The organism is Flavobacterium foetidum (assembly GCF_004634245.1).
GTDB classification, from domain to species: domain Bacteria; phylum Bacteroidota; class Bacteroidia; order Flavobacteriales; family Flavobacteriaceae; genus Flavobacterium; species Flavobacterium foetidum.
This window is the reverse complement of sequence record NZ_SJTF01000002.1, coordinates 1-57,671: the sequence shown is the minus strand read 5'-3', so window position 1 is coordinate 57,671 and position 57,671 is coordinate 1. Positions and strand designations below refer to the sequence as shown.

General features: G+C 36.3%; 44 protein-coding genes (1 of these 44 running past the window's edge). 13 read left to right on the top strand and 31 right to left on the bottom strand.

Features of this window, described 5'->3' with window-relative positions; all coding sequences use genetic code 11:
- From E0W73_RS02595 to truA, 5 genes are all read right to left on the bottom strand, one after another.
- Nucleotides 1–259, bottom strand: the start of a protein-coding gene (locus E0W73_RS02595; protein WP_135220535.1) for a SusC/RagA family TonB-linked outer membrane protein. 3,080 nt of this gene lie to the left of the window's left edge; 259 of the gene's 3,339 nt are visible here — the first part of the coding sequence; its start codon is at nucleotides 257–259; its stop codon lies beyond the left edge, outside the window.
- 19 nt (nucleotides 260–278) lie between these two features.
- The gene (locus tag E0W73_RS02590) at nucleotides 279–2,873 is read right to left on the bottom strand and encodes a zinc-dependent metalloprotease (protein WP_135220534.1); all 2,595 of its coding nucleotides are present in this window, start codon (nucleotides 2,871–2,873) and stop codon (nucleotides 279–281) included.
- Between the two features lie 85 nt (nucleotides 2,874–2,958).
- Complete coding sequence (locus tag E0W73_RS02585) at nucleotides 2,959–4,356, bottom strand: histidine kinase (RefSeq protein WP_244248421.1); 1,398 nt, start codon at nucleotides 4,354–4,356, stop codon at nucleotides 2,959–2,961.
- A gap of 189 nt (nucleotides 4,357–4,545) precedes the next feature.
- On the bottom strand, nucleotides 4,546–6,300 hold the full coding sequence (locus E0W73_RS02580) for an ABC transporter ATP-binding protein (RefSeq protein WP_135220532.1): 1,755 nt from the start codon (nucleotides 6,298–6,300) through the stop codon (nucleotides 4,546–4,548).
- 152 nt (nucleotides 6,301–6,452) lie between these two features.
- Nucleotides 6,453–7,193, bottom strand: coding sequence for a tRNA pseudouridine(38-40) synthase TruA (gene truA / locus E0W73_RS02575; protein WP_135220531.1), 741 nt, complete (start codon nucleotides 7,191–7,193; stop codon nucleotides 6,453–6,455).
- A gap of 598 nt (nucleotides 7,194–7,791) precedes the next feature.
- Between truA and E0W73_RS02570 the strand changes: the two genes are divergently transcribed.
- Nucleotides 7,792–8,286 (top strand): metallophosphoesterase family protein, encoded by a 495-nt coding sequence (locus E0W73_RS02570; RefSeq protein WP_135220530.1) that lies wholly within the window; start codon nucleotides 7,792–7,794, stop codon nucleotides 8,284–8,286.
- 4 nt (nucleotides 8,287–8,290) lie between these two features.
- On the opposite strand, the gene E0W73_RS02565 is transcribed toward E0W73_RS02570, so the two are convergent.
- The 3 genes from E0W73_RS02565 to E0W73_RS02555 form a co-directional block, all read right to left on the bottom strand.
- Nucleotides 8,291–9,196, bottom strand: a complete 906-nt coding sequence (locus E0W73_RS02565; protein WP_135220529.1) for a sensor histidine kinase — start codon at nucleotides 9,194–9,196, stop codon at nucleotides 8,291–8,293.
- Between the two features lie 10 nt (nucleotides 9,197–9,206).
- Nucleotides 9,207–9,869 (bottom strand): response regulator, encoded by a 663-nt coding sequence (locus tag E0W73_RS02560; protein WP_135220528.1) that lies wholly within the window; start codon nucleotides 9,867–9,869, stop codon nucleotides 9,207–9,209.
- A gap of 156 nt (nucleotides 9,870–10,025) precedes the next feature.
- Nucleotides 10,026–10,436 (bottom strand): DUF4293 domain-containing protein, encoded by a 411-nt coding sequence (locus E0W73_RS02555; protein WP_135220527.1) that lies wholly within the window; start codon nucleotides 10,434–10,436, stop codon nucleotides 10,026–10,028.
- Between the two features lie 184 nt (nucleotides 10,437–10,620).
- Here E0W73_RS02555 and rho point away from each other — a divergent pair, with 184 nt between their 5' ends.
- Nucleotides 10,621–12,441, top strand: coding sequence for a transcription termination factor Rho (gene rho / locus E0W73_RS02550; RefSeq protein ID WP_135220526.1), 1,821 nt, complete (start codon nucleotides 10,621–10,623; stop codon nucleotides 12,439–12,441).
- Between the two features lie 301 nt (nucleotides 12,442–12,742).
- On the opposite strand, the gene E0W73_RS02545 is transcribed toward rho, so the two are convergent.
- The 6 genes from E0W73_RS02545 to E0W73_RS02520 all read right to left on the bottom strand — a co-directional run bounded on the left by E0W73_RS02545 (nucleotide 12,743) and on the right by E0W73_RS02520 (nucleotide 19,174).
- Nucleotides 12,743–13,759, bottom strand: coding sequence for a M28 family peptidase (locus E0W73_RS02545; RefSeq protein ID WP_135220525.1), 1,017 nt, complete (start codon nucleotides 13,757–13,759; stop codon nucleotides 12,743–12,745).
- 9 nt (nucleotides 13,760–13,768) lie between these two features.
- Complete coding sequence (locus E0W73_RS02540; RefSeq protein WP_135220524.1) at nucleotides 13,769–14,737, bottom strand: DUF3667 domain-containing protein; 969 nt, start codon at nucleotides 14,735–14,737, stop codon at nucleotides 13,769–13,771.
- A gap of 43 nt (nucleotides 14,738–14,780) precedes the next feature.
- The gene (locus tag E0W73_RS02535) at nucleotides 14,781–15,554 is read right to left on the bottom strand and encodes a dienelactone hydrolase family protein (RefSeq protein ID WP_135220523.1); all 774 of its coding nucleotides are present in this window, start codon (nucleotides 15,552–15,554) and stop codon (nucleotides 14,781–14,783) included.
- 98 nt (nucleotides 15,555–15,652) lie between these two features.
- The gene (locus E0W73_RS02530) at nucleotides 15,653–17,851 is read right to left on the bottom strand and encodes a penicillin acylase family protein (RefSeq protein ID WP_135220522.1); all 2,199 of its coding nucleotides are present in this window, start codon (nucleotides 17,849–17,851) and stop codon (nucleotides 15,653–15,655) included.
- Between the two features lie 2 nt (nucleotides 17,852–17,853).
- A complete protein-coding gene (locus E0W73_RS02525; protein WP_135220521.1) occupies nucleotides 17,854–18,702 on the bottom strand; it encodes a cyanophycinase in 849 nt (282 codons plus the stop codon).
- A 19-nt stretch (nucleotides 18,703–18,721) separates the two neighbouring features.
- The gene (locus E0W73_RS02520; RefSeq protein WP_135220520.1) at nucleotides 18,722–19,174 is read right to left on the bottom strand and encodes an Lrp/AsnC family transcriptional regulator; all 453 of its coding nucleotides are present in this window, start codon (nucleotides 19,172–19,174) and stop codon (nucleotides 18,722–18,724) included.
- A gap of 206 nt (nucleotides 19,175–19,380) precedes the next feature.
- Here E0W73_RS02520 and rocD point away from each other — a divergent pair, with 206 nt between their 5' ends.
- Nucleotides 19,381–20,631, top strand: a complete 1,251-nt coding sequence (gene rocD, locus E0W73_RS02515) for an ornithine--oxo-acid transaminase (RefSeq protein ID WP_135220519.1) — start codon at nucleotides 19,381–19,383, stop codon at nucleotides 20,629–20,631.
- 169 nt (nucleotides 20,632–20,800) lie between these two features.
- Here rocD and E0W73_RS02510 read toward each other — a convergent pair whose 3' ends face one another.
- The 8 genes from E0W73_RS02510 to E0W73_RS02475 all read right to left on the bottom strand — a co-directional run bounded on the left by E0W73_RS02510 (nucleotide 20,801) and on the right by E0W73_RS02475 (nucleotide 35,943).
- On the bottom strand, nucleotides 20,801–22,192 hold the full coding sequence (locus E0W73_RS02510) for a RagB/SusD family nutrient uptake outer membrane protein (RefSeq protein ID WP_135220518.1): 1,392 nt from the start codon (nucleotides 22,190–22,192) through the stop codon (nucleotides 20,801–20,803).
- An 11-nt stretch (nucleotides 22,193–22,203) separates the two neighbouring features.
- Nucleotides 22,204–25,188 carry a SusC/RagA family TonB-linked outer membrane protein gene (locus E0W73_RS02505; RefSeq protein WP_135220517.1) on the bottom strand — a complete coding sequence of 995 codons (2,985 nt, stop codon included), beginning with the start codon at nucleotides 25,186–25,188 and terminating at the stop codon, nucleotides 22,204–22,206.
- A 345-nt stretch (nucleotides 25,189–25,533) separates the two neighbouring features.
- On the bottom strand, nucleotides 25,534–27,150 hold the full coding sequence (locus tag E0W73_RS02500) for a sulfatase-like hydrolase/transferase (RefSeq protein WP_135220516.1): 1,617 nt from the start codon (nucleotides 27,148–27,150) through the stop codon (nucleotides 25,534–25,536).
- 49 nt (nucleotides 27,151–27,199) lie between these two features.
- Nucleotides 27,200–27,913, bottom strand: coding sequence for a rhodanese-like domain-containing protein (locus tag E0W73_RS02495; RefSeq protein WP_135220515.1), 714 nt, complete (start codon nucleotides 27,911–27,913; stop codon nucleotides 27,200–27,202).
- Between the two features lie 2 nt (nucleotides 27,914–27,915).
- Nucleotides 27,916–28,983 carry a sterol desaturase family protein gene (locus E0W73_RS02490; protein ID WP_135220514.1) on the bottom strand — a complete coding sequence of 356 codons (1,068 nt, stop codon included), beginning with the start codon at nucleotides 28,981–28,983 and terminating at the stop codon, nucleotides 27,916–27,918.
- Between the two features lie 236 nt (nucleotides 28,984–29,219).
- Entirely contained in the window at nucleotides 29,220–31,136 is a 1,917-nt protein-coding gene (locus tag E0W73_RS02485; protein ID WP_135220513.1) for an arylsulfatase, read from the bottom strand.
- A gap of 195 nt (nucleotides 31,137–31,331) precedes the next feature.
- Nucleotides 31,332–32,804 carry a RagB/SusD family nutrient uptake outer membrane protein gene (locus E0W73_RS02480; protein ID WP_135220512.1) on the bottom strand — a complete coding sequence of 491 codons (1,473 nt, stop codon included), beginning with the start codon at nucleotides 32,802–32,804 and terminating at the stop codon, nucleotides 31,332–31,334.
- 16 nt (nucleotides 32,805–32,820) lie between these two features.
- On the bottom strand, nucleotides 32,821–35,943 hold the full coding sequence (locus E0W73_RS02475) for a SusC/RagA family TonB-linked outer membrane protein (RefSeq protein ID WP_135220511.1): 3,123 nt from the start codon (nucleotides 35,941–35,943) through the stop codon (nucleotides 32,821–32,823).
- 900 nt (nucleotides 35,944–36,843) lie between these two features.
- On the opposite strand from E0W73_RS02475, the gene E0W73_RS02470 reads away from it, so the two are divergent.
- The 9 genes from E0W73_RS02470 (at nucleotide 36,844) to moaA (ending at nucleotide 44,591) form a co-directional block, all read left to right on the top strand.
- Nucleotides 36,844–38,016 carry a molybdopterin molybdotransferase MoeA gene (locus E0W73_RS02470; RefSeq protein ID WP_135220510.1) on the top strand — a complete coding sequence of 391 codons (1,173 nt, stop codon included), beginning with the start codon at nucleotides 36,844–36,846 and terminating at the stop codon, nucleotides 38,014–38,016.
- A gap of 125 nt (nucleotides 38,017–38,141) precedes the next feature.
- The gene (locus E0W73_RS02465; protein WP_135220509.1) at nucleotides 38,142–38,888 is read left to right on the top strand and encodes a sulfite exporter TauE/SafE family protein; all 747 of its coding nucleotides are present in this window, start codon (nucleotides 38,142–38,144) and stop codon (nucleotides 38,886–38,888) included.
- Nucleotides 38,889–39,377: 489 nt separating this feature from the next.
- Entirely contained in the window at nucleotides 39,378–39,950 is a 573-nt protein-coding gene (locus tag E0W73_RS02460) for a molybdenum cofactor guanylyltransferase (protein ID WP_135220508.1), read from the top strand.
- Between the two features lie 6 nt (nucleotides 39,951–39,956).
- Nucleotides 39,957–40,745 (top strand): uroporphyrinogen-III C-methyltransferase, encoded by a 789-nt coding sequence (cobA, locus tag E0W73_RS02455; RefSeq protein WP_135220507.1) that lies wholly within the window; start codon nucleotides 39,957–39,959, stop codon nucleotides 40,743–40,745.
- A gap of 2 nt (nucleotides 40,746–40,747) precedes the next feature.
- Nucleotides 40,748–40,987, top strand: coding sequence for a MoaD/ThiS family protein (locus tag E0W73_RS02450; RefSeq protein WP_135220506.1), 240 nt, complete (start codon nucleotides 40,748–40,750; stop codon nucleotides 40,985–40,987).
- A 3-nt stretch (nucleotides 40,988–40,990) separates the two neighbouring features.
- Nucleotides 40,991–42,061 carry a HesA/MoeB/ThiF family protein gene (moeB, locus tag E0W73_RS02445; protein ID WP_135220505.1) on the top strand — a complete coding sequence of 357 codons (1,071 nt, stop codon included), beginning with the start codon at nucleotides 40,991–40,993 and terminating at the stop codon, nucleotides 42,059–42,061.
- Between the two features lie 190 nt (nucleotides 42,062–42,251).
- Entirely contained in the window at nucleotides 42,252–42,683 is a 432-nt protein-coding gene (locus E0W73_RS02440; protein ID WP_135220504.1) for a molybdenum cofactor biosynthesis protein MoaE, read from the top strand.
- Complete coding sequence (moaCB, locus tag E0W73_RS02435; RefSeq protein ID WP_135220503.1) at nucleotides 42,683–43,597, top strand: bifunctional molybdenum cofactor biosynthesis protein MoaC/MoaB; 915 nt, start codon at nucleotides 42,683–42,685, stop codon at nucleotides 43,595–43,597. The genes E0W73_RS02440 and moaCB overlap by 1 nt, the downstream gene beginning before the upstream one ends.
- The gene (gene moaA, locus E0W73_RS02430) at nucleotides 43,584–44,591 is read left to right on the top strand and encodes a GTP 3',8-cyclase MoaA (protein ID WP_135220502.1); all 1,008 of its coding nucleotides are present in this window, start codon (nucleotides 43,584–43,586) and stop codon (nucleotides 44,589–44,591) included. The genes moaCB and moaA overlap by 14 nt, the downstream gene beginning before the upstream one ends.
- A gap of 219 nt (nucleotides 44,592–44,810) precedes the next feature.
- Here the strand turns inward: moaA and E0W73_RS02425 are convergent, their stop codons facing one another.
- The 3 genes from E0W73_RS02425 to E0W73_RS02415 form a co-directional block, all read right to left on the bottom strand.
- Nucleotides 44,811–45,449: a hypothetical protein gene (locus tag E0W73_RS02425; protein ID WP_135220501.1), complete on the bottom strand. Its 639-nt coding sequence runs from the start codon at nucleotides 45,447–45,449 to the stop codon at nucleotides 44,811–44,813.
- A gap of 142 nt (nucleotides 45,450–45,591) precedes the next feature.
- Nucleotides 45,592–47,022, bottom strand: coding sequence for a rubredoxin (locus tag E0W73_RS02420; protein WP_135220500.1), 1,431 nt, complete (start codon nucleotides 47,020–47,022; stop codon nucleotides 45,592–45,594).
- A gap of 292 nt (nucleotides 47,023–47,314) precedes the next feature.
- Nucleotides 47,315–50,830 carry a nitrate reductase gene (locus E0W73_RS02415; RefSeq protein ID WP_135220499.1) on the bottom strand — a complete coding sequence of 1,172 codons (3,516 nt, stop codon included), beginning with the start codon at nucleotides 50,828–50,830 and terminating at the stop codon, nucleotides 47,315–47,317.
- Nucleotides 50,831–51,004: 174 nt separating this feature from the next.
- Here E0W73_RS02415 and E0W73_RS02410 point away from each other — a divergent pair, with 174 nt between their 5' ends.
- Nucleotides 51,005–51,712, top strand: a complete 708-nt coding sequence (locus E0W73_RS02410; protein ID WP_135220498.1) for a Crp/Fnr family transcriptional regulator — start codon at nucleotides 51,005–51,007, stop codon at nucleotides 51,710–51,712.
- 66 nt (nucleotides 51,713–51,778) lie between these two features.
- Here E0W73_RS02410 and E0W73_RS21340 read toward each other — a convergent pair whose 3' ends face one another.
- The 6 genes from E0W73_RS21340 to E0W73_RS02385 form a co-directional block, all read right to left on the bottom strand.
- Nucleotides 51,779–51,946, bottom strand: coding sequence for a hypothetical protein (locus E0W73_RS21340; protein WP_162847648.1), 168 nt, complete (start codon nucleotides 51,944–51,946; stop codon nucleotides 51,779–51,781).
- A 295-nt stretch (nucleotides 51,947–52,241) separates the two neighbouring features.
- Nucleotides 52,242–52,868 carry a class I SAM-dependent methyltransferase gene (locus E0W73_RS02405; protein ID WP_394345982.1) on the bottom strand — a complete coding sequence of 209 codons (627 nt, stop codon included), beginning with the start codon at nucleotides 52,866–52,868 and terminating at the stop codon, nucleotides 52,242–52,244.
- Nucleotides 52,869–53,007: 139 nt separating this feature from the next.
- Complete coding sequence (locus tag E0W73_RS02400; protein WP_135220497.1) at nucleotides 53,008–53,370, bottom strand: hypothetical protein; 363 nt, start codon at nucleotides 53,368–53,370, stop codon at nucleotides 53,008–53,010.
- A 139-nt stretch (nucleotides 53,371–53,509) separates the two neighbouring features.
- Nucleotides 53,510–54,769 (bottom strand): alginate export family protein, encoded by a 1,260-nt coding sequence (locus tag E0W73_RS02395; protein ID WP_135220496.1) that lies wholly within the window; start codon nucleotides 54,767–54,769, stop codon nucleotides 53,510–53,512.
- 96 nt (nucleotides 54,770–54,865) lie between these two features.
- Entirely contained in the window at nucleotides 54,866–56,350 is a 1,485-nt protein-coding gene (locus tag E0W73_RS02390; protein WP_135220495.1) for an MFS transporter, read from the bottom strand.
- Between the two features lie 97 nt (nucleotides 56,351–56,447).
- On the bottom strand, nucleotides 56,448–57,107 hold the full coding sequence (locus E0W73_RS02385; protein WP_135220494.1) for a response regulator transcription factor: 660 nt from the start codon (nucleotides 57,105–57,107) through the stop codon (nucleotides 56,448–56,450).
- Nucleotides 57,108–57,671: the final 564 nt, after the last annotated feature.

The window sequence follows — 57,671 nt, the reverse complement described above, 5'->3', positions numbered from 1 at the left end:
CTCTTAAAGAAGTAACATTTTTTCCAACTTTCAAGGTAAATTTACCATCGAAATCTGTAGTTGTTCCGATTCCTTCACTTTGAATGATACCTGCCATAGCAGTTTTGTTTGAAATGGAATTATTCTCAACGAAGATAGATGCACCTGGTATTGGCGACAAGTCTGCTTCATCTTGAATGATTCCCGTAATAGTTCGGGTTTCCTGCGAGTATCCTGCGATGGCCAGGAACAGCAGTAAGGCATGTAAAATTTTCTTCATGTTTTGGGTTGTGTAATTATTAAAAGGTTGTATTATTCAGGGCTTTTTCGATTCTTTGTATCAAATCGAAGTAATGGTTTTTGGTCGACTGGTCTCCAGTATTTTTCTTCAATTTTATCAATTGAAGCACTTTGTTCAGTTCTCCTTTTTTATCAGAAGTGATTTCTGTAACTCTTTTTAATGCTGATTGGTTAATGTTTCTTATCATATGAGCATCATCCAAATAATTGCATAAATGCGGCATGTTTAGAGTATGCTGAATTTCGATGTTCTTTTTGGCATCGGTTTTTTCAAACAATAGATTGGTAGAAACAATCAAAACGTCAACATAGTTTTTCTGCGTCATTCTTTCCAGAATAGTCAAAGATTTATTTTGAATGGTTCCTGCAAATACATTCTGATGTATTTTTTTAAACAAATCATTTACGGTAAAAACTTCCTCCTTGGTTTTGTTTCTTTGAAATAATTCGTTTTCTGTCATTCTAAGCAGACGATCGTCACTGAATAAATGGTAGATAACATCGTACTGAAGATCTCTAACCAATGTATAAGGCGTGTACTCGTAAGGTCCAACAGGAGAATCTTTCAGCGGATTTGTTTTTTCTAGAATATCATTAAAAAATAGCCATTGCGGAATTGTGATAATATTTCTGTTTAAATAATCTGCTGCCTTTTTTTGCATTGCCGCCGGAACCGGAACATAACTTTGTTTATTGTCTCCATGAACTGTTCTGTTTAAATAAACCCCTCCAATGTTGTTCATAACATGGTGATTGTACATCTTCCATTGTCCGATAGCTCCAATATAAAGTTTGCCTGTTTCGTAGTAAGACTCGTCTTTATCATACGTCCAGTTTAGTATATTGTCGACTACACGTTTTAGGTTTTTCAAACCGTATTCACTTGCCTTAACAGCATCATTTCCTAAATCTTCAGACTGCGAGCGTGGGTCAATTACATTTCCCTGCTGTTCTCCATAAAAATAAATGGGGTCGTTTTGATGTTTTGTAAGTAAGGCGTTTAGTTTGGTTGTTTCGTTTTCGTCAGGCGCATACCATCTGTAACCCCATTCAATAGCATATTTATCGTACTCTCCAATTTTTGGAGTAATTACTGTCACGTTATCTTCTGGCTGTGCTACATAATTGTAACGAGCGTAATCCATGATAGAAGGAGCAGTACCGCCCATTTTTGCTGTGAATTCTTTAGAACGTAAAGACTCAACATCATAAGCAAAAGAAGATCCCATATTGTGTTTTAAGCCAAATGTGTGTCCAACTTCGTGAGACGATACAAAACGAATCGCTTCTCCCATGTGTTCGTCACTAAATTTGTTTGCTCTTGCTTTCGGGTCGATTGGTCCAGTTTGAATGCGCATCCAGCTGTGTAGCGAAGTCATCACATTATGCCACCAGATAATATCTGCCTCTATAATCTCGCCACTTCTTGGGTCAACAACCGACGGGCCCATGGCATTAGATTTTGGAGATGCAGCATAAGTGATAACCGAGTAACGTACATCATCAATGTCAAAATCTAAATCTTTTTCAGTAGGCTCTTTTGCTATGATAGCATTTTTAAAACCAGCTCTTTCAAAAGCTGCCTGCCAATCGTGAACTCCATCAATAATGCTTTGCCTCCATTGTTTCGGAGTAGACGGATCGATGTAATAAACGATTGGTTTTTTCGGCTCTACTAATTCACCTTTCAAATAACGTTCTTCATCTTCTTTTTTAGGTTCTAAACGCCAGCGTGTAATCAATTCTTTTTCAAGCATTGCTTGCTGTGCATCGGCAAAATACCAATGCTTTTCAGTAAAATAACCTATTCTGTTGTCAGAAAAACGTGGTTTCATTGGAGTTTTATCCAATAAAATGATATTGCTAGTAATACCAAGAGTGATCCATACTGTCACTCCTTCGGTGATAGAAGTTGTAAGCTGTGATTTTACAACAATGTTTTTAGGGAAAGATTTTACTCCCTCAATATAGGATAAGTCCGATTTTACAGAGCCGGCTATGCCAATATTGCTCAGTACATCATTAAAGCTTTTTTGTTTTCCGTCAAAAATCTTGTTTACTTTAATTACAACAGCGCTCGAATCGTTGTTTTTGGTTTCAATATCAAAAACCTCGATTATAGATTCAGCGAAATTATCAGCAACAGATGCTGTGATGGCATCTCCTTTAGGAGAGGAAACTGTAGGGGTATAAGATTTTACCCAGACTTTCTTTGCAATTGTATCTTTGTAAAAGGTAATGATTTTGTTTTCGTAATTCATCCCTTTGTTTAAACCACGGTCGTTAATCTCGATAGGGACTTGGGATAATTTATTTACAACTAGAAATTCTCTTTTAAACAAACTATCCTGAATTTCAAAATAAACATCGGTTTTAACTTGAATGATGTTGAATAGTCCTTTTTTTATGGTACCCTTTTTTACAAGGTCATTATATTTTTTACCTTTTTTGGCCTCAGTAGAATCTTTTTTTACTAATTCAGTTTCAGCGTCTTTTTTCTTCTTTTTTTGCGAAAGAACTGTAACTGGAATGAATAATAGTAAAATGAGTAAGCAGAATAATTTTACATTATGTAGGAATGCCTTTTCCTTCATTTTGATGTTAAGTTTAAGTTAATTTTCGCCGAAACTATTCTATATTTAAGGAGAAAAAAAACAAAATGGAGTGAATGGCTTTTTTTTAGGAGTGAATGGATATTAATGGCAGAATACATACGAATTTGCCGTCTTTTTCTGAGGTTTCAAAATCGGCTTTTCCGTAGAAATTATAGGTGCTTGAAAGGTATTTCAGACCAAATTTTGTACTGGGTATGTAATGCGTTTTTTTCTGTAGGTTGTTGCTAATGATTACCTGATTTTTCTGAACGACGATTTCTGTACGCAGCGGATTTTCTTGCGTAGCCATATTGTGTTTTATGGCATTTTCAATCACAATCTGAAAAGCTAGATACGGAATAGATTTCTCTAATGCGCTCTCGTCTTCAATTTTGATGGAAAAGAACAACTCTTCCTTAAAGCGAGTCTGTTGCAAAAAGATGTATTTTTCTATGAATAATAATTCTTCTTTCAGCTTAACAATATTATTTTCTGGCGGATCAATCAAATAACGATAGATACGCGACAGGTTCAGCGTAAATTTTTGAGCTGTTTTGACATCGCTTCCCACAAGCATGTACAACGAATTAAGCGAATTGAATAAAAAGTGCGGATTGATCTGTTCCTTTAAATGCTGTAATTGAATCAATACTTTTTCTTTTACGATTTTCTCATTCTCTACCAGAAGTCGGTTTTTTTCCTTAATTGCGATTCCTTTTTCTCTATAAGCGCGTCTATTGGCATACGAGAACAAGTAAAAAATCAGCAAAAGCATAATTGCTGTTATAGAATAAATCCAGGTCGAATATTTCTTAGTCAACAAAACATTTTCATCCTCAAAAATTTTCGGAAAACTGACGCGGATATGCCAAGGCAGATTTTTAACATCTAGTCTTGATGTAAAACTGATGACATCCATTTTTAGATATTCAGACAGTACGACTCTAGTAGTGTAATCTTTGTCACGATTGAATATAGTATCTGATGGCTTAAAAGGTGCAATGGCATAGATGTTTTTTCCTATTAGAGTCGAATCAGGATGATAGACGCATCTTCCTTCATGGTCAAATACAAAAGCATAACTAGAACCAGTTTTGTCTACCGTTGAGAAAAAATCACGCAATCTTTTTAAATTGATATCATAGCCATAACGAACCGTTGTATGATTCTTGGATATAGTTTTAAAGTAAATTCTCCAAAGCCAATCTTCTCCTTGTCTTATAATAGTATTGCTTCGGGTGATGTTTTTGTTTTTAGAAATAAAGTCGCCAATGTCTTTTTTTGCTTCGTCAGAAATAGTATCGATACCATATTCTATTTTTTCATCATTAATCTGAAACCAAGTATCAGCTACCATTGCATTGATAGACTGAACCGAAGAAAGTAGTTTTATATTAGTCGCTAAATTAGATTTATTGCTGATTTCTAAAACATGTTTAATTCTGTTTTCCTGTTCCAGAAATCTTGAGAATTCCCGCGACATTAGTTCTCGTTTTTGAATAGAGTTACGTCGTGCCTTATCCTTATTTGCTGTTTCTGATATGTCGGTAATGAGATTACTAAGGACATAAACAGAAAAAACAGTAACGAATATAGAAACGGCCATATAAATTAGAAAGGCGCGTCTCGAGGTAATTTTTTTTAATCTAAATTTCAAAGAAGTATCTGTAATTTAATTCGCAACCGAAAATTGTGAATCGTATAAGTTTTTATAATAACCATCAGTTTTCATTAACAATTCCTGATGCGTTCCTTGTTCCACAATTAATCCTTTATCCATTACCACAATTTTGTCGGCATTTACAATTGTTGCCAAGCGGTGTGCGATAATGATTGAGGTTCTGCCTTTTGTAATGGTTTCTGTTGCGCGCTGAATCATTTCTTCAGAATAAGTATCGATTGACGATGTCGCTTCGTCCAAAATCAAAATACTCGGATTGCTGACATACGAACGCAGAAAGGCAATCAATTGGCGTTGCCCAGAAGAAAGCATTACGCCGCGTTCTTTTACATCAAAATCATAATTATCTGGAAGGTTCATGATAAAATTATGAACTCCGATTTTTTTGGCAGCATCAATAACTTGTTCTCTAGTAATCTCAGGATTATGAAGTGTGATATTGTTATAAATCGTGTCGGCAAACAAAAATACATCTTGTAGAACTACAGCAATCTGTTTCCGAAGCGAAGCCAGCGTATAATTCTCAATATTTTCGCCATCTATAGAAATAGAACCGCTGCTGATTTCGTAAAAACGATTGAGCAGATTTATAATAGTCGATTTTCCTGCACCTGTAGAACCTACAATGGCAATTGTCTGTCCAGAAGCAACCGAGAGATCAATTCCTTTGATGACTTCTTCTTCCGGAATATAGCTGAAACGAACATCTTTGAACTCAATTTTTCCATCAAAAACCGGAGCTTCGATTTTTCCCGTATCCTGAATATGGTCCTGAGTGTCGATAATATCAAAAACGCGATTAGCCGCAATCATTCCGAGTTGCATCTCATTAAATTTATCGGCAATCTGGCGCAGCGGATTAAAAAGCATTCCGATAAACATCGTATAAGAGAACAAATCTCCGAAAGTAGTAAAATGATCTCCGTTCAAAATCCTGAAACCGCCATAAACCACAACCAATCCTAAGGTTATAGAAGAAATAATATCGGCAATCGGAAAGAAAATTGAGTTGTATAAAATCGTCTTTATCCAAGCGGTTTTGTGTTTGTTGTTGATTTCCTTGAAGTTTTCGGCTTCAATTTTTTCACGATTAAAAAGCTGTACGATTTTCATGCCTGTAACGCGTTCCTGTACAAAAGAATTCATGTTGGCAATCTGCGTTCGCACTTCTTCAAAAGCTACTTGCATTTTACGCTGAAAAATCCTTGTCACAAATACCAGAATCGGCATTGCGATAATGACAATCCAAGTCAGTTTCCAATTCATATAAAACATGAAAAGTAGCACCACAAGCATTTTCATCAAATCACTTATAATCATAAAAAGGCCTTGGCTGAAGATGCGCGCAATCGATTCAATGTCTGAAACGGCTCTTGTCACCAATTGTCCTACCGGAACCAAATCGAAATATTTCATCCTGAAGCTCAGAATATGCTTGAAGAGCTTCGTTCGAATATCTTTTACAATATCCTGTCCAAGCCAGTTGGCCCAGTAAACAAAGTAAAACTGAGAAAACACCTCCATCAGCAACACCACTCCCATTAGGATAATGTATTGCAGCAGTCCCATTTTATCATGAGTCTTTATATAGCCGTCGACCGTTTGCTTTAACAAGTAGGGGCGAAGGGCAGCAAAAATAGACAGCGAAACGGCAAATATGATTACGCCGTAGTATCGCCACTTATAAGGCTTTGTATATTTTAAAATCCGTTTAAATAATCCGGTATCAAATGCTTTTGCTTTCATTTATTTTTTCAGAAGCTGTTTCCTGCTTTCCGTTACAAGTTTTTTTCAAAAATAGGTTTTTGTACTGTTTTTTATAAGAGCTTCCTCCGGTCGCTTTATAAAAAACACAAAAACAATATTTTTTTCAAAAAAGCTTTTCACTTCAATCAGGGCTATTTTGTAATGTAATCGTAATAAATATCGGTTAAATATAATCCATGTGCCGGAACCGAAAACCCGGCTTTTTCTCTGTTTTTGCTGGCAATGATGTTTTCAAAATCATTCAGCGTAATTTTGTGCAAACCTATATTGATTAAAGTTCCCACGATAGACCTTACCATATTCCTCAAAAACCGATTGGCCGAAATGGTAAAAATCAGTTTATTATTTTCTTCTTTCCAAAAAGCCTCAAAAATCGTGCAGTCAAAAGTGTTGACATCTGTATTTACTTTAGAAAAACACTGAAAATCGGTATGCTTTAATAAAATCTGTGCCGCTTCATTCATCAAAACCACATCCAGTTTCTGAGTGACGTACCAGCTCAGTTCCTGCAAAAACGGATTCTTAACAGTGTTGATATGGTATTCATACGTCCGTTTTGTTGCATCAAATCGACAGTGCGCATCCTCATGAACCGGAATAATCTCAAAAATTGCAATATCTTTTGGCAGATAAGAATTCAGTTTATGAACTAAATGCACTACGTCAAGATTTTTTTCGGTATCAAAATGCCCAAACATCTCGCTTGCATGCACACCAGTATCGGTTCTGCCAGCTCCCATTATGCTGATGGCTTCATTCAACAAAACCGAAAAGGCTTTATTTAATGTTTCCTGAACAGATGCCGCATTGGGCTGTATCTGCCAACCGTGGTAAGGAGTTCCGTTATAAGCAAATCGAATAAAATATCTCACTTTAGAGGATCAAGGGTTCAAAGTGTGCAAAGGTACGAAAAAAAAGTTGCCTTCTTTTAGAAACAAAGGGTCAGAGAGACAGAGGAACAAAGTTTTAAGCCTAGTTATTCTGTAGAGACTACTCCGTATTGCGTTAAAATCTAGACTGTCAAATTATAATATTTTAACCTGTTGGGTGAAATTATTTCTTTTTTTTAATTCTATAAATCAGCTTAGATATAAATCTGTCTAAATCAGCTTTAATCTGTATGAATCTGCGTGAAAATTTATTAGCAAAAAGGTTTCACACTCCCGGTAGCTATCGGGATTAAAGGATTTTAGCAAATCAAATTAGATTTTAGTTTTTTAATGAAGCTATTTTATTCTATTTCAACCTACGGTTAATATTTTAAGTTTTTTACCATAATATATTCTGAAAAAACATCGCAATGAATCTAACATGAGGTTTAAATAATTTATTGAAACGATTCTTTGCAAAAGCCACGGTGAGGTGCATATCTAAAGAATAAGCGTAACATATGAGAATCTTATTCATGTTAATATCGTTAAAGAAAACCTTTGTAACTTTGTATCTTTGAATCTCTGCAACTTAAAAAAAATGACCAAAATCCTCTTGCTCTCAGACACTCACAGTCATATAGACGATACAATTTTAAAATATGTAAATCAGGCTGATGAAGTTTGGCATGCGGGCGATATTGGAGATTTGGTAGTGACGGACACTATTAAAAAGCTCAAACCTTTAAGAGCGGTTTACGGCAACATTGACGATGCAAAAGCAAGAATGGAATTTCCGTTAAATAATCGTTTTTCTTGTGAAAACGTCTCAGTCTGGATTACACATATTGGAGGTTATCCGGGAAAATACAATCCGAATGTTAAGGAAGAAATGGCTCAGAATCCGCCAAAAATATTCATCTGCGGACATTCGCATATTTTAAAAGTGATGTTTGATAAAAAAAATAATCTCTTGCATATGAATCCTGGCGCTGCAGGAAAAAGCGGTTTTCATAAGGTAAGAACCATGCTTCGGTTTGTTATCGACGATGACAAAATCAAAGATTTGGAAATTATCGAAATAGGAGAGAAGTAAAGAGTTAGTGTGGCAGCGGAATCTCGATTTTTATTTTCGTTCCCTCATTCATTTTAGAGATTACAGACAGATTCCCTTTGTATTTTTTAACTCGGGCCCTAATTCGGTTTAATCCAAAACCTTCGGCGTCTTTTAGTTTGCGGTTTTTAAAACCAATTCCGTTATCCTGAATCTTGATGATCAAATAGTTGTTTTTTTCTTTCAGCCTTATTTTGGCATTGGCAGCACAACTGTGTTTGATAATGTTGTTGAATAACTCAGAAACAATAAAATAGATTTTCATTTCAAACTTTTCAGGATATCTTTTTTCAGTCGATACTTCACTTAAAAATTCAAACTCTATAGTAGAATTTGAATTTTTTTCGCATAAATCTTCGAGAGCATAAATAAGTCCGAAACGCAATAATAATGAGGGTACAAGGTCGTGCGACATATCCCGAAGCAAATCGTGAGCTTCTCTTAGTATCGATTTTGCTTTTTTTATTTCTTCAGACTCAATTTGATTCTGTGTTGTAAAAACATTCAAATGCAATCCCGCCGATGATAAAAGGGAATTAACGTTGTCGTGAAGAAAAGAAGCTATTTTTTTTCTTTCAATTTCCTGACTGTCAATACCGGAATTAATTACGTCTAGAAGTATTTTTTGCTTTGTGTCCTTTCGTTTTATTTTTTGTTTGAGTTTGTTGTTTTGGTAAAAAAAATAAAACAAAAGGATTATGATAATAACCAGAATTACAGATAAGCTAACCACTTTTTTGTTTCTTAGCTGTTCTAGTTTCTGATGGTCGACAGTGTTGTTTTTATGTTGTGGAACAGTTGTCGTATTTCTGGAAGAATTTTGTTGCGCAGGAATAGTATTAATGTTCAGCACAATTAGCAAAATATAAAACAGCAATGCTCTCACAAACATAAAATATACTTTAAGAATTTATAATATTATGTTTCAACGCATATTTTACAAGTCCGATTGTGCTTTTTACATTTAGTTTCTTCATAAGATTTTTTCGGTGGCTTTCTACAGTGTGGCTGCTTATATAAAGTTTTTCACTGATTTCCGTTCCGCTATATTCCAGCGAAATAAGGGTGATGATTTCTATTTCGCGCGGACTTAGTAACGGGTTGTCATTTAATGCATTCTGGTTCATTTTGGGATGATTCCCCATAAAAGAATTGAAGATTTTTTCTCTTACAGTGTCAGAAAAATATTCTTCTCCCTTATATACGGCTTCAATCGCCTCGATGATATTTTCTCCTGCACATTTTTTGGTCAGATAGCCTTTTGCGCCAAGTTTCATTACTTCTTTGATGATTTTTAAATCTTCATAACTGGAGAGGATGATTACTTTGCAGGGAGAATTATTTTCTTTGAATTCTTTTAGAGTTTCAATTCCGTCTTTATTGGGCATGCTGATATCCAGAATCAGAATGTCAGCATTGTTTTTTGTTACGTCTTCATAAATATTGCCGCCATCGACAGACTGACCGACTACCTCAAAGTTCGAAACGGTTTGAAGCAAATTTGTAAGTCCATCAAGGAGAACCTGATGGTCGTCTGCAAGATGTATTTTTATAGTGGCTGGCATACAGTTTCTAAATCTTAGACGTCAAATTTATGAAAAAAATATCTTACAAAGAAGGTTTTTGATGTTGTGTAGATGCTATTTGCTCAAAATCAGACATAAAAAAACCCGAATAAAAATTCGGGTTCTTCTTCGCACAAATAAATTAAGTTTATAGGTTTACCTCAAACGATCAACAGATTTTACAAGATCTTCGTCCTTTTTGATGGCCTTATTAGCTAAAACTAATAACACGATAGCAACAATAGGAAGAAACATCCCAATACCTTTCTCAGAGACCTGAGCCTCTCCAGATAAATTTAGTGATCGGTATACAAATAATCCTAATAAAATTAAATTTAATATCATATTCAGTCTGTTCATCACAAACTGGTTTTGTCTTTTTTTGAATGAAATTATACTAAGTATAGAAAGCATGGTGCTTAGTCCTAATAAAATAGTATAAAACTGATCTTGCATAAAAAAGAAAGGTTTTCCGTCGGCTGTTGTCCAAAGCGGAATGAACAGCATCAAAATACCAGTTGCCACAAATGCAAGAATTAAATATACAGTCTGAATTCGTTGTAACATAATCTTAAATTGTTTTACAAAAATATATTTTCTTTTTTTAAAATACTATTGTATGATTAAATTTTATTCGTATTATTGCATCATAATACCGTAAGCACTTCATACTGCGGTCAATTCAAAATTATTTATCTACCTATTCTTTTTACAGTATTTCCTTTAAAATAATTAAATTCATAGAATATTCATGTTTGATATTTCTGCATTAAAAGAAATGAAGCTTTCTGAGCTTCAAGAAATAGCTAAATTAGCTAAAACCATAAAGATTAATGGTGTCAAAAAAGAGACTTTAATTAGTCAGATTTTAGCACATCAGGAAGCATCTCTTGCAACTGCTGAAGCTCCTCAAACAAACTCAGTTGCAGATGCAAAAGACGATAAGCCAAAACGTGCCAGAATTGCTCCAGCAAAAAACAAAGCAGCAAATACCAAAAATACTCCCGTTCTAGAATTTGATAAAGAGGAAACTGTTCAAAAAGAAGAAAACCAAGGAGTGGTAAGTGAGACTGCGGTTGTAGCTCCAGAAGTTAAAGAAGTCAAAAAGACAGAAAAGAAAGAGCCTAAAGCCGTAAAATTTAATAAATCGGCATACGAGAAAAAAGTAGCTCTTAAAAAAGAAAAAGAGGTTTCAAAAGAAAATATTCCGGCAGAAATTCCAGTAACAGAAAATGTTCAAACCGAAACTGCCACCCCAATAAACACTGAGGCTGAGACTGAAAAAACTACACAATCTCCGGCTGCTAAAAAGGTTAATCCGAATCAAAATAAAAACCAGAACCCAAATCAGAATCAAAATGGGAATGGAAACGGAAACGGAAATCACAACAACCCAAATCAGAATCCAAATCATAAAAACAAGAAAAGCAATAATTTCAGGGATTCAGACTTTGAATTTGACGGAATTATAGAAAGTGAAGGCGTTCTAGAAATGATGCCAGACGGGTATGGCTTTTTGCGTTCGTCAGATTATAATTATCTAGCCTCTCCAGATGATATTTATTTATCAACTTCGCAGATTAGATTATTTGGTTTAAAAACCGGAGATACTGTAAAAGGCGTTGTTCGTCCTCCAAAAGAAGGAGAGAAGTTTTTCCCATTAGTTCGCGTGCTGAAAATCAACGGACATGATCCACAGGTAGTTCGTGACAGAGTTTCTTTCGAGCATTTAACTCCTGTTTTTCCTTCAGAAAAATTCAAATTAGCCGAAAAAGGCAGTTCTATATCAACCCGAATCATCGATTTGTTTTCTCCTATCGGAAAAGGACAGAGAGGAATGATTGTGGCGCAGCCAAAAACGGGTAAAACAATGCTTTTAAAAGACATTGCAAATGCAATTGCAGCAAATCATCCAGAAGTGTACTTGATTGTTCTTTTGATTGATGAGCGTCCTGAGGAGGTTACAGATATGCAACGAAGCGTGCGAGGCGAAGTTATCGCTTCTACATTTGACAGAGAACCGCAAGAGCACGTGAAAATTGCCAATATTGTTCTCGAAAAATCAAAACGTTTAGTAGAATGCGGGCATGATGTTGTCATTCTTTTGGATTCGATTACGCGTTTGGCGAGAGCGTACAATACTGTTCAGCCTGCATCAGGAAAAGTACTGAGCGGGGGTGTTGATGCCAACGCATTGCAAAAACCAAAACGCTTCTTTGGAGCAGCAAGAAATGTAGAAAATGGAGGTTCGTTGAGTATTATCGCAACTGCCTTGACTGAAACAGGTTCTAAAATGGACGAGGTTATTTTTGAAGAATTCAAAGGAACTGGTAACATGGAGCTTCAGTTAGATCGTAAGATTGCCAACAAACGTATTTTCCCTGCTATCGATCTTACATCATCAAGCACGCGTCGTGACGACTTACTATTAGACGAAAAAACGCTACAAAGAATGTGGATCATGCGTAAATACCTTTCAGACATGAATCCAGTTGAATCTATGGATTTTGTAAACGACCGCTTCAAGAAAACCAGAAACAACGAAGAGTTTTTGATTTCGATGAATGATTAGTTTTGAGGTGCTGAGGCGCTACGCTAAGCTGCTAAGCTACTAAGGTGCTAAGGTTCTAAGATGCTAAGGCTTTAGATAATAGATAAAAAGAAAAATGGGATGAGTTCGAGAACTCATCCCATTTTTTATAGTTTAAAACTTCGGCGCTTCAGCACTTCAGTAGCTCAGAACCTCAGAGTCTCAGCACCTCAGAACCTCAGTGTCTTAGCGCCTCAGCACCTCAGAGTCTCAGCATCTTAGCGCCTCAGCACCTCAGAAGCTCAGAACCTTAGCACCTTAGTAGCTCAGCACCTCAGAAAGCTTATTTCTTATCCACCACCGGTCTAGTTTCTCTATTAGCCAAATCCCAGGCAATTACGAAAGCTAACTGTGTTCTTTTTGTTAAGGCGTCGTATTCTATTTTTTGAGGTTCGTCGCCTTTTTGGTGGTAATCTTCGTGGACTCCGTTAAAGAAGAAAACAGATGGGATTCCGTGTTTTGCGAAGTTGTAGTGATCAGAGCGTTCGTAGAAATGATTAGGATCTTTTGGGTCGTTGAATTTAAAATCTAAATCCATTTTTATGTATTTTTCGTTTTGATCCACTACAGTTTTATGCAGTTCAGATGATAATCTGTCGGCACCAATTACATAAACATAATTATTCGTAGAAGCGTGTTCTACATCGCGGCGTCCAATCATGTCGATATTGATGTCAGCGATTGTATTTGCAATCGGAAACAATGGATTTTCAGAATAAAAACGAGATCCATGAAGTCCGTGTTCTTCTCCAGTTACGTGAAGGAACAAAATAGAACGTTTTGGTCCGCGTCCTTGTTTTTTCGCTTTAGCGAAAGCTTTTGCCATTTCTATAACCGCAACAGTTCCCGAGCCGTCATCATCTGCGCCGTTGTACACCTCGCCGTCTTTGATTCCGACATGATCATAATGAGCAGAAATTACAAGAATCTCATCTGGTTTTTCGGAGCCTTCTATAAAAGCCCAGATGTTCTCAGAATCAGGTAGGTTTTGATTGCGTCTCGCATTCAAATAGGAAGCAGGAATGTGCTGGTAGTAATCTGAGGCTCCTTTTGGAAAAGAAATGCCGTTTTTTTTGTACTGCTCAATAATATAAAGGCCTGCTTTCTTTTGTCCTGCAGAGCCCGTTTCGCGGCCTTCCATTTCATCAGAAGCAATAACGTATAACATTGTTTTAAGGTCCTTCTGCGTAATGGCTTTCATGTATTTTGTTGGGTCAGAATTATCTTTCGAGCCAACAGACTGCGTGTTTTTACATGAAAACGCAGAAGCAATTAATAATAAAATGAGTAATTTTTTCATTCTCGATTGTTAGTGTAAATTAATAAATATGTAGAGGACATAAGCCGTCAGTAAAAATACTATAAATATAGCGTTTAGAAAGAATAATAGTACACTTTTAACAAATGAGACTATTCTTGATTCTCCATAAAAACGATGATGCGCAGGGTAAAAATAATAACACATCCAGACAGTTCCGACAAAAGTAGTGACATTTGATATAAGGCTTAACGGACTGTCTTCTCCAAAAGAACCAATAATTCTGTCGATAATGAACATTATAAGGAACATCAGTAGTAAAAACGAAAAATAATGCAGTGTAAAAATCCCGTGGTCAAAATAATACCATCTCTTTTTATTGTGAAAAAGCCAAAGAAAAAAAGCAAAAAAAGGCATTATAATAAAAAGGATTTTTGGAATATTATGAAAAAAAGATTCTACGAATTTTTCGATTATTTCCTTTTTTGTATTCGTTTCTGTCACATGCACTGCTTTCCCATAGATCCAATAGCCAAAACTGTTTAGTTTCTCACTTTCTTTTCCATATTTCTGGATAGAATCAATTTCTTTCATCGATTTTAGCTGAAAGTATTTTTTTTTATCAACGTTCAAACTGTTTTTTTCTGAACTTTCAAAGTTTGATGTAATTTCTTTTTCACCTTTCGTTAAACTGTCTTTTGTTTTGCTTGGAAACAAAGCAATTAGCAAGAAAGTGATAAAACTGATAAAAATATAAAGCCTTACTGGGGCTAAATAAGAAAGGCGTTTTCCTGATAGATATTCTTTAGTAAGAGTCGAAGGCTTAAAAAGCAGATTGCGAATAGTTCTCCAGAAGGCATTTTCGTAATGCGTTAAATCTTCGAAGAAATGAACAAATAAGTGATGAAATGTTTTTCGGCTTTCACTGTTTTCTTGTCCGCAATTTGGGCAGAATTTTTGTTCGACCACATGCCTGCAGTTCAAACAGGTTTTGTCTTCTCTAATTTTGTTATGTGACATCGGATTGGTTTGATGGGTTTGTTTTTGGCGGGGTTTGTTGGTGTTATTTTTTTAAAACTTCATTTAAGAAAAGCTGTAAGTGCTCAAAAGATCTTTTGGCTGCCAGGGCATTATAGGCAGCGCCTTTAGAATTGTCGTTTCCAGCTTCCGGATTTGTAAACGAGTGTACCGAATTGGCATAATAAATCATTTGCCAGTCGGCTTTGGTATCACGCATTTCTTGCTGGAAAGCGGTAATTTCTTCTTTAGGAACAAACGGATCATCGGCACCATGGCAAATCAAGACTTTTGCATTGAAAGGTTCTGCAGGACGGCTGGCATCTTTTCCTAAACCACCATGAAAAGAAACAATTCCTTTTACATTTAAATGACCACGTGCGGCTTCAAGAACTCCCGTTCCGCCAAAGCAATATCCGATTGCCACGATATTATCTGCATTGGCTCCTGATTTTACTAATTCTTTTAGTGCAGCGTCGATTCTTTTTTGATAAGCCTCGTAATTCTTTTTGTAAAAACCAGCTTGTTTTCCTGCATCAGAAGTGTTTTTAGGATAGTTTCCTTCTCCGTAAATGTCAGCTATAAAGACATGATAACCGAGTTTGGATAAGTTTTCGGCAATATCTTTAGAGGCCTTATCGATTCCAAGCCAGGCTGGAAGAAGTAAAATTCCTGGATTTTGAGCATTTTTCTTTGCAGATTTTGCAAATAATCCGTTAAGTGTCTGATTACCTTCAGAATATTGTATAGGTTTTAATTGTGCCATAATTGTAGTAGAAAACAATAAGGTTGCAAAAATAAGTGTAGCGGTATTTTTCATTTTTTACAATTTTTAACAAATATCAGAAATATTATGTTACAAAAAAACCTCGAAAGTCATTTCTTACGAGGTTATTTAACAATTTTGTTTAAGCTGTATTATTCGCCCGGATGATAGGTCTTTTCAGCGTTTTTTTCTACATCTTCTTTATAAAATAATACATCTTTAAATTTTCCCTCCCGATACATTTCAGATTGGTCGTCAAAATGTTTTGAGTTTTTGTCACCGCTGTTGCCACCTGCTAATAGTGACTTTGCTTTTATTCTTGAACCAAATTCTACAGCACAGACAAAACTGTTTCCGTTGTAGCCATATCTTTTTTTAGAATTGTTTTGGTAATTGCTTTTAAAGGAAGGAAGGCTTCCCCAAGAACCCGGACCAAAACCAATAGGAAGACTCGGCTGGTTATCGTCGTATTTCAAGTTAATGTCTCCGTTGTTGCGCTGAAAGCGGTTGATTTCTCCCCAGTTAACCTGCCAGGTTCCCCATTTTGATTTTAATTCGTTTAAAACTGTCTGCAACTGCGGAATCATTTGTGCGGCAGTGGCATTTTTGGCAAAATTTAAAGTGTTTGCGACCTGATCAGGTTCGCCTTCGTCTACATACGCTTTTTGAATTATGGGGTCGAGTTTGTAGGCCCATTCTATTGCCAAAGCGGCAGGAACAGAATTTTCCTTTGCATAATAATCCCAATTGCTCATAATTGACACTGCCTGTGCTAATTCTGTATAATTCGGGTAATCTGATTTAACGTTACCAAAAACACGTTTCAGGTTTGGAATCAAGATTTCGAAAATAGACAATTTCGAATCGTAGCCTTTGGCAATAACTTGATCAAGAGTATACTTTTCCTGATTTTCAAAAATTCGCACGGCATTGATTCCTCTAAAGTTTTCTCCATCCGGTGCCATGTATGGAGGGAAATTTTCTTTTTTAGGACTGTCTTTTCCTGCTGCGCTAAAAGGTGTCGAATTGCAATTTTGTAACCAGCCGTTTACAGGATTGTATAAATGAACAGTTTCGTTTACGTCATGGAGGCCTTTCCATTGTGTGGTAGAAACAGACCCGTCTAACACTTTTGACCAGTTTAGTTTTTGATCTCTTATTGGGATAAAATTACCGTGCCAATAAGCTATATTTCCCTTGCTGTCGGCATAAACGGTATTGTTGGATGTGTTGGCTTTCAGACCCATGGCTTTTTTGTATTCGTCAAAAGATTTGGATTTGGTGCGAACCCAGCTTTGTATTAAGCTGGTCATGGAGCGGTTCATCGATTTTAAGCTGATCCATTTTCCGTCTCTTTCCGCCATTATCGGACCTTTATTAGTGAAAAAAGTTTTGAATTCTTTAGAAATCAATTTTCCGTTTTCGGTATATTTTATGGCAATTGTTTTCTCTTTTACAGGATACAGTTTTTTCTCAAACTCGTAATAATATTTTCCGTTTTTCGAACTTATTTTCTCGGCATACATATCTGCAACATCAACATTAGAAGAGGTATGCATCCAGCCACAGTTCTCGTTGAAGCCCTGATAAACAAAAAACTGTCCCCAAGTCACTGCTCCATAAACATTCAAGCCTTCTTCACTTGATACCTGAACTTCGGGTCTGAAATAAAAAGTAGTATGCGGATTAATGTACAAAATCGCATTGCCATCCGTTGTTTTGTTCGGTGCAAAAGCAAAACCATTGGACCCAGTTTGCACATATTTTTCCCTTTCTACATAAGCGACTTTGTCTTTATTTCCGGAATAAAAAGCTTTTAATTCTGCTGTAGAAAGATCTGCCGTACTGATTGCGCCGATACTTCCATCGGTCCATAACAAAGGAAACCATGGTTCAAAATGAGTTAAAAGTGCTGGTTTTGTTTCAGGGTGTTTGTAAAGATAAAAATTGATGGCGTCTGCATAACTGTTTAAGAGTTTTTTTAACCACAGCGGCGCTTTTTTATAATCCTGTTTTGCTTCTTCGGCATCAATCAAAAGTCGGATTTCGAGATCATTGTACAAAACCGATTGTCCTTTTATTTCAGCAAGGCGCCCGAGTTTTTCAATATAATTCATTTCAATCCGCTGAAAATCGTCTTCACATTGCGCATACAAAAGTCCGAACACAGCATCGGCATCAGTTTTTCCGTAAACATGCGGAATCCCCCAATTGTCTCTGATTATCGTAACTTGTTTTGCAACCTTCTCTAATCTGTCAATTTCTTTTGAACTGATTTTTTGTGCATTAACATAAAAGCTTAAACAAAATAGCGCAAGACTAATTTTAACTGTTTGAAAAAAATCAGACATGATTATTTAATTTTAAATTTTTGACCAGAGGTATAAATGCTCATCTGCAGGTTTTCAATAGAAATAAGATTGTTTTTTTTGGATTTCAAAATACCCTTCGGATTTCGAACCACAATAACTTCGCTTTCTCCGGTTACTTCAACTTCGTTGTTTCGAACTATAATTGCGGTACTTTCATCAATTCCGATTCCGGTCAAAGATGGAAATTCGACTAAGGCAGAAAGAAGTCTGTTGTAACGGTTTCGTTTCAGAAAATGCTGATCGATAACAGCCGTTTTCAATAAGCCTAATCCTTCAGCGGTTTCTAAATTATCATAACGAATGTTATCAAAAGTTCCCGAATATTCTTTTTCCAATTTTTGGTTTCCGGTAATCATTTTTTCAGACATCACGGCAGCTCCGGCACTTGTTCCCGAGATGGTGCTTCCGTTTTCAAAAGCTTTTAAAATGGCAGTTTTTATTGGAGTATTATGCACCACCGACATAAAACGGCTTTGGTCGCCACCACTAATGAAAATTAATTTTGCTTTTTGGAGCGAGTCGGTAAGTTTTTTATTTTGAGCCGTTTCCTTGTCGAAATTGAGCATCACGATTGGGTGTGGCGTAAGTTTTACCATTTGATTTTTGAAAAAGATAAAAGAACTGTCTGGTTCTTCGCTCGACATCGGGAGAACGGCAATAAAATCTTTCTGCCCCAACTGAGCAACTTCAAGAACTTTTTTCATCAATTCGTCAGAACGATTTCCACCGCCGATTATAAATAATTTTCCTTTCGAATTCTGAGCTTCTGAGAAAGAGGTACACAAAAGCATTGAAAAAAGCAACAGACGAAAAACGGAAAAATTGTTCATGATTTTATTTTAAAACGTTTTATAAAGTGATGTTTCGCTTAAATGCACAACCTAATTCTATAATCGAATCGGTTTTGGCAATTCCTGGAATACTATCGATTTTTTCATATAAAATGCTTCGCATATGTTCGTGGTTTTTTGCGATGATTTTGATGTAAAGCGTAAAGGAACCTGTAACATAATAACATTCTGTAATTTCGGGAATCTCTTTTAAGGCCTGTATGATACGGTCTGAATCTGAATCTTTATTTAACGAGATTCCGGTAAATGAAGCCCAGTCGTAACCTATTTTTTTTTCCTGAATAATCGGCTTGATACCGCTTATAATACCCTGTTCTGTCATTCTGTTGATGCGCTGATGCACCATTGTATTCGAAATTTTTAGGTTGGTTGCTATAGCAGAAAAAGCCATTCTGCCGTCTTTTTCCAATTCTTTTAGAATATTAATGTCAAAGTCGTCTAAGTTGTCCATAAGTTGAAATCTCTCTTTTTTATAAAAGTAATTATTTTTTTCAATAAATAAAGAATTAGGAGATTTTGCAGAAGTTGAAGATTTGTTTTTCTTATAGCTTTAAAATTATATTTGACTTTTTTGTAACTAATTTTAAGTCAAAATTTATATTTTTTGGTTTTAAATGAATTAATTCTATTATTTTTGTGGTTCTAAAACAATAAATTATGATTGATACTGACAAAGCACTTTCATCAAAATCTGAAATTCTGATTGAAAAGGAGAATAAATACGGAGCTCATAATTACCATCCGCTTCCCGTGGTTTTGGAAAGGGGAGAAGGAGTATATGTCTGGGATGTTGACGGAAAAAAGTATTTCGACTTCCTTTCTGCATATTCGGCAGTAAATCAAGGGCATTGTCATCCTAAGATTGTTCAAGCTATGATTGACCAAGCTCAAAAACTGACTTTGACTTCGCGTGCTTTTTACAATGACAAACTTGGAAACTACGAAGAATTTGTAACCAACTATTTTGGTTTTGATAAAGTTCTTCCAATGAATACGGGTGCCGAAGCAGTAGAAACGGCATTAAAAGTCTGTAGAAAATGGGCTTACGAAGTAAAAGGGATTCCAGAAAATCAGGCGCAAGTGATTGTTTGTGAGAACAATTTTCATGGAAGAACTACAACGATTATTTCATTTTCTAACGACGAAACGGCTCGTAAAAATTTCGGACCATTTACTGACGGATTTATAAAAATAGAATACGATAATCTCGAAGCGCTAGAAAAGGCTTTGAATTCCTCTAAGAACATTGCAGGGTTTTTGGTTGAGCCAATTCAGGGAGAAGCTGGTGTTTATGTTCCGTCTGAAGGTTATTTATCGAAAGCAAAAGCATTGTGCGAAAAACATAATGTTCTTTTTATTGCTGATGAAGTACAGACCGGAATCGCCCGTACCGGAAAATTATTGGCAGTTCACCACGAGAACGTGCAACCAGATATTTTGATTTTAGGAAAAGCGATTTCTGGCGGTGTTTATCCAGTTTCTGCGGTATTATGTAATGATGACATCATGAATGTGATCAAACCGGGACAGCATGGTTCTACCTTTGGAGGAAATCCTGTTGCCGCAGCAGTGGCGATTACAGCTCTTGAGGTGGTTAGAGATGAAAAACTTGCTGAAAATGCAGAAAAATTGGGAGCTATTCTAAGAAAAGGACTAAATGAAATTGCTGCTAAAAATGATTTGATTACTCTAGTTAGAGGCAAAGGGCTTTTGAATGCAATTGTGATCAACTGTGATGAAGATTCTGATCTGGCTTGGGAAATATGTTTGAAATTTAGAGATAACGGCCTCTTGGCAAAACCAACTCACGGAAATAAAATTCGTTTAGCACCGCCTTTGGTAATGACAGAAGCACAAATTCAGGAATGCCTTCAAATTATAGAGAAATCCCTTAGTGAATTTTTTTAAGTGACAAAGGTTCAAAGTGAAAAAGATTCAGAGTGACAAAGGTTCAAAGTGACAAAGATTCAGAGTTACAAAGGTCCAAAGTCTTTTTAAATGAAAGGTTCAAAGTTTTATAGAATAGTATAAACCTTTGAACCTTTGTCACTTTGTTACTTTGTCACTTTAAAAAAAACTAACTTCCATAACCTGGATTTTGGGTGATTTTACCATTTGTATCCATTTCTCGTAACGGAATCGGGAATACTAATGTATTATCGTTGTACGGAATCAAGAGTGAGCCGTCTCCATTTACGTCGATAGAACCTTTGGTTCTTTTCAGGTCATGAATGGCAAATCCTTCCATAGCCAATTCTAATTCGCGTTCTGCTAAAATATCGTCAAGAGTAATAATTGCAAAATTAGCAGCATTAGCTCTGGATCGTACTAAATTGATGTCATTTAACGGAGTATCTCCAACAGCTGTACCTAATCTAAAGTTGCTTTCGGCTCTGATTAAATACATTTCGGCAAGGCGAATAATTCCCACATCTCCAAACTGATTCGTGAATTTAGAGGTTAATAATCTTCCGTTGTCGTCATTCACATAATTAAAATTAGCTCTTGCATCATTAGGGTCTGTAAATTTGTTCAGGTAGGTGTTTCTGATTTCAATATCACCGCCACGTCCTCCGTTGCCTTCAGAAGCATACATTACCACAATCTCATTTTCTCCTGTCTGTTTGGTAATCTGTACTGCAAAAATGTCCTCAATTTGATTCACGTCATGATTAAAGGCTCCGGCATAAGTAGGAGATAATGCTCTACCGCTGTCGCTGATTACTTCATCTGCTGCGTCTCTGGCTGCTTCATAGTTTTGCTGTTGCAGGTATACTCTTGCTAATAATGCTTTTGCCGCATATTTATCAGGATAAAAACTGTTTTCTTCAGGCAAATTAGCATAGGCATCATTTAAGCCTGAAATTACCAGGGCATACACTTCTTCGACTGTACTTCTTTCTTTAGACAAATCAGTGTCGTAGTCGTAGATTGCATTTGGTCTAATGATTACTCCAAGCTGTGTATTTTGCTTACCGGCTTCATATGGCAGGGCAAAAAAGCGTACAAGATCAAAGTAGGCTAGGGATTTTAAAAATTTTGCCTCTGCAATCATTCGGGTTTGCTTATCAGGATCTTTTACTTTGTCGATATTTTCGATTACAATATTTGCGGCATTAATAATGTCGTAACAACGAGTATAAATTTGTCTGACAAAGGCATTATCTGTAAGGATTGTTTTAGTGTACATCTGTCTAAACTCAACATAAGTACCTCTCCATCTTAAATCGGTTGTAGCAGTGACACCGGTTTGCGCCATTAGATCTCCAGAAACAAGCATTCGCCCTCCGTAAACATCTGCATCTGCAACAAGGGCATAAGCTCCGTTCAGAATATTAGTAATACCTCCTTCAGTACTTAACGTAATATCGGAATCCTGACTTTGTTGCGGATCAATTTCCAGCTCATTTTCACAACTCGTCAAAAGAGCTGTGAAGAGAAAAAATAAGATATATTTATATGATTTCATTTGTTGTATTTTTAAAAATTAAGATTTACACCTAAAGCAATTGTTCTCGCAGGCGGAGCAGAATAAAAATCTTCTCCAATACCTGTATCATCTCTTCTGGCTTCTGGATCGGTACCGTTGTATTTAGTAAAAGTAAGCAAGTTTACTCCTGTTGCATACACGCGAACACTGCTGATTCCTGCCTCCTTAAGAATTGTTTTTGGAAGTGTATACCCAAGAGTTAAGTTTCTTAAACGAATAAAATCTGCTTGGTCAAGAAATCTTGTAGAGTCGCCTGTTCCGTTGCTGCCGTATAATCTGGCCTGAGGCACATCTGTAATGTCTCCAGGATTTTGCCATCTTCTTAGCTGATCTGCCGTCTGGTTGTCAAAATAATCTCCAGCAACAGATTGATATCTTCCAGCTGAATTATAAATGCTGGCTCCCCATTCGCCCTGAAATGTAAAGGTCAAATCAAATCCTTTGTAATTCAGTGTATTGGTTAAACCTGCCATTAATTCTGGGAAAGGATTTCCTGCAATAACTCTTTTTGCTTGGCTGTAATCATTAGTAGTGCTTCTGTCTATTGTACCGTCTGGATTTACAGTGTTTTTTACAAAAAGAGCATCTCCGTTTGCAGGGTCAACTCCGGCATATTCTACAAGATAAAAAGAAGAAATGTTTTCTCCGACTCTGTTAATGGTAAACGTGGTTACAATGTCTTTATCATTTGGCATTGATAACACTTTTGATTGATTGGTCGTAATATTGAAGCTAGTGTTCCATGTAAAGTTTTCTGTACTGAAATTTTTTGTGTTTAAAGTAAACTCGAAACCTTTACTTTCTATTTTACCAATATTTTTATTGATAGTAGTTGCTCCTGAGCTTATAGATAAAGGAACTTCAAACAATAATCCGTCAGTAGTTTTGTTGTAGTAGTCAGCTTCAATATTGATTTTGTCAAACAATCCAAATTCAACTCCAAAATCTACCTGAGTTGATTTTTCCCATGTTAAATTATCATTTCCAGCTTGCGAAAAAGTAAGTCCGGATTTTAAGTTATAAGGATTAGATCCGTATAACTGGCGAGAAGCAAAGTTTTCAATTTCAGCATTTCCTAATTTTCCCCAGCTTCCTTTTAGTTTTAAGAATGATAATGTTTTGTTGTCTTTTAAGAAACCTTCTTCAGAAATAATCCATCCTGCAGAAAATGCTGGGAAAATCCCGAATCTTTCATTTTTTCCAAAACGTGAAGAACCATCACGGCGGATGCTCGCCTTGAATAAATATTTGTTAGCGAACGAATAATTAAGTCTTCCAAACTGAGAAACAAAAGTATATCCTGTTTCTCTTCCTTCTCCCGCATTAACCTCGGCACCTCCGTCTATAGTCTGGAAAGAATCGTCAGGGAAATAAATACTTGTTACAGATTGATATCTTCTGTGGTATTTGTTGAATTCCATACCCACAACAGCATTTATAGTATGTTTGTCAGCAAATGTTTTGTCGAACGTAAAATAGTTACTAAAGATATAAGTTTCGTTATTTACAGATGTGGCATAAACTTCACCATCTGTTGCCATAAACGGCGCATTTTTTCCCTGCCAGTAATCTTCTGTCTGTGAAAGTAGGTCGTAAGCAAAATCTGAATTGAATTTTAATGAAGAAAAAAGCTGGTATTCTCCAAACACTTTTCCAGTAAGTCTTCTCATAATGGTTTTCCAGAATGAATTATCAGCTGCCAAGAAGTAATTCGCATAAAGCGTATTTGGGTTTGGACTTCCATCATCTAAACGAGCTTGAGACAACGGCGATTGGGCTACAGCCTGAAGCGGTGTTGTAAATGCGTTGTCGTCTTGCACACGATCTATTTGAGATCTTGAAAAACTCAAATTCATTCCAGCTGTAAAACGATCAGAAACTTTATGAGAAAGGTTGGTTCTCGCCGTTATTCTTTCCAAATCATTATTTACTACAATACCTTTTGTGTTATTGTAAGCTCCAGAGAAAAAGTATTTCGTTCTTGCATCTCCACCAGAAACAGAAAAATCAGCATCTGTCGTAAGACCATCACGTAGAACAAGATCCTGCCAATCTGTATTTACTTGCCTGTTTCTCCAGTCGGTTCCCTGTGCTAAGAAATCGAAAGTGCTTTCGGCTTCAGCTGCATCTCCGGTTCCGTTGATAGAAGCTTCGGTAAACAATTCAATATACTGATCTGCATTCAGCCATTTCTTTTTGTTTGTGGCTGTGCTCACACCTTGAGAAAAGTTAAGAGAAAAAGTCCCTTTTCCGTCTTTTCCTTTTTTAGTCGTAATGAGTACAACTCCGTTTGCTCCTCTCGCACCGTAAATAGCTGCAGAGGAAGCATCTTTTAGTACATCGATAGATTCAATTTCGTTCGGACTCAAAGTCAGCAATGGATTGGTTGGAGCTCCATTGGTGGACTCATTTGAAGTAATAAGCGGAATACCGTCTAAAACATACAATGGGTTTGTTCCCGCACTGATACTCGCTGCACCACGAACACGAATGTTAACACCTCCATCTACTTTTCCGTTGGTTTGAGTAATCTGCACCCCAGCTAGTTTACCCACTAAGGCATTTTGTACGTTTGCTACTGGAACCTGCTGAATATCTTTTGCAGTTACACGAGCTATATTATCGGTTGATTTTCTTTTTACTTGTGTTCCGTATCCTACTACAAGAACTGCTTCTAGCTCATTTGAGGCATCTTGAAGTGAAATTTTTAAAGATTTTGATGCTTGAACCTCAACGGTCTGCATCCCTAGATAAGTAATTACTAAAGTTTGCCCCTCTTTAGCATTGATAGTAAATTCTCCGTCAAAATTAGTTTGAGTGCTTACATTTGTGCCCTTTAACACAACATTTGCACCAGGAACAGGAAGTCCTGTTTTATCGGTAACTTTTCCGGAAATCGTTCCATCTTGTGCTACTGCTATTTGCGCAAAAAACACCAACAGCAGCAACATAATTTGCTTTAATTTAATTTTCATTGTTCTTCGGATTTAAATTAGTTATCTCAAATATCTTAAATTGTTGTTAATTTTTTTAACATTTTTACCTATAATTATCACACTTAAGGTTGTTTTTGTGTGTTTGATAACTTTTGTACCGTAATTTGATGACTTTAATTGTTTAATGGTGTTTTTTTTGTCTATACTTCAAAACTGTGATTTTTGATAAGGTCAATAACACAGAATTTACCTTAATCAAAAAGAAAAAGCGACTGTTTTACAACAATCGCTTCAAGTCATAATCACTAAAAATATCAAAAAAAAGTAATTATTGAAATAGGAAGAAATCTGCAATGTTTTCAAAACATTGCAGATTATAGTAAACTACAAGTCGACAAAATACTTTTGGCTGCCAAAATCGAATTCATAATGCATGAGGTTTGGCCATAGAGGTTTTACGAGACCTTTTTCCCAGTTTTGCAAAGCATGTTCTAATTCATTAACTTTTGCTGGATTTTTTGCTGCCAAATCAGTTTTTTCAGATTTGTCTAAAGCAAGATTGTAAAGCCATTTTTCGTGTGTCTTGCCGCTGATAATCAGTTTCCAGTCGCCGCTTCTAATGGCTTTGGCATCGCCCGAACGCCAGTATAGGTTTTTGTGGGCTTGCTTATTTTGTTCTACCGTCGAAACTAGATCAACACCATCATAAATCCTATCCTTTGGCAGATCAGAATGAATGGCGGCCGCAATTGTAGTAAAAATATCAAGCGTGCTAACTGGAGTTTTGTAAACGGTATTAGGCTTAATTTTCCCTTTCCACGAAAGTGCAAAAGGAACATTTACACCACCTTCAAAATGCGAAAATTTACCGCCTTTTAAAGGTGCATTTGTCGTAGCAAAAGTATAATCGGCTCCTCCGTTGTCGCTGGCAAAAATAATCAGGGTGTTTTCTTCTAGGCCTTCTTTTCTCACTTTTGCTCGAATTCTGCCAATTGCATCGTCTAGAGCACTAATCATGGCAAAATAAACACGTTTGTTTTCGTCTTTTACATGGGGAAAGCGATCATAATATTTTTTGCGTACCTGAAATGGAGTATGCGGGGCATTGAATGGAACATACAGCAGAAACGGCTTGTCTTTGTTTTTATCGATAAATGCTTCGGCCTCGTCAGCAAATTTTTCGGTCAGATATTCTTTTTCATCAATAATTGTCGTATCACGACGTATCTTTCCAATTCCGACACGTCCTTGTCCCCAGATTACTTTATCGGTAAAATCTTTATGATGATGGTTGATAATGTCTGGATTGTCATCTTCGGGAGCAAAAAGTGAAAACGCCTGATAAAATCCGTAATGATAATCAAAACCACGATCCAAAGGGAAAAAGCCCTTGTTGTGACCTAAATGCCATTTTCCGATAATAGCGGTACTGTATCCTTTTCTTTTTGCCAGATCTGCAAAAGTAATTTCAGATTGCGGTAATCCCTGCGTGGCGATTGAAGCATTATTGGGATAGGTGATTTTAGGATTCAGACGCCAATTGTCTGTATTGATCAAATATTTGAAAGCATAATATTCGAGATTGTTTTTAGGATAACGGTCGCCAGGCTGAAATTCGTGTCCAAAACGTTCTTGATATCTTCCCGTAATGAGTCCGGCTCTTGACGGGGAGCAAATGGATGATGAGACATAACCGTCTGTAAAAGTGACGCCAGAAGCTGCCAGAGAATCAATCTGAGGTGTTGGGGTTGATTTTACTCCGTACAATGAAATATCATATTTTCCTAAGTCGTCTGCGAGCAAAATGATAATATTAGGCTTTTTATCTGTAGCGGAAGTATCTTTTTGAGATAAAAATGCCGTTTTGCCTTCGGCTAGTTTTTTATCAGCTTGAATTAGTTCTCCATTGGTATTAATTGGCCAAAAAAGAAATGCCGCTAGAAGCAGAAGCACTATCAAAATAGATACAACAATTTTGGTTATTTTTTTATAGGTTGCCATAGTTGGGTTTTGGTTAATTTTTGAATGAAAAGAAATTTATGCGCTTTTGTCATTTAGAAGCCAAAGCAACATCAACATCATTTTTCAAGTCGCCTAAACCGTCTTTTTTGAAAACAATGTTACTGTTTTGATACAGAATTAAAGTTGGAAAAACTTTTACGTTTTTTAAATCGGCAATAACCTGTGGACTTTCTTCTAATTCAATTTCAATAATTTTCAGTTTTTCTCCATACTGACTTCTAAGTGATTCTAAAATCGGTTTTACGGTTTTGCAGGTCGCACAATATTTAGAGCCGATATCAACTAAAACATATTGATTTTCAGCAAGTATTTTTTTGTAAGCGGCCAAAGATAATTTGCTTTTTAGATTACTGTAAAAAGGTTTTCCGCCTCCGATCCAGCTGGCAAGACCTCCTTCCAGAATATAGACTTCTGTAAAACCTCTCTTTCCGAGATCTGTGGCTAATAGTCCGCTTCTGTAGGCAGCAATCGAATAAATAAATACCGGTTTGGACGGATTTAAATTCGCAACATGTTTTTCGTAATCGTCTGACTTTAGATTGAAATTAAGAGCGCCTTCAATATGGTTTAGGGCGAATTCTTCAGGACCTCTGGCGTCAATTATTTGTGGCTGTTTTTGACTTTTCACTTTAGTGTAAAAAGCATCCAGCAACAGATTGGCGCTTTGTCCCTGAGAAAAAACAGCAATTGTAAATATGAATACAACTGCTGTTAAACTGAATTTTAGTTTTGATTTTTTCATGTTTATGATTGAACCTGTTCTAATACCGGAATTGGTTCTTCTTCGGTAACAGCAACTGGTTTCGGTTTTAAGGGAACAGATAAAACTCCTTCTGCCAAAGCGCTGCCTTCTTTTTTAGATTTAAATATCGGCCAAAGAAACTGCGCGTACCATTCTTCTTGTTTATACGATTTCATTCCGTAAGATTCTGGGAATTTACGGGTGATTAATCCAGTTCCGAAAATGATATCCCAGATAAAAAACATATTTCCGAAGTTTCCTTTAAAATGACCAACGCCGTCTCCGCTTGTATCTGCATGATGAGCATGATGTGTTGCGGGAGTAGAAATCAATCTTTCTAAAACCCAAGCAATCGGATGCAGTACTTTGTATTTGTAAAAAGGCTTATCCCATGCAATGCTTGAATGCGCGCCCAAAGTGATGAAACTTTTGATCACCAAAACAAACAAAGCTGGCAATCCTAATCCTAGGTAGGTTAAAGTTGCAGTCAGATAAATTTGCGAAAAGAATATCGTATAGATAAAATTTTGTCTAGAAGCCATTGCCATTCCCATATAAGGAGCAGAGTGGTGGGTTCTATGAAAACGCCATAAAAAAGGAACCTGATGATGTAGTCGATGGTACCAATACTGTGTTAAGTCATCTGCAATCGCAATTAGGAAAAAACCTCCCCAAAACGGAACCCATGACAATGAATTAGCCAAATTTGGCAATAAATAAGGTAAAGCTGTTAAGCTGAAAAAAGCAATTACTGGAGGCAAAATTAATTTTGGCGCCAGAAACGAAACGATGTCAATTTTGCGTTCTTCGCCTGTCCATTGATCATCATACAGACCCGCTGCAAATTCGATGATTCCCAAAACAATCATAAAAACTGTTAGTCCCCAGGTTCTTATGTTGGCGAAAACAGGTTGTACGAATTCTAAAAAAGATGGTAAAGCTATGTGCGATTCGCTTACGGCGCTGCCTCCCAATTGAAAATAAAGATAGATTGCCACAACTGGCAATGCGTAGATAAAGAAACTAATTGTTAAGTCTCTTGTCAATTTTGAATTTTGTACTGCTGCCATGATTTCTTATTTTAAAAATTGATTAATTAATGTTAATCCACCAGCGAGAATTGCAAGTGGAACTAAAAACAAGATTATCCCCACGACAATCTTTTTCCCGATAATTTCATAATCTACTCGTTTCATAATTATTCGTTTTATCTCCTGCAAGGTTTCTAAAACCTTGTAGGTATTATTTTTTTTAGCTTTTAATTTAAACCTACAAGGTTTTGTAAACCTTGCAGGTTGTGTGATGTTTAATTAGAACTTCCGCCAGGTTTTGTAGCTTGTTTAATTAAATCTGAAACTGTTTTTCCTTTGTCGGCACCTGTGTTGTGAATTCTTCTGTTGTAGACATCCTGCCAGTCAATCAATGGGTAAACATTGTTTTCTTTGGCCTGTTCGTCAAATAATTTTTGAAGTTCAGCTAGTTTTTCAGGATATTTTTTAGCCAAGTTGTTGCGTTCGTTGAAGTCCTCGTTTAAGTTGTATAATTCCCAAACGTCGGTATCGAAATTGCTTGGTGCAGGTTTTTCGTTATTTCCTATAGATTTTTTTACAGCAAAAGAATCTGGTAAATGCGCTGCAGAAGCTTTCCATCCGTCCTTATAAATTGCTCTGTTTCCAAAAATGTAATAGTACTGTACTTTATGCAAAGATTCTGCTTTCGGATTATCGATAGAAGCTTTAAAAGTCGATCCCTGAATAATGTCTTGCTTAATATTTTTGATGTATTCAGGAGCTTTGATTCCGGCGATATCCAAAGTGGTCGGCAGAATGTCTGTTACGTGGCTGTATTGGTTTCTGATGCCGCCTTTGTCCTTAATTCCGTTCGGATAAAAAACAATCAACGGGTTGCGAGTTCCACCTTCAGAATGCGCATCTTGTTTCCAGTTTTTGAAAGGGGCGTTTGTGGCTTGAGCCCATCCTAACGGATAATTGGTGTTTAAGCCTTTTGCAGTTCCGATTTCGCCGATATTATTCAAATTGCTTTGGAAGTTTTCTTCATCTGTTTTTCCTTGAGAGAACAAACTCTGACTGATGGTTCCTTGCAAAGTTCCTTCCTTGCTCGCGCCGTTATCTCCAATGGCAACAAAGATCAATGTATTGTCAAGTTGTCCGCTTTGTTTTAGGTAATCGACAACTCTTCCAATTTCATAATCCGTATAAGTCAGGAATCCCGCATAAACTTCCATGAATCTTGCGTAAACTTTCTTTTGGTCTGGAGTTAGTTTTTTCCATTCTGTAATCAAAGCGTTACGTTCTGGCAAAACAGCATTCGCCGGAATGACACCTAATTTTTTTTGATTTGCAATTACCTTTTCGCGGTAAACATCCCAGCCTTCGTCAAATTTTCCTTTGTAAGGCTCTACCCATTTTTCAGCTACTTGATGCGGCGCGTGAACGGCTCCTGGCGCATAATACAAGAAAAATGGTTTTCCTGGTGCTGCTTTCTGCTGTTTTTGAATATAGCTTATCGCTTTGTCGGTAATCAATTCGTTCAAATGGCGTCCATCAGGTTTAATGTGGACTTGATCTTCAACTAAATCTGGATTGTATTGATCGGTCTGCGAACCTAAGAATCCGTAGAAATGATCGAAACCTTTTCCGGTCGGCCATCTGTCAAACGGACCCGCATCTGATGCCTCTTCATCAGGTGTAACACCATATTTTCCAACTGCAAAAGTGTTGTAGCCGTTTTCACGTAAAATCTCCGCAATAGTTCCTTTATCAGCAGGAATTCTTCCGTCCCAACCAGGGAAACCTGCCGATAAAATAGTGTGCGAAAAGCCACTTACGTGAACTCTTCCAGAATTTCTTCCCGTCAACAAAGCAGCGCGGGTCGGTGCGCAAATCGCTGTTGTATGAAAGTTGGTGTATCGTAAACCATTATTGGCAAGATTATCAAAAGTAGGAGTGCTGATTAAACCGCCAAACGCGCTTGCGGCACCAAATCCAACATCGTCCAACAAAATCCAAACTACATTTGGAGCGCCTTTTGGAGCGGTTACCGGATCAGGCCAATATTCTTTAGAATCTGCCAGCGTTTTGCCGATGGTCCCTTTAAATTCTTGTGTGTCTTGTGCAAATCCTAATTGTGCAACCAGTATTGCAGTAATCAAAAGCCCTTTTTTAGAACTTTTGATTGAAAGGTTATTTTTTAAATTTTTCATGATTTTATAGTTTTTTAGTTAAAAGGTTTTCTAAATCTTCAATCTTTTTTTAAACACATAGAATCATAGTTTTTAGAATCGATAAAAGGCGTTTCACTTATTTCAATTCACATAACAATTATGTGTGGAGAGACGAGTTTCTCTTTTATTTTCCTTATTAGTAGTTTAAAAATCTATGTTCTATGTGTGTAAAATTTAATATCCAGGATTTTGCGGTAACCCATCTGGATTAATATTTCTTTCGCTTTGCGGAATCGGATAAAGATTATTTCTTTCGGAAACAGAGTTTTTAGCGGTTACTTTTTTTACTTCGGTAACCAATGTTCCCCATCGCACTAAATCAAACCACCTTTGTCCTTCCTGAACAAATTCTTTTTTGCGTTCTTCCTGAATTGCGTTTCTAAAAGACGTCTGATCCAATGCAACCAAATCTACCGTTGGATCTGGTGTAGTAATCGGTTTTCCGAATGCTCTTCTTCTAACTTGATTGATCAATTCGTAAGCTTCGGGAGTTGGTCCTCCTTGTTCGTTTATCGCTTCCGCTAAAGACAAAAGGATGTCTGCGTATCGAATAACCGGAAAGTTGATTGCTACGTTTGCAGGTGTGGCTAGATTCGTTAAGTCCAGATATTTTTTGAAAATCGGTTTCGGAAAAGTGTAAAGTGTGCCTGTCGTAGGATTAAGCAATTGTTTGGCATAACTTACATCTCTTCTTTTGTCTCCTGTTGCATAAATATCATAAAACAAAGCAACATCTGATATAATGTCTGCTGGTTCTGTTGCAGTAAATCCGGTAAATGATGTGGCTTGGAAAGTACTGCCGCTAGAACCATTTCCTGCCTGATTTGGCTCAAACTGAACAGAGAAAATATGTTCCTTTCCATTTTTTTTGGTTTTTGTAAAAATGTCTTGAAAGTCTTCAAATAAAGCATATCCGAAACCTCCATCAATTACCTCTCTCGATTTTGCAATGGCATTCGGCCAGTCTTTTCTCGTAAGATAAACTTTTGCCAAAATTGCTTTTGCGGCGCCAGAAGTTGCGCGACCAGCATCTGCTGTGGTATATGTTTTTGGCAAAGCTTCAGCATCAGTCAAATCTTTTATGATTTGAGCATAAACTTCATCAACAGTTGCGCGATTGGTTTTTAGATTTCCCAAATTGATAGAAGTTGCTTCGTGCAAAACAATCGGCACCCCGCCCCAAAGTCGAACAGCCTGAAAATACAAAAGACCTCTAATAAATTTTGCTTCATTAATCAATCTTGTTTTAATTGCTTCAGAACCAGAAACTTTCGGGATATTATCAATCGCAACATTCGCTCTGTTAATTCCGGCATAAATCTGTCTCCAAGCGACCTGAACACGATCGGAAGTCGCGTCGTGAGTCAAACTGCTCAATGCTCTAACTTGCGGATTTGTTGCAGAAACACCAGCTGCAGCGTAATCAGATCCCATATCGGTTAAGAAATAAAGATTTCTACCGAATAAACTCTGTTCTCCTGGATCAAGGCTTAACGAGGCGTAAACTGCGGTTACACTTGCAACAGCATCGTCTTGTGTTATAAAATAATTGTCTTCGGTTACAAAAGAGGCCGGTGTAACCTCAAGATCGGTGCACGATACCAATAAACCGGCACTTAGAAGGAATGTTATGATTGTCTTTTTCATGATGCTATTTTTTTACTTAGAATGTTACGTTCAAGCCCGAGATGAATGTTTTGGAGTTTGGATAAGAGCCAAAGTCGATTCCGGGATATAAGTTGTTTTGTTCGTAGGAGCTTACCTCTGGATCATAGCCAGTGTATTTGGTCCATGTGATTAGGTTTTCTGCAGAAACATACACTTTTAAGCTTTTTGCCCCCAGTTTTTTAGAAACGCTTTTTGGAAGCGTATACCCCAATGTGATTAATTTCAATCTTAGAAAAGAAGCGTCTTCTACATATCTTTCAGAAACGATTCCTAATGGAGAACTTGTAGCCCTCGGAATTTCGTTGCTTGGGTTTGTTGGTGTCCAACGATCATTTAAGGTTGAAGCCGCATTAGTTCCAAGTGTAGAAATTTCTAATTGCTGGTTTAAGGCATTGAAGATTTTTGCGCCATAAGATCCTTGAAAAGAGAAATTCAGATCGAAATCATTATGCGAAATGGTATTGCTGAAACTTCCAACAAATTTTGGCTGCGATGTACCTAAATTTCCTTTATCTAGAGCAGTAATTACCCCATCTCCGTTTGTATCAACATATCTTCGGTCTCCTACTTTTGTATTGGCCAAACTGTTGATTTTTGGCTGCGTATTTACCTCTTCCTGCGTTTGGAAGATTCCGTTGGTTCTGTATCCCCAGAAAGTTCCAAGAGGCAAGCCCACTTTTACAATTACAGGTTGTTGCTGTAATAATGAACCGTTTGGCACAACAGGGAAAAACTCGTTTACACCGTTTCCGATTTCGGTAACCTTATTTCGGTTTGCAGAAAATACGATGTTAGAATTCCATGCAAAGTTTTCTGTTTTTACGTTTTCGGTTGTCAAGCCAATCTCTACACCTTTGTTCTCAACTCCACCAATATTTTGAAGAACAGTAGCATATCCAGAACTCAACGGAACCGGAACGCTGATCAACAAATCGTTTGTTTTTTTGTAATACACATCAAAAACAAAATTGATTTTGCGGTCTAATAATGATAAATCCAAACCAACATTGTATTGGGTTGTTTTTTCCCATTTCAAATCAGGATTAGCCAGTCGGGTAGGAGCGATTCCCGTGTATAAAGTTCCTCCAAAGGAATAGTTTACAGAACCCATCGAAGCAAGAGAAAGATAGTTTCCAATCTCTTGGTTTCCTGTTGTTCCGGCTGTAATTCTAAGTTTGGCTTCAGTTATGCCTTTTATGTTATTGGCAAACTCTTCATCTGTGATATTCCATGAAAAACCAGCAGACGGGAAATATCCCCAAAGTGATTCGGCACCAAATCTAGAAGATCCATCGGCACGTCCGGAAAGTGTAAAGTTGTATTTTCCTTTATACGAATAATTTACCCTTGCCAACCATGATTTTAAAACACTTTCGTACGCTTCGCTATACGGTTTTACTGCAACACCGTCTTGAAGTGCGTTGTACGTATTTGCGTCGTTTACAAAGGTGTTGGCTCCTGCATTTACCACTTCTCCTTTAGTGTATTGAAGCGTATAGCCTCCTAAAGCAGAGAACTTATGATTTTCTCCAAAATTGGTATTGTAGTTTAAAGTGTTTTCGTTTAAAACCGAACCCACCAGTCGATCTCCGACCGACGCCAACCCTTTTGTACCAGCTCCGGTAGTTGTGTTAGCTGGCGCGTAGTAATTTTGTTTTGTATTTAAAACATCACCGCTCACTGCAACTTTAGCAGTCAGTTTTTTGGTTAATTTGTACTCACCAAATAAACTGGTTAGAATTCTGTTCAAGTTGGTTTCGTTAATAGTATTTTCCAAATCATTAATTGGGTTTGGAACATAACCATTTACAGAAGTTGCATAAGGATTATTGGTGACATTATAGCTTCCGTCAGCATTTTTTATCGGGACAACGGGTGCTGTCAGTACTGCTGCGACTATCGGATTTGGAGTTCGGCCGCTTCCAGCAGTTCCTACACCATTGGCTAGAGAGTAAGTGTAGTTAGCGTTTACGCCAAATTTAAAATTCTGCGAATAGTTTCTTTCATAATTGGCACGAAGCGAAACACGTTTGAAATCTGAACCCAAAACAATTCCTTCCTGATCAAAATAGCCAGCCGAAATAGAGTATCTTGATCTTTCGTCGCCGCCAGAAAAAGAGAGGTTATGACTTTGAACAGGCGCCGCAGTTCTAAAAGCTGCAGATTGCCAATCGTAGTTTCCAGAAGTCTTAAAAGCTTCAATCTGTTCAGCAGTGAAAGAAGGCGCCTGACCAATACTTGCTTGAACATCATTACGAAGGCTGGCCCATTCGCTGGCATTCATTAATCTCAATTTCTTTGAAATATTTTGGAATCCGAAATAACCTTGGTAGGATATATTATCTTGTCCTTTTGTCCCTTTTTTTGTTGTAATAATGACTACTCCATTTGCGCCGCGAGAACCATAAATTGCAGTGGCAGAAGCGTCTTTAAGAACCTCAATAGACTCAATGTCGGCCGGATTAATAGTAGACAAAACGTTTACGCTCGCTCCTGCATAAGTAACTCCGGCAGAACTGTTGGCATTATCGTTATAAATTAAGATGCCGTCAACCACATACAAAGGCTCATTACCAGCAGTAATTGAGTTTCCTCCGCGGATGCGAACGCTTGAAGAGGCACCAGGGCGACCCGAACTTTGTGTAACTACAACCCCAGAAACAGCACCTCGTAGAAGGTTGTCTGCTGAGGAAGTTACCTGTGATAAATTTGCCTTTGGTACAGAAGCAACAGAACCTGTAATGTCTTTTCGCTTCTGAGTTCCGTATCCAACGACCACCAATTCATCCAATTCTTGGCGTTCTTCCTTTAAACTGATAATTACTGGATTTTTTTCAACTATAACTTCAGCTTTTTTGTATCCGATGTAGCTTACTATTAAAGTGTAGGGAAATTTTTGTCCAGTCTGAAAATAAAATTTTCCTTCAGCATCGGTCACTACGCCGTGTGTTGTTCCTTTAATGTTTACTGAGGCACCGATAATTGGCTGATTTGTAATGGCATCAACCACTGTTCCGTCAAGTTTAGATTGAATAAGAGGGGCGGTATTTTGGGCTTGTATTCCTGCCGTCAGCAGCAGGAGAAATAACAATATGTATATGTTTGAAATATTTTTCATTTCTTTGTGTTGGTTTTAAGTAATTAACAAGACGCCCTGAGCACTGTTTATACAGCACTCTAAAAGTGTTCTTGATTTAGTGATAAATGTTCTTAAGCCTCGCCATTTCTGTTGCCGCAGAAATGGCTTTTTTTATTTACAACAGCAGGTCTGCATTATTTTCATTTTAGTTTTTTTTAATTGTTAGTTATTTAATTCTGAATTATAAATAGGTTTTCAATAATCTGACTAACGCATACAAAATGCATCAGAACGATTTTTGGGTTATTTTCAGTAAATATTTTTGGTGGTGAATTTGTAATTCGTTGATACGAATTAAAGATGACAGAGTATTAACAACAGCTGCACATATAACAAAAAATGTTATGAGTGCTTTTTTTAGAAAGAATGTAAAACGAAATGTTTTCTGTTGTTTTCAAAATATAGTCTTTTACGGTTTGAAATAATATTTAAAACTCTACTAACTCTATAGGACAAAGTTAATTTTAATATAATAAAAACCAAAAGTTTGCGTCATTTTTTTTGAAAAAAAATATAAAGGGTTTTTGGTAAAGAACAGGCTACAATGCCTTAGACCTTATAAATATTGATGTTTTTAAAGTTTCTGGTTGTTGGTAAAATGTTAAAATTAGCGAGTCGCTATTTTGAAATTGTAGTATTTTTTACTTATTTTTTGTACTTATAATTGGAAAAAATTTCATTTAAAACCGATTAAGATAAACTATTACCGTTTTTATGATATTATTTTATAAAATTTAGCCTTCGATTTTAAAGTTGATTTTGAATTAATTAGAGTAATTTTATAGACTAAAAAAATAAAGTAAAAGTTTTTTATTCATGCTAACTATAAATACTTATATTTGTAATAAGTATTTTTACTTAGTTTTATAACTAAAAAAAATGATAGAAGTAAAAAAAGCCCTTGAAATTATAGGAGCCAATAGTTCGATTAAGATTGTAAAAAAAGTTCCAATTGAAAAAGCTCTTGGCTGCATTTTGGCAGAAACAATTTATTCTCCAATTGCGATGCCTCCATTTCGACAATCTGCTATGGATGGTTATGCTTTTATTCATTCTATGAGACATCAGTTTGATGTGGTAGGGATTTCACAAGCCGGAGATTACGCTGATATAAAGTTAAAAGAAAATCAGGCAGTACGTATTTTTACCGGTGCCTACGTTCCTAAAAATGCTGATACGGTTGTGATGCAGGAAGATGTAATGGTAAACGGCGATTCAATTTTGATTGCCAAAAAACCGGATCAATTTGCAAACGTTAGAAACAAAGGCGAACAGATTAACAAAGAAGATGTAGTTTTTGATGCTGATACTTTAATTACTCCTGCTGCAATTGGTTTTTTTGCTTGTTTGGGAATTACGGAAGTCGCTATTTATAAAAAGCCTAAAGTAGCAATTTTGGTAACTGGAAACGAATTGGTGGACCGTGGGAAAAAGCTTTCTAAGGGTAAAATCTACGAAAGCAATTCGGTTATGCTTCAGGCGGCATTGAAGACTATAGGTATAAATAAAGCAAAAGTTTATAGGGTTAAAGACCATTTAAAAGCGACTAAAAAAGCATTAAAAACAATTTTAAAGGAAAACGACATAGTTTTAATTTCAGGAGGTATCTCAGTAGGCGATTACGATTTTGTAAAAGATGCATTGTTGGCAAATGGAGTAGCAGAACTTTTTTATAAAATCAATCAGAAACCGGGAAAGCCAATGTTTTTTGGTTCAAAAAAAGATACTTTGGTATTTGCGCTTCCAGGAAATCCGGCCTCGTCGTTAACCAATTTTTATATTTATGTATATCCAGCTATCAAAAACCGAATGGGTTTTTCAAACACTCATCTGCCAAAAATAGTACGGAAACTAAATGCTGACATAGAAAACAAAACAGGCAAAACACTGTTTTTAAAAGCGCTGTACGATGAAACTCATGTCACGATTTTAGAAGGTCAAGCCTCTTCAATGCTTAATTCTTTTGCTATTGCAAATGGTTTAGTGATTGTAGAACACGATATTCAAAAGATCGAAAAAGAAAATTTGGTTACGATTCTTCCGATTGACTAGGTTTTATTGGGATATGAAAATAGAGCATAGAACATAGAAAATAGAAAATAGATTTTAGTTAAGGTTTGGACACAAAGTAATAACCTGAAACCTGAAACTTGAAACCTGAAACAAAACAAAAAAAAATGAATCTCTTAACTTCCGAAAACATACTATTATTCAGTTTTGCCTTAATTGTAATTGCCTTTTTATATTCGAGTGTGGGGCATGGCGGTGCTTCGGGATATTTGGCTTTGATGAGCATTTTTGCTTTTCCGATTTCGATTATGAAACCTTCGGCATTGTTGTTGAATTTATTTGTTTCGAGTATTTCGTTCTTGTTTTATTATCGAAATAATTATTTCAAACCCAAGTTGTTTTATCCATTTGCGATTGCTTCGATTCCAGCGGCTTTTATTGGCGGATTTATAACTTTGGATAATATGATTTATAAAATAATTCTCGGAATTGTATTAGTTTTTGCAGCGCTGAGGTTATTCGGTGTTTTTAATTTTAAGGAAAAAGAAGAAGTAAAAATCAATCTTCCTTTTGCATTGGTCATTGGTTTTTCTATCGGATTGTTGTCTGGAATGCTCGGAATTGGGGGTGGAATTATATTGAGTCCAATTTTATTGTTCTTAGGTTGGGCGTCGGTAAAAGAATCTGCTGCAATCTCAAGTTTATTCATTTTTGTGAATTCGTTTGCAGGAATGCTGGGATTCTTTTTAGGAGGAAAAACAATCCCAATGGAAAGTTTTTATTTAGTACCGATTGCAGTTGTTGGCGGAATGTTAGGAGGATTTTATGGCAGCGGAAAATTCTCGAACAGAACTTTAAAAATGGTTCTCGGAACGGTAATTTTAATGGCAAGCGTGAAATTGATTTTTCCTTAACGATGAAATGAAAATATGGTTTTTGCCACAGATTTCACAGATTAAAAGGATTTTTTCTGCCACTAATTACACGAATTTGCACGAATTGTTTTTTTTAAATATGTAATAGAATTAGTAAAATTGATGGAATTCGTGGCAAAAGATTATGATTGCGTTTTTTGCGACAGATTTCGCAGATTAAAAGGATTTTTGTTAGCCACGAATTGCACGAATTTCCCGAATTTCCCGAATTGTTTTTTTTTAATATGAATTAGTGAAAATTGGTGGAATTCGTGGCAAAAGATAAGGATTGCGTTTTTTGCGACAGATTTCGCAGATTAAAAGGATTTTTGTTAACCACAAATTACACGAATTTCCACAAATTGTTTTTTTTAAAGATGTAATAGAATTAGTGAAAATTGGTGCAATTCGTGGCAAAAAAACAACAAAAGTACCTAAGAAAATCTTTTTAATCCTTTAATCTGTGGCAAATTAAAAAAACTAAAAGCTATGAAAACAATAACAGTATTTATTCTTTGCGGAGGAAAAAGCTCCAGAATGCAGTCAGAAAAAGGATTGGTTTTGTTTCAGGAAAAACCATTCATCGAGCATATCATTCAGGCAATTTTACCCATTACCGACCAAATAAAATTGATTACGGCATCCAGAGATTATGATTATTTGCAATATGAAAAAATACCAGATTTAATTGAAGATAAAGGCCCTTTGGGAGGAATCTACACTGCATTATCACATTCTGAAACCGAATTCAATTTGATTTTGAGTTGTGATATTCCGTTAATTTCAACAGAATTATTGCAGGAACTGATTTCAAAACACACAAAGGAAGCCGAAATCACAGTTTTCGCCTCAGAAAGTAAAACACATCCGCTAATCGGAATTTATTCAAAAGAAATTGTTCCGGTTATTAAAGAATCAATCGATTCAAATGAACTGAGAATGATGGATTTGTTAGCCAAAGTGCCACATCAGATTATTAATATAGAAGAAAGTGAGAACTTTCATTTGAGTAATATTAATTCGGCAGACGAATTAGATGATTTAAATATCAATTCAATTTAAAGCAGTATGGAAACTTTAAAAACACCAAAATTGACTATCGTAGGCGCAGGTCCGGGCGATGTTGAACTGATTACGATGAAAGCCATAAAAGCTTTAAAAAGTGCCGATGTCGTTTTGTACGATGCTTTGGTAAATGAAGAATTGTTGCAGTACGCACCAAGTGCAGAAATTGTTTTTGTGGGAAAACGTTTAGGCTGCCACGCTTATACACAAGACCAAATCAACGATTTGATTGTTTCTATGGCAAAAACACACGGACATGTTGTTCGCTTAAAAGGAGGCGACCCGTTTGTTTTTGGAAGGGGAAGCGAAGAAATAGAATTTGCAGCACATTTCGGAATCGAAACGGCTATTGTTCCTGGGATTTCTTCGGCTTTGGGAGTTCCTGCTTCGGTCGGAATCAGTCTGACACAGCGAAAAGTAGCAGAGAGTTTTTGGGTGATAACAGGAACAACTTCGGACCATAAATTGTCAAAAGATGTTCAATTGGCTTCCAAGTCGGCTGCGACTGTGGTAATTTTGATGGGAATGCACAAGTTAGATGAAATCATTTCGATTTATCAGGAAAATAGAAAAGACAATCTGCCAATTGCCATTATTCAGAACGGAACGAAAAATTCAGAGCAAAAAGTGATTGGTACTATCGACACAATTACTAAATTGGTAGCTGAAAAGAATATTTCATCCCCAGCTATTATTGTAATTGGAGAGGTAGTACGAAATACGTCGAGCTGGATTTCGTATTTTCAAGAACATTTTGATGATGAATTTATTTTTCAGAATTTAAATTTATAAGAATGATTGAAGTTAAATATTTTGGAGCTGTAGCCGAAAAGACAAAATGTGAATTCGAAAAATTATCTTTTTCTGAAGAAGTTTCATTGCAAAAACTTTTACAGGATTTAAACGAAAAATATGCCTTCGAGTCACTGACTTTCAGGGTTGCGGTCAATCAAAAAATAGTTTCAAAAACATCCGATTACACTTTGCAGACGAGTGATATCGTAGCTTTATTGCCACCGTTTGCCGGAGGATAAATTATGAATGCAGATAACCGATATAACAGACAAATAATTCTTCCAGAAATAGGAGAGAACGGTCAGCAGAAATTAGCGGCAGCGAAAGTTTTGGTAATTGGTGCAGGAGGTTTGGGTGCTGCGATTCTTCCTTATCTGGCTTCGGCTGGAGTGGGCGAAATCGGAATTGTAGACCACGATGTTATTGAGGTTTCCAATCTTCAAAGACAGGTGATTTATAAAACAGATGCTGTCGGAAAATCAAAAGCGAAAGAAGCCAAAGTAATGATTTCAGACCTAAATCCTTTGGTAAAAGTAAAAGCGATTGCTGAAAAATTATCGGGAAAAAATGCTCTTTCCTTATTTTACAACTATGATATTATTGTTGATGCAACCGACAATATTGCAATTAAATATTTAATTAATGATGCTTGTTTAGTAGCGAATAAACCAATGGTTTACGGTTCTATTTTCAGGTTCCAAGGACAAGTTTCGGTTTTCAATTATCAAGACGGTCCAACATATAGATGTTTGTATCCCGAAGAAAATTTGGATACATTAAATTGTGAGGAAGCAGGAGTACTTGGCGTTTCGGTTGGCATTATCGGAATGTTCCAGGCCAATGAAGTTCTAAAAATGATTCTTGGAATTGGAGAAGTTTTAAGCGGAAAAATTTTGGTTTACGATACGCTGCACAACGAACAGCAAAAATATGATTTCGATAAATCTGATTTTCAAACCATCAGCAGAGAAGCATTCGAAGAAAAATATAATAAAGCAGAAATTGAGGAAGTAAATTTTGAATTTGTTTTAGATGAAATAAATAAAGACGAAATTCTTTTTATTGACATTAGAAATATTGACGAATCGCCAAAAATCAGTTTCAAAAATCAAATCCAGATTCCGTTAATGAACTTGGAAAAAGAAATTGAAAGACTGGATAAAAATCAAGTAATTTATGTCTTCTGTCAATCGGGAATCAGAAGCAAAATCGCAGTCGAATTGCTTCAAAAACACCGATTTAAAAACATAAAAAGCATTGCCGGTGGAGCTTTGGCAATGAAACAATTATTAACGACTGAGATAAATTTATAGCCACAGATTATATGGATTAAAAAGATTTTGAAATACTTTGTGTTGTGTTTTTTTGCCACGAATTACACGAATTTTCACGAATTATTTTTTTGATTTTTGCGAATAAAAATTTGTGAAAATTCGTGTAATTCGTGGCTAGAGAAAAAAAAATCTTTTAATCTGTGTAATCTGTTGCAAAAAAAACAAAAAAATGAGTAAAAATGTATTTGTAGAAGGCCCGATTTCGCCTGAATTTATAGCCGATTCGATTGCCAAACATCAATCGAAACATACCATTGGGGCGCATAATATCTTTTTAGGACAAGTTCGTGCCGATGTCATTCACGATAACACCGTCGTAGCAATTGATTATTCGGCTTATAAAGATATGGCGAACGAAGCTTTGTACACGATTCGCGAGAAAGCTTTCGCTAAATTCGATTTGACTTGCATGCACATTTATCACAGTTTGGGCGTGGTAAAAGCAGGCGAAATCTGTCTGTTTGTATTTGTTTCAGCAACACGACGCAAACAAGTTTACGAAGCAACAGAAGCCATAGTAAATTGGATTAAAACCGATGTGCCTATTTTTGGCAAAGAAATGTTTGAAAACGATACATTCACCTGGAAACAAAATAGTTAATGGTAGATATTACGCATAAAATAAGCACTTTAAGAAAAGCGACAGCAACCGCAATTGTAAAAGTCAGCAAACAGGAAACAATTGATGCTGTAGTCAATAATTTAGTGCCAAAAGGAAATGTGTTCGAAATGGCAAAAACGGCGGGATTATTTGCGGTAAAAAACACGCATTTGTCTATTCCGGATTGTCACCCGCTTCCTATTGAATTTACTTCGGTAGAATATAATATTGAAGGTTTAGATATCCATATTATTTTCAATGTTAAAACCGTTTACAAAACCGGAGTTGAGGTCGAAGCCATGCATGGAGCATCAATCGTGGCATTGACGATGTACGATATGTTGAAACCGATTGATAAAGAAATAGAAATTTCAACCATCAAATTAATCAACAAAGAAGGCGGAAAATCTTCTTTCAAAAATAAACTTCCGAATGCGATAAAAGCAGCGGTTTTTGTTTGTTCTGATTCGATTTTTGCAGGCGACAAAGAAGATCGTTCTGGAAAGACAATTGTAGAAAAACTGGATTTGTATGGAGTTGAAACTTCACATTATGAAATCATTCCGGACGAATTGGAGATTATTCAAGAAAGAACAAAAGCTTTCGCCAAAGAACATCAGCTAGTGATTTTTACAGGCGGAACGGGTGTATCGCCAAGAGATGTAACACCAGAAGCTTTAGAACCAATTTTAGAAAGCAGAATTCCGGGAATTGAAGAAGCAATTCGCAATTACGGACAGCAGAGAATGCCCTATGCAATGCTTTCTAGAAGCGTTGCAGGAACTTTGGGGAAAAGTTTGGTTTTGGCTTTGCCAGGTTCCACAAACGGAGTAAAAGAATCGATGGACGCTGTATTTCCACATGTAATGCATGTCTTTCATATTTTAAAAGGAAAAAACCATGACAGCCTCTAACACAATTTTGACAGACGGTTTTGGGCGCAGACATAATTATTTGCGTATTTCACTGCTGGAAAAATGCAATCTGCGTTGTACGTATTGCATGCCGGCTGACGGAATCGCGCTTTCTCCAAAAGCCAGTTTAATGACGGCCGAGGAGATTTTTGCTATTGCCCAGACTTTCGCACAAAATGGTGTCGACAAAATTAGGTTAACAGGAGGAGAACCTTTATTAAGAAAGGATTTTCCTGAAATTGTTTCTAAATTATCTGCTTTAGATATTTCACTTTCCTTGACTACAAACGGAATCTTAATTGACCGTCATGTCGAGACTTTAAAGCAGTTTAAAGTCAAGAAAATCAATTTGAGTTTGGACACTTTGGTTTCATCCAAATTTGCTTCTATTACGCTCAGAAATCAGTTTGAGAAAGTAATCGATAATCTGCATTTGCTTCTGAATAATGATTTGCAGGTAAAAGTAAATGTGGTTTTGATAAAAGGTTTTAATGAAAACGAAATTGTCGATTTTGTAAAACTGACTCAGTTTCTGCCGATTTCGGTTCGTTTTATAGAATTTATGCCTTTTGCCGGAAATGAATGGGACAGAAGTAAAATGGTGTCGCAAAAAGAGATTTTATCTTTGGTGGAAACTGCTTTTTCTTCAGATGAAATTCAAAAACTGGAAGACGAGAAAAACTTCACTTCCAGAAATTATAAAATCAAAGATTTCCAAGGCGATTTCGGAATCATCAGTTCCATTACCAATCCGTTTTGCGACAGCTGCAACCGAATCCGCTTGACGGCAGACGGAAAAATTAAAAACTGCCTTTTCTCGAATTCTGAAACCGATTTACTAACGGCTTTTAGAAATGGTGATTCCATAACCGATTTGATTTCAGAATCGATTCAAAATAAAAAGAAAGTTAGGGCCGGAATGGCGACTGTTACAGAAATTAATGACCCCGCAAAACATTTTGATAATCGTAGTATGATTGCGATTGGGGGGTAATGGTTTCGAGAGGAACTTTGTCAAAGTTTAAACTTTGACAAAGCTCACCATACAGTTTTGTCATTTCGACCGAAGGGAGAAATCACACACGAATCTCTACAAAGATTGACGATTTTGCATGTGGAATTACTTGTGTGATTTCTCCCTTCGGTCGAAATGACAAACCATGCGATGAAATAAAAAAAGGCTTAACCTTTTTCAAAGTCAAACCTTTCTATATTATTTTTTCTTTTTAGCCTTAGACTTTTTCAAAGCTTTCGCTCTTTTCTCAGCAACTTTCTTAGCTTTTGCTTTTTCCTTTGCCTTTTTAGCTTTTGCTTTTTTTTTCTCAGCAGCTTTCAGTTTTGCTTTTTTGGCTTTTTCTAGCTTTTTGATAACCGCTTTAATCGCCTTTTCTCTTTTCTTTTCCTTTTCTTTTTTAGCTTTAAGTTTAGCTTTCAATTGTGATTTTAGATCCTTTTTTTTATCCTTTTTAACCTCAATAATTGCGTCGCCAATTTCTAAAACCGGTTCGCTTTGTTCCAAAGGCTCAGGAATATCTTCAGTTTGTATTTCTATAATTTCAGAAACAATCGGTTCTGTTTTTTCTGGCGTAACCCCTTCTTTTTTGACAGCTGTTCTTGAAGTTCCTTTTGATGCTGCTCTAACGGGTGTTTTTGCTGCTGGTTTTACCGTTGTGCCTGGAGATTTCGTAGTAGTCGTTTTTGAAGCTGGTGATTTTGTGGCCGCCCTAGTAGTTCTTCTAACGGTTGTTTTGGCTTCTGGCTGTATTTGTGTCTCTGTAGTGCTTTCTACAGCTGTCTCTGCTGGAACATCAGTGGTTTTTTCAGCTGCAGTTCTAGAATTTCGTTTTATCATAACGTTGTATTTTATTGAGTAAATAGCTAATAACTAAGTTGTTTTTAAAGCTTTGGAGTATGCTTTTTTTATGTAAATTCTTAGTTAAGCTAAATATACGCAATTTTTGAATACAGAAATGTTAAGCTTTTTATAGAACCGACTAATGCTCAACAGTTTCCAAAATTCTGAAATTGCTTTTTGGCGCCTCGCACAAAGAGCAGCAATAGTCATCGCCTAAATTGGTGAAAAGTATGCCTTTTGGAATTCCCTGCGTTTCATCTCCGTATTCCGAATTATAAAGGGTTAGGCATTCTTGGCATTGATAAATTTCTTGTGGCGCTTTTTCTTTTTTCTGCGGATTTTCGGTTGTTTCTGTAGTATTGTTTCCGAGTTCTTCAAAATATTTTCTGCTTAACTCGATTAAGATATTCGGAAGCTCCAGTTTGTCAATATCTTGCGAATGCACGATATATTCACGTGTATTGGGGTCGAAATTCTTCGCAAACAAAACATTGTAAGTATCTCTGATTTTAATGGATTCTAATGCTGCTGGAAGTTCATTCTTTTCGATGACAATCGAAGTGAAATAATGCCCATCTCGATTGTATTCTGAGATTCCGAAATTCAATCCGTAGGTACTGATATCGAATTGGTCCAAGGTTCGAACCAAAAAAGTTTTAAGATTCAAAGCCCATTCCATGGCAACCGGTAAGTGCCAGTTTAATTCTAATAAAGAATGACGAACGTTGATGCCGCGTTTTCCTAAAAATTTTTCCCATTCTAGTTTTCTGTCTTTTGGAATCCCTTTTATGATAAATGATTTCCAAGGAGTGATGGAGATTTTCCCGATTTTACATTCAAAACACAAATCGCACATTTCTTTTAGGAAATCTAAATCGTAAAGATTATTTCGCCAATACAAGCCAAGCCAATACTGATCAATCCCCATTCGATTCATCCCTTCGTAATACGGAAACGGATAAAAAGGGACATTCAGAGGTTTGTCGATTGTTCGGTTATTGGTGTCTAAGGCCTCGCTCACTAATGAAAATAGCATTTCAATATCAACCGATTCTTGTTCTGAGATTTTTTCGATTTCGTAATAAATCTTCGCCAAATCCCAAGTGTAAAGCAGAACAGGATAAATTTCCATTTTGTCCCATTCTGGAAGACGAATATATAAATACCAATAATCCTCGTGTGCAGAAGCAATAAAATTTAAATGTCCTGTAAATAATGGTACTAATTGCTGTTTCGGGTCGGTTATATTGACTTTGAGCTTTGGCTGTTCTTTGAATTCTTCTAAAATATATAAAAAGCGATTTCCGGTAAGCCAGTTGGTATTTCTGAAAATATCGGTCGAAACATAGGAGGAAACGATGTTGTTCCCGCTTTTCTGGTCGGGATACACAAAATGATGTTTGCCCAAAGTGGTTTTGTCCAAAGTCTTAAATTCTTTCGGAAAAATAATATCCTGTCTTGAACCAAACGAAATAGAATCCAGACCTTCCTGCAAAGCAATATCCACAACTTCTTTAAGTTCTCCTGGCGAAATAACGCCTCCTTTTACTATTAATCTTGTTAGTTCCATAGTTTTTTTGTTTCAGGTTTTCTTTGTTTCAGGTTTCAGGTTTTGGATTGTGTTGATTTAACCGCAAAGTCCGCAAAGATTTTTCGCAAAGGTTTTTCGCAAAGATTTTTGAGGTTTATATTCTGTGTGTTAAATTGTTTTTTTTTAAGTTCGCAAAGATTGACTAAAATCTATTCTCAAAGCTTTGCGAACTTTGTCTTCTTTAAATATACTTTGCGAATCTTTGCGAAAAAACTTTGCGTTCTTTGCGGTAAAATTTATGTTCAAAGTAAAGCAGCATTCAAAAAAGAACCTATTTACACTTAGCCAAAATTTCTTTTACCTCCGTTTTACAACTTCCGCAACCTAAACCTGCGCCTGTGTTTTTGCATAATTCGGTGAAATCGTTTATACCGCTTTTAATGGTTTCTTCAATGTTTCCGGCACCGACTTGACTGCACGAGCAGACTAGTTTTCCGAGAACCGGTTTTGCATTTGAACTTCCTCTTAAAAGCGTATTTCGTTTGTCTGATAATTCGATTTTGCTTTCAATCATGGTTTTGAATTCGGCAAACTCGTTTTTATCGCCCATTAAAATTGCTCCGACCAACAAATCGTCTTTTACGATGCATTTTTTGTAATAACGTTTCTTTAAATCGGCAAAAACAATTTCTTCGTATGAATCATCGTTCTCTGGAATTGTCAAATCGCCGATGCTGCAAAGATTGATGTCTTCTAATTTTAGAATATTCATTAAAATCGAACCTTTGTAATAACTGCTGATATCTCCTGCCAAAAAGTTGGCTAGAATATCCGCCTGTTCTTCGGCGGCAGAAGTGATTCCGAACAGTTTATTGTTGAATTCAGCTATTTCGCCGATTGCAAAAATATCGGGGTTGGAAGTCTGTAAATATTGATTGACTTTTACGCCACGGCCGCAAACTAAACCGCTTTCTCTGGCAATTTCTATATTCGGAATTGTGCCAATCGTATATACGATGGCATTTGCAGTCAGTATTTTACCGCTTTTTAAGGCAATCTCGATTTCGTTCGGATTATCGGTTTCAAAAACCGTACTGACTTCGTTGTCAAAATAAATCTGAATATCACGAAGCTGTACTTCTTCTGCTAAAAGCTTGCTCGAAATTCGGTCCAACTGACGCTCCATTAAACGTGAAGCACGCTGAATAATCGTAGTTTTTACTTTTTTATGTTTTAATGCAGCAGCCAATTCCAAGCCTAATAAACCGCCGCCGATAATCACAACATGTTGTTCTTCTGGCGGAAGATTGGTGCTGTCGAGATGTTTTTTCAAACGGTCGGCATCTTCTTTTCGTCGAACAGTAAATCGGCCCGGAAGATGAAGCTGTGCGTTTTCTGGAACAAACGGACGACTTCCTGTTGCTAAAATTAGCGAGTCGAAAGTATGGGTTTCGCCTAAACTGTCTTTAATAATTTTGTTTTGAGTATCTATTTTATCAATCGAAACTCCCGCTTTCATGGTGATTTTTAGTTTATTGAAAGTCTCGCCGTCTTTCACTTTTAAAAGCTGTTCCCAAGTAAATTCTCCTGTCATGTATTCAGGAAGTAACACACGATTGTAAAACGGATTTACTTCATTCGAAAAAACAATAATCTCATCGGTTGTATTGAATTCGCGATAATTTTGTATGAATCGAAATGAAGCCGCACCAGCACCCACAATGGCAATTTTCTGAAATGGTTTTACATATCTTTTGATTGAAACTGTGGTAAATTTAAAATCAGGTTCTTTAGATATGGGGTCAACAACAGTATTCGTTAAATTATTGGTTCGATTTAAATCATTTTCTAATTGTTTTCCCCAGTGCATCGGAAGAAAAAGGACTTTTTCTTTGATAGAATCCGTTACTTTTGCTTTTACACGAACTTCGCCATTTTTGCTTGAAACGACCACGATATCACCATTTTTAATATCGTTTTTAAAAGCATCAATCGGGTTAATTTCTAAAACCGGACTCGGAATATGCGTTAATAATCTTGATACTTTTCCGGTTTTCGTCATCGTATGCCATTGGTCGCGAATTCTTCCTGTTGTTAAAATAAAAGGAAATTCAGCACTCGGCTGAACCGAAGTATTTTCTATAGAAACCGGTAGATTAAAAATAGCTTTCTGCGAAGGCGTGTAGAATTTTTTATCTGTAAAAAGTCTTGGTGTTCCGGGATGTCCGTAATCTGGAACAGGCCATTGAAAAGTGCCTTCGGTTTTTAAACGGTTATAATTTAAGAACGAAATATCGATATTGGTGTTTTTGGTAAGCGCGCAATGCTCTTTGTAAATTTCTTCGGCACTATTGAAATTGAATCCGTTGAAATTCATTTTTTTAGCAAAGCGAATCAAAATTTCAATATCTGGAAGCGCTTCTCCAGGCGGATTAATTCCTTTTGGCAGATACGAAATACGACGTTCTGAGTTGGTCATTGTGCCTTCTTTTTCCAACCAACCCGCAGCAGGCAAAAGTAAATCGGCAAATTTTGCGGTATCGGCATTATGCGAAATATCTTGAACGACCACGAATTTGGCATTTTTGAGCGCTTTTTCGGCTCTTCTCGAATCTGGCAAACTCACTAACGGATTGGTGCAGATAATCCAAACAGCTTTCATTTTTCCCGATTCTAAGGCTTCAAACATTTCGGTTGCTGTTAAACCCGGTTTGTCTGAGATTTCGTCAACACCCCAAAAATCAGCGACTTCTTTGCGGTGCGTCGGATTGGCGATGTCCTTATGCGCAGCCAAAAGCGTTGCCATGCCGCCCACTTCACGACCTCCCATTGCGTTCGGCTGACCCGTTAAGGAAAAAGGACCTGAACCTGGTTTTCCAACTTGTCCCGTTAATAAAGATAAATTCAGTAATGCCGTATTTTTATCAACTCCGACAGCGCTTTGGTTTAATCCCATTGCCCAAAGCGAAATAAATCCTTTTGCTTTTCCGATAAGGTCTGCAGCGAGTTTAATATCATTAACCGAAATACCACAGAGTTTAGAAGCTTTCTCGAGAGAAGTGCTTAATACTAAATCTTTGTATTGTTTGAAATTCTCAGCGTGGTTTTTTACGAAATCATGGTCTACATAACCTTTTTCGATAATACGTTTGGCAATAGCATGATACAAAATAATATCCGAGCCAGGAATAATCTGCAAATGCAAATCGGAAAAGGCGGCCGTATCGGTTCGTCTCGGGTCAATACAAATGATTTTTGTTTTCGGATTTTTTTCTTTGTGTTTTTCTAATCTTCTAAATAGAATAGGGTGGCACCACGCTGGATTTGCACCTGTAATCAAAAAAGTATCGGCCAATTCAATATCATCATAAGAGATTGGTACAGAATCTTCACCAAAAGTCTTTTTATAGCCTACAACGGCAGAACTCATGCAAAGTCTGGAGTTCGTATCGATATTATTGGTTTTCAAAAATCCTTTTACCAGTTTATTGACCAAATAATATTCCTCTGTTAAACATTGTCCCGAAATATAAAACCCAACGCTGTCTGGACCGTGTTTTTTAATAATGGAAGAAAAAACGGCAGCTGCGCGGTCTAATGCAGTATCCCAACTCACACGTTCGAGCGGATAAGATTTACTTCCTCGCATTTCGGGATATAAAATTCGGTCAGATATATCGTTGACTACGTAATGCAGATTCATTCCTTTGGAACATAACATTCCCTTATTTACTGGATGATTCTTGTCACCTTCTACCATCACACCGTTTTTGGCATCGTTAGTCACAATTATACCACAGCCAACGCCGCAATAGGAACAGGTAGTTTTGATTTTGGTACTTTGCATTACAGTTCTTTTTAGATGCTAATTATTGAATCTGTGACGATGTAAATAAATCACGTAGACAAAAATAAGTATTTTTACGTATTAATACGTAATTTTTAAATTTATTTTTTTATTTTTGATGCAATAAAATGGGCAACAGTAAATTAGTTTTTAATCCGATAAAAATCTGGACTCATGAAAGAAGAACAAACCGCTTGTTATTCCTGTGCCAATGAAAATTGCTTTATCAAGAAACACCTGCATTTAGAGCAAATGTCGACTTATGTTTCTAAGAAACAGAATGTAGTGTGCAGAAAATCGGAGCCATTTATTTTGGAAGGTTCGTCTTTGCACGGACTTTATTTTATTTGTAAAGGAAAAGCCAAAACCGTAAAAACAGGTATAAACGGCCGTGAGCAAATTGTGCGATTGACTTCAAATGGAGATATAATAGGTTTTCGCGGATTCGGAACAAGTAAAAAATACTTAATTGGCGCTTATGCCTTGGAAGATACTGTTTTGTGTAATTTCAGTAACGAAACGATGCTCGAAATTTTACAGCACATCCCAGAATTCACGTACGCTTTAATGTTGTTTTATGCCGAAGAATTAAACAAAAGCGAAAATAATATCCGTAAGATTGCTCATATGAATGTCCGCGAACGTGTAATTGATTTACTGCTTTATATTCATCGTAAATTCGGACAGAAAAATGGTCTGATTGATATTGAGCTTTCGCGAAAGGAAATTGCAGACTTTGCGGGAACGACAGAAGAACAAGCCATTCGGATTTTGTCCAGTTTAAAAAAAGAAGCTTTGATTCATACGACTGGAAAACGAATTGGTATTTTGGAGGTTTCAGCGTTGCGAGCTGAAATTATGGAGCATAAGTATTTTTTATAAGGTGCAAAGGTGCTAAGATTCTAAGCTGCTAAGGTTTTTTGCTCGAGAATAATTTACTAAAAGATGCTATTTGTATTTTTCTAAAAGGTGAGAAGTCGTTTTATATCTTCCATTTTTAAAATCATCTTCAGATTTATCAATTCTAGAATTTAGTTCTTCTATAGACATTGAACTTAATTTTTTATCTTGAGTAGATTTATTGGTAATTTTTGTTTTTGTGGTTTGCGAATTCATGTAAATGTTAGATTTTAAATTTATTTATAACTATATTTTTTTAAAAAACAACGGGACGTAATAGTTATAGCAAAATTTTTGTTTTGTAAAAGAACTCTCTATAGGGAGAAAATATGTCGCTCCGCTGGAGCTTTCTTTTATGCGTAAATCTATTTGCTACAAATATTTTGCTCCTCTGGAGCTAATATTATAAATTAAAAACTATCGCAATTTTTATATTTTCAATAGTACTTTTGATTTAAAATGATGTTTTTTGTAGAGACGCATCACAATGCATCTCCACGACGAATGTAATTTATTTTTTCCTTCCCACAAATCGAATCACAGAACCCGTTCCGTTATGAAATAAACCTTCGTTGAGTTCGATTTCTTTTTCTTCTAATTCGATGATTTCGTAATCCGGGAAATCGGCTTGGATTTCTTCGATTGAGAATAAAGATTCAATGTCTTTTGGTCCGCCCACTTTTTCGTTTTTGGTCACATATTCTAAATGTTTTTTGCTGAAAGCTTCAAAAATTATAATTCCGCCTTTTTGTAAAAGTTTGTCCAACTGTTTATGAATATTAGACTTAATTGCTGCTGGAAAATGTGCGTAAATCAATGCTATAGCGTCAAATTGCTCTTCTTGAAAATCAAGCGTTTCCAATTCGCCTACCTGATAATCAATCGAAACGTTATTGGCTTTGGCAAGTTTTAAAGCTTTGTTTCTTCCTTCTTCGCTAATATCAAAAGCAGAAACCTTCCAGCCTAAAGTTGCGGCAAAAATGGCGTTTCTTCCTTCGCCCTCGGCGGGAAAAAGAATAGTTTTTGGAGTTAATTTTTCTAATTGTTCTTTTAAGTAATTGTTTGGTGCTTCTCCGTACGCAAATTCTTCGCTGCTGTAACGGTCGTTCCATCTTTTGGTCCAGGTATTTTCTATCATAAAATTTTAAAAAATATAAACCAAATATACTTAATTTAGAAAGCTTGTCTTTAGAATCATAATGAAAAAAATGCCCTTTTTCTAAAAAGAAAAAAGGCATTTTATATGTTTTAAGATTTTTTAAAAATCTATTTATTTTTTAAACCAGGGTTGTAACACCACTATTCACATCAATTTCAGCAAAATTATGTTTTCCAATAACAATAAGCAGTTTGTCTGAATTGTATCCTACGTATCTAATTTCGGGTTCGCCTTTTTGAGGTTTTCCGCAAACAGAAATTACATTGGTCTGCCATTTCAATTTGCTTCTTTTGTAAGCCGAGATAGTTTGCAAATCTTTTTCAACATAATACACAATGTTGTTTTTTTTAATGCCTCTTTTTTGGGTTTTGGCAAAATTAATTTCTGAGTTTTTCGAAATTAAATCATCGTTGTATTTCTGGGCTATGCCAGTCTGGGCGACAATAAATGTCAGCACAGACAATTTTAAAAATGGTTTCATCAGGATAGAATTGGGGGTTCATAATCGCTTCAAATATAATTAATTAAATGATATAATTGATTCTATTTTGCATAAAAAAAAATACCCTTTTCTAAGAATAAGAAAAGGGTAAAATATAGAGGTTTATTTTAGGGAAAAATTATTTTTTCCAACTAAAAATTCTAGGATTGACAGAAACCATCAGCCACGCCCAGTTATTGGTATGGTTTGCTTCTCCGTTTTTGATGTATTCCATTGTTTTTGAGCCAAACATTTGAGAATATCCTCCGGTAATCGTAATGTCTTTTTTAAAGTTGTATCCAAAAGTTACATCAATTTCAGTTCCTAAATAAGAATCCATTTTTTCGTTTAGCGGTGTAACTACATCAGCGGCCGATAAGAAGATGTGAGGCATCAAAGCAAACTGCCATTTATTGATGTTGTAATTAAATTTTAAAAAAGCATCCTGCAAGCCTACATTATTCAGGTGATTTCCAACGTAGAAATAATCCATGTATCCGTTAAAACCATGGTTGGTTCCAAAAATTGGGTTGAACGATTTGATTACCGTGCTTCCGTCATTTGATGCTTTTCCAGATAAAAATTCGTATCCAAAGCCAGCTTTGAACGAATCGGTTATGCTGTAACTAAAATTGGCTGCTGCATTCCAGGCACTAACTTGTAAATCAGTACTTTTTCCGGTTTGTCCGTAGAACCAAAAATTAGTATCAATTTTACTGTTTTTATAAGTCAAATAAGGGCCAAAGGTCTGTTTATAATCAACCAATAGCTTTGCATCGGCATTTGCATATTCGTAACCTGTATTTAACATTAAAAAGCTCAGGCCTAAATCATTGCTGAATTGGTTATGGTACCATGCATACTGCATAGCCTTATAATTTGAAACCGTGTAAGGCGTCTGCAGCACATTTTCGGCAGTAGAATTGTAAGCGCCTCCAAAATCTAGTTTTTGAGTTTCGTTATGAAATGAAACCGTTAAGGCATCATGGCTTTGTGCTTGCTGCCCCCAGTCTTGTTCTCCTAAAATACGCTGATTGTCATAAGAAAGCACCTGACGCCCCATTCTGGCGCTCCATTTTTCGGTGAAATTATATTGGGCCCAAGCTTCAAAAACAGCAACTCCATTTTTATCCGCAACGGCTGCCGGTGCAACATCTCCCCAAGTTCTCGTATTTTGAAGCGTTAGTTTTACGATTAAATCATCTTGTTTGTAATTGAAATTTAATCGAGAACGCTGCGAAATCTGTGAAGTTCCTTTTTGGCCTTCCTGCAGCAGTTGTTTGTAACCGTTTCGATATTCAAAACGAGGTCTTATCTGCAGATTTACATCTAGTTCCTGTGCCTGAATTCCGAAACTTAATCCTAAAGAGAGGAATAAAACTAGTTTAAGTCTTTTCATAAAATTTTGGTTTATTTGACGGCGGTAAATTTATAAGAAATAGATTTCTTTTGCTTATGATTTCAGTCATATTTCTAATTTTTTTTTAATAAAAACTTAATACGCTGGCTCAAGTTTTGCCTTGTTTATGCTAACTTCTTTTTTCTTAGTTAGTTGTGTAATAGTGTAATGCATCCAAACTAGACATGTAGTAGAGAAAATTAAAATAAAAATCCATGAGCTTGACCAGATTCCGGTTGCAGTCAATAAATATCCGAAGATAATAGGTCCAAAGAATCCGCCTAAACCGCCGATCATTCCGACCATGCCGCCAACAACACCAATTTCGTTCGGAAAATATTCTGGAATATGTTTGTAAACCGCCGCTTTCCCGATTCCCCAAGAAATTCCGATTAGAATTACCAAAACAAGGAAAACCCACATATTGGCATCAAACTTAATAACGGTCACGCCTTTGGCTATCAGTTCTTTTTTAGCTACACTTTGATTGTGGGCAACTACGACATCCTGCCAGCTTGTAGAGGTTGGGAAAATCGCATTTTCGTTAGTATTTGCTGTTTTTTGTACTATAGGATATTCTTTATCTCCAATTTTTACGGTTTTGTCATTAATTTCGTTTACAACACCTTTTTTGGCAGCTAATATTCCAGGACCAGAAGTGGTGATTTCCATTTTAGGAATCGATAATAAGGCACTCAAAATTACAGAAGAACCCAAAACCCAATACATTACTTTTCTGGCTCCGAATTTATCAGACAGATAACCTCCAAATGCCCTGATTACGCCAGAAGGCAAACTAAACATGGTTGCAAACAGACCGCCCATCACTAAACTTGTTTGGTAAACATTCATAAAATTTGGCAGTAACCATTGAGAATAGGCCACGAAGCATCCGAAAACTAAAAAATAATAAGCTCCAAAACGCCAAACTCTTTGTGATTTTAATGGCGTAAGCATTTGAGAAATGGTTTTGTTGCTGCTTTCGACTTTTTTATTTTCAGTGAAAGTTAAAAAAGCGACACCAATTACAACCAAAGAAATAGCATAAATAATAGGAAGTGTTTTCCAGCCATTTTGCGGGTCATCAATTGAAAAATGATTTAATAATGAAGGTGCTAAAAAGGTCGTTATTGCGGCGCCAGCATTTCCCATTCCGAAGATTCCGAGCGCGCGTCCCTGCCATTCTTTTGGGTACCAGATTGAGGTGTAGCCGATTCCGACAGCAAAACTGGTTCCGACCATTCCGAATAAAAAGCTTAACAAGGCAAACATAGCAAAACTATCAGCGTAAGGAAGAAGAAACAACGGAATCGAGCAAAGCAATAATAAAAGTGAAAAAACATATTTGCCACCATATTTGTCTGTCAGGATTCCGATTGGAAGACGCATGATTGAGCCTGTTAGAATTGGAATTCCTAAAAGCCATCCTACCTGAACAACACTCCAATGGAAAATTCCGTTATCAACCAAAAAGGTTACTAGTACTCCGTTTAATGTCCAGCAGGCAAAACACACTGTAAATGCCAATGTGTTCAAAAACAAAATTTTGTGTGATTGCGATAGTGAGTTTGAATTTTTCATAGTACTTATATTTTTATGTAAAAATAAGTACTATGACTTAGTTAAAACCTGCTAAAACGCAGTTTTTGAAAAATAATTACGTATTTATACGTATTTTTTAAATTAAAGAATATTCTGCTGCTTTGTTTGAAAGTTCCATTAGGTTTTTCACCTTGAGTTTCTTCATTAAGTTGAAACGATGAACTTCGGCAGTTCTTTTGCTGATATCTAATGCTTCGGCAATTTCTTTGTTTCCTTTACCTGATAATAAAAGCGTAAGAATTTCTTTTTCTCTTTTAGTAATCATCATTTCTTCGCTTAATGTTTGTTTAGGCTCTAATGATGCAGATGGATTTGTCAATTGACCAATTAAGATTGAAGAAATATCGCCGCTGAAATATTTTCCTCCCGAAGAAACGGCGTGCAGTGCTTTTAAAAATTCTTCTTTAGAAGAGCCTTTTAATAAATATCCGTCGGCTCCAGCTTTGATGGATTTCAAAACATATTCTTCCGATTCGTGCATCGAAAGCATGATGATTTTTACGTTATTGTTCTCACTTCTAAGTTTTTCTACTAATTCTATACCGGTCATGTTAGGCATACGAATGTCAGCTATAAGTAAATCTGGTTTTGTTTCGGCTACCACCTCAAGTGCATCTGCACCGTCGATTGCTTCTCCTACAACTTCTATATTTGCTTCGTTTTCTAGTAAAGATTTGATTCCGTCTCTCACAAAAACATGGTCATCTGCTAATACAACACGGATGATATTGCTCATATTACTTAATTTAGATTCTTGATTTTTACGTATATTCATCTATAAAGAAGACGCTAATATACGTACTTTTTTTAAAAGTAAATTCCAATATTAAAATTTCTAATGTTGAAAATTCCAAATTCTAAGTTTTCTATACGTAATGTTTGTCATCTCGACGAAGGAGATATCTCCACAAGTAACTCTACAAAGATTGGTGATTACGATTGTCATTTTTTTGCACGCAGATTTTGCAGATTTAAACAGATTTTTTTACTGTCAAATGATTTTCAAAGATTGGGGATTTTGCTTGTGGAGTTTCTTGGGAAGATTTCTCATTTTTAAGACTTCTTTTTTTACCCCCAGCTAAAGCTGGAGGCAATTGAATCGAATTTTTATTTGAATAAATCATAATATTTTATCAGACTTTGTCTTTTTGCCGTAATTAGATAATTTGCATTCAAATTTGCAAAGTTCTAACGGTCTAGTTTGTCATCTCGACGAAGGAGAGATCTCCACAAGTAACTCTACAAAGATTGGTGATTACGATTGTCATTTTTTTGCACGCAGATTTTGCAGATTTAAACA

Coding starts and splice junctions, on each gene's coding strand:
- E0W73_RS02590 (WP_135220534.1), bottom strand. CDS start 2,873: ATGAAGGAAAAGGCATTCCTACATAATGTAAAATTATTCTGCTTACTC.
- E0W73_RS02585 (WP_244248421.1), bottom strand. CDS start 4,356: ATGTCGCGGGAATTCTCAAGATTTCTGGAACAGGAAAACAGAATTAAA.
- E0W73_RS02580 (WP_135220532.1), bottom strand. CDS start 6,300: ATGAAAGCAAAAGCATTTGATACCGGATTATTTAAACGGATTTTAAAA.
- E0W73_RS02570 (WP_135220530.1), top strand. CDS start 7,792: ATGACCAAAATCCTCTTGCTCTCAGACACTCACAGTCATATAGACGAT.
- E0W73_RS02565 (WP_135220529.1), bottom strand. CDS start 9,196: ATGTTTGTGAGAGCATTGCTGTTTTATATTTTGCTAATTGTGCTGAAC.
- E0W73_RS02560 (WP_135220528.1), bottom strand. CDS start 9,869: ATGCCAGCCACTATAAAAATACATCTTGCAGACGACCATCAGGTTCTC.
- E0W73_RS02555 (WP_135220527.1), bottom strand. CDS start 10,436: ATGTTACAACGAATTCAGACTGTATATTTAATTCTTGCATTTGTGGCA.
- rho (WP_135220526.1), top strand. CDS start 10,621: ATGTTTGATATTTCTGCATTAAAAGAAATGAAGCTTTCTGAGCTTCAA.
- E0W73_RS02545 (WP_135220525.1), bottom strand. CDS start 13,759: ATGAAAAAATTACTCATTTTATTATTAATTGCTTCTGCGTTTTCATGT.
- E0W73_RS02540 (WP_135220524.1), bottom strand. CDS start 14,737: ATGTCACATAACAAAATTAGAGAAGACAAAACCTGTTTGAACTGCAGG.
- E0W73_RS02535 (WP_135220523.1), bottom strand. CDS start 15,554: ATGAAAAATACCGCTACACTTATTTTTGCAACCTTATTGTTTTCTACT.
- E0W73_RS02530 (WP_135220522.1), bottom strand. CDS start 17,851: ATGTCTGATTTTTTTCAAACAGTTAAAATTAGTCTTGCGCTATTTTGT.
- E0W73_RS02525 (WP_135220521.1), bottom strand. CDS start 18,702: ATGAACAATTTTTCCGTTTTTCGTCTGTTGCTTTTTTCAATGCTTTTG.
- E0W73_RS02520 (WP_135220520.1), bottom strand. CDS start 19,174: ATGGACAACTTAGACGACTTTGACATTAATATTCTAAAAGAATTGGAA.
- rocD (WP_135220519.1), top strand. CDS start 19,381: ATGATTGATACTGACAAAGCACTTTCATCAAAATCTGAAATTCTGATT.
- E0W73_RS02510 (WP_135220518.1), bottom strand. CDS start 22,192: ATGAAATCATATAAATATATCTTATTTTTTCTCTTCACAGCTCTTTTG.
- E0W73_RS02505 (WP_135220517.1), bottom strand. CDS start 25,188: ATGAAAATTAAATTAAAGCAAATTATGTTGCTGCTGTTGGTGTTTTTT.
- E0W73_RS02500 (WP_135220516.1), bottom strand. CDS start 27,150: ATGGCAACCTATAAAAAAATAACCAAAATTGTTGTATCTATTTTGATA.
- E0W73_RS02495 (WP_135220515.1), bottom strand. CDS start 27,913: ATGAAAAAATCAAAACTAAAATTCAGTTTAACAGCAGTTGTATTCATA.
- E0W73_RS02490 (WP_135220514.1), bottom strand. CDS start 28,983: ATGGCAGCAGTACAAAATTCAAAATTGACAAGAGACTTAACAATTAGT.
- E0W73_RS02485 (WP_135220513.1), bottom strand. CDS start 31,136: ATGAAAAATTTAAAAAATAACCTTTCAATCAAAAGTTCTAAAAAAGGG.
- E0W73_RS02480 (WP_135220512.1), bottom strand. CDS start 32,804: ATGAAAAAGACAATCATAACATTCCTTCTAAGTGCCGGTTTATTGGTA.
- E0W73_RS02475 (WP_135220511.1), bottom strand. CDS start 35,943: ATGAAAAATATTTCAAACATATACATATTGTTATTTCTCCTGCTGCTG.
- E0W73_RS02470 (WP_135220510.1), top strand. CDS start 36,844: ATGATAGAAGTAAAAAAAGCCCTTGAAATTATAGGAGCCAATAGTTCG.
- E0W73_RS02465 (WP_135220509.1), top strand. CDS start 38,142: ATGAATCTCTTAACTTCCGAAAACATACTATTATTCAGTTTTGCCTTA.
- E0W73_RS02460 (WP_135220508.1), top strand. CDS start 39,378: ATGAAAACAATAACAGTATTTATTCTTTGCGGAGGAAAAAGCTCCAGA.
- cobA (WP_135220507.1), top strand. CDS start 39,957: ATGGAAACTTTAAAAACACCAAAATTGACTATCGTAGGCGCAGGTCCG.
- E0W73_RS02450 (WP_135220506.1), top strand. CDS start 40,748: ATGATTGAAGTTAAATATTTTGGAGCTGTAGCCGAAAAGACAAAATGT.
- moeB (WP_135220505.1), top strand. CDS start 40,991: ATGAATGCAGATAACCGATATAACAGACAAATAATTCTTCCAGAAATA.
- E0W73_RS02440 (WP_135220504.1), top strand. CDS start 42,252: ATGAGTAAAAATGTATTTGTAGAAGGCCCGATTTCGCCTGAATTTATA.
- moaCB (WP_135220503.1), top strand. CDS start 42,683: ATGGTAGATATTACGCATAAAATAAGCACTTTAAGAAAAGCGACAGCA.
- moaA (WP_135220502.1), top strand. CDS start 43,584: ATGACAGCCTCTAACACAATTTTGACAGACGGTTTTGGGCGCAGACAT.
- E0W73_RS02425 (WP_135220501.1), bottom strand. CDS start 45,449: ATGATAAAACGAAATTCTAGAACTGCAGCTGAAAAAACCACTGATGTT.
- E0W73_RS02420 (WP_135220500.1), bottom strand. CDS start 47,022: ATGGAACTAACAAGATTAATAGTAAAAGGAGGCGTTATTTCGCCAGGA.
- E0W73_RS02415 (WP_135220499.1), bottom strand. CDS start 50,830: ATGCAAAGTACCAAAATCAAAACTACCTGTTCCTATTGCGGCGTTGGC.
- E0W73_RS02410 (WP_135220498.1), top strand. CDS start 51,005: ATGAAAGAAGAACAAACCGCTTGTTATTCCTGTGCCAATGAAAATTGC.
- E0W73_RS21340 (WP_162847648.1), bottom strand. CDS start 51,946: ATGAATTCGCAAACCACAAAAACAAAAATTACCAATAAATCTACTCAA.
- E0W73_RS02405 (WP_394345982.1), bottom strand. CDS start 52,868: ATGATAGAAAATACCTGGACCAAAAGATGGAACGACCGTTACAGCAGC.
- E0W73_RS02400 (WP_135220497.1), bottom strand. CDS start 53,370: ATGAAACCATTTTTAAAATTGTCTGTGCTGACATTTATTGTCGCCCAG.
- E0W73_RS02395 (WP_135220496.1), bottom strand. CDS start 54,769: ATGAAAAGACTTAAACTAGTTTTATTCCTCTCTTTAGGATTAAGTTTC.
- E0W73_RS02390 (WP_135220495.1), bottom strand. CDS start 56,350: ATGAAAAATTCAAACTCACTATCGCAATCACACAAAATTTTGTTTTTG.
- E0W73_RS02385 (WP_135220494.1), bottom strand. CDS start 57,107: ATGAGCAATATCATCCGTGTTGTATTAGCAGATGACCATGTTTTTGTG.